General features: G+C 40.4%; 45 protein-coding genes and 9 pseudogenes (2 of these 54 only partly in view). 42 read left to right on the forward strand and 12 right to left on the reverse strand.

All coding sequences use genetic code 11. From position 1 onward, the window contains the following. Positions 1-196 carry the 3' end of a hypothetical protein gene (locus JCM19043_RS02490; RefSeq protein ID WP_062319796.1) on the forward strand. It extends 734 nt beyond the left edge of the window, so 196 of the gene's 930 nt are visible here — the last part of the coding sequence; its start codon lies off the left edge, out of view; it ends in the stop codon at positions 194-196. Between the two features lie 9 nt (positions 197-205). Continuing rightward, positions 206-1,157, forward strand: a pseudogene (locus JCM19043_RS02495) (acetylxylan esterase). Positions 1,158-1,343: 186 nt separating this feature from the next. On the opposite strand, the pseudogene JCM19043_RS02500 reads toward JCM19043_RS02495, so the two are convergent. Next, positions 1,344-3,571, reverse strand: a pseudogene (locus tag JCM19043_RS02500) (alpha-galactosidase). A gap of 162 nt (positions 3,572-3,733) precedes the next feature. Between JCM19043_RS02500 and JCM19043_RS17215 the strand changes: the two are divergent. The 3 genes from JCM19043_RS17215 (at position 3,734) to JCM19043_RS02515 (ending at position 6,991) form a co-directional block, all read left to right on the forward strand. Continuing rightward, positions 3,734-4,936, forward strand: a complete 1,203-nt coding sequence (locus tag JCM19043_RS17215) for a hypothetical protein (protein WP_062319703.1) — start codon at positions 3,734-3,736, stop codon at positions 4,934-4,936. A gap of 701 nt (positions 4,937-5,637) precedes the next feature. Beyond that, positions 5,638-6,228 (forward strand): glycoside hydrolase family 2 protein, encoded by a 591-nt coding sequence (locus JCM19043_RS17220; RefSeq protein WP_231631375.1) that lies wholly within the window; start codon positions 5,638-5,640, stop codon positions 6,226-6,228. A gap of 241 nt (positions 6,229-6,469) precedes the next feature. Next, positions 6,470-6,991, forward strand: a complete 522-nt coding sequence (locus JCM19043_RS02515; RefSeq protein ID WP_062319707.1) for a GNAT family N-acetyltransferase — start codon at positions 6,470-6,472, stop codon at positions 6,989-6,991. Positions 6,992-7,172: 181 nt separating this feature from the next. On the opposite strand, the gene JCM19043_RS02520 is transcribed toward JCM19043_RS02515, so the two are convergent. Next, a complete protein-coding gene (locus JCM19043_RS02520) occupies positions 7,173-7,901 on the reverse strand; it encodes an HAD family hydrolase (protein WP_062319709.1) in 729 nt (242 codons plus the stop codon). A gap of 273 nt (positions 7,902-8,174) precedes the next feature. On the opposite strand from JCM19043_RS02520, the gene serC reads away from it, so the two are divergent. The 4 genes from serC (at position 8,175) to JCM19043_RS17235 (ending at position 12,026) form a co-directional block, all read left to right on the forward strand. Next, the gene (serC, locus tag JCM19043_RS02525) at positions 8,175-9,266 is read left to right on the forward strand and encodes a 3-phosphoserine/phosphohydroxythreonine transaminase (RefSeq protein ID WP_062319711.1); all 1,092 of its coding nucleotides are present in this window, start codon (positions 8,175-8,177) and stop codon (positions 9,264-9,266) included. A 206-nt stretch (positions 9,267-9,472) separates the two neighbouring features. Further along, positions 9,473-10,090, forward strand: coding sequence for a hypothetical protein (locus JCM19043_RS17225; RefSeq protein WP_231631366.1), 618 nt, complete (start codon positions 9,473-9,475; stop codon positions 10,088-10,090). Positions 10,091-10,122: 32 nt separating this feature from the next. Continuing rightward, positions 10,123-10,794 carry a family 43 glycosylhydrolase gene (locus tag JCM19043_RS17230; RefSeq protein ID WP_231631367.1) on the forward strand — a complete coding sequence of 224 codons (672 nt, stop codon included), beginning with the start codon at positions 10,123-10,125 and terminating at the stop codon, positions 10,792-10,794. Continuing rightward, positions 10,785-12,026 (forward strand): lipocalin-like domain-containing protein, encoded by a 1,242-nt coding sequence (locus JCM19043_RS17235; RefSeq protein ID WP_231631368.1) that lies wholly within the window; start codon positions 10,785-10,787, stop codon positions 12,024-12,026. The genes JCM19043_RS17230 and JCM19043_RS17235 overlap by 10 nt, the downstream gene beginning before the upstream one ends. A 72-nt stretch (positions 12,027-12,098) precedes the next feature. Here JCM19043_RS17235 and JCM19043_RS02535 read toward each other — a convergent pair. Continuing rightward, positions 12,099-13,125, reverse strand: a pseudogene (locus JCM19043_RS02535) (LacI family DNA-binding transcriptional regulator). Between the two features lie 338 nt (positions 13,126-13,463). On the opposite strand from JCM19043_RS02535, the gene JCM19043_RS02540 reads away from it, so the two are divergent. After that, positions 13,464-15,182, forward strand: a complete 1,719-nt coding sequence (locus JCM19043_RS02540; protein WP_062319713.1) for a glycoside hydrolase family 13 protein — start codon at positions 13,464-13,466, stop codon at positions 15,180-15,182. A 548-nt stretch (positions 15,183-15,730) separates the two neighbouring features. After that, entirely contained in the window at positions 15,731-18,628 is a 2,898-nt protein-coding gene (locus JCM19043_RS18540) for a family 43 glycosylhydrolase (RefSeq protein ID WP_369813724.1), read from the forward strand. Between the two features lie 108 nt (positions 18,629-18,736). Here JCM19043_RS18540 and gdhA read toward each other — a convergent pair whose 3' ends face one another. Beyond that, positions 18,737-20,092 carry an NADP-specific glutamate dehydrogenase gene (gdhA, locus tag JCM19043_RS02555; protein WP_062319717.1) on the reverse strand — a complete coding sequence of 452 codons (1,356 nt, stop codon included), beginning with the start codon at positions 20,090-20,092 and terminating at the stop codon, positions 18,737-18,739. 340 nt (positions 20,093-20,432) lie between these two features. Between gdhA and JCM19043_RS02560 the strand changes: the two genes are divergently transcribed. Beyond that, positions 20,433-23,126, forward strand: coding sequence for an HAD-IC family P-type ATPase (locus tag JCM19043_RS02560; RefSeq protein ID WP_231631369.1), 2,694 nt, complete (start codon positions 20,433-20,435; stop codon positions 23,124-23,126). Between the two features lie 290 nt (positions 23,127-23,416). On the opposite strand, the gene JCM19043_RS02565 is transcribed toward JCM19043_RS02560, so the two are convergent. Next, complete coding sequence (locus JCM19043_RS02565) at positions 23,417-24,661, reverse strand: hypothetical protein (RefSeq protein ID WP_062319719.1); 1,245 nt, start codon at positions 24,659-24,661, stop codon at positions 23,417-23,419. Positions 24,662-24,924: 263 nt separating this feature from the next. Between JCM19043_RS02565 and JCM19043_RS02570 the strand changes: the two genes are divergently transcribed. The 10 genes and pseudogenes from JCM19043_RS02570 to treR all read left to right on the forward strand — a co-directional run bounded on the left by JCM19043_RS02570 (position 24,925) and on the right by treR (position 36,102). Then, entirely contained in the window at positions 24,925-26,145 is a 1,221-nt protein-coding gene (locus JCM19043_RS02570; protein ID WP_082394386.1) for a TraB/GumN family protein, read from the forward strand. Positions 26,146-26,520: 375 nt separating this feature from the next. Continuing rightward, positions 26,521-27,519 (forward strand): arsenic resistance protein, encoded by a 999-nt coding sequence (locus JCM19043_RS02575; protein ID WP_062319722.1) that lies wholly within the window; start codon positions 26,521-26,523, stop codon positions 27,517-27,519. 34 nt (positions 27,520-27,553) lie between these two features. Continuing rightward, a complete protein-coding gene (locus tag JCM19043_RS02580) occupies positions 27,554-27,991 on the forward strand; it encodes an OsmC family protein (RefSeq protein WP_062319724.1) in 438 nt (145 codons plus the stop codon). Between the two features lie 123 nt (positions 27,992-28,114). Then, positions 28,115-29,512 carry a deoxyribodipyrimidine photo-lyase gene (locus JCM19043_RS02585; protein ID WP_062319726.1) on the forward strand — a complete coding sequence of 466 codons (1,398 nt, stop codon included), beginning with the start codon at positions 28,115-28,117 and terminating at the stop codon, positions 29,510-29,512. Then, positions 29,509-30,249 (forward strand): tryptophan-rich sensory protein, encoded by a 741-nt coding sequence (locus JCM19043_RS02590; RefSeq protein WP_062319729.1) that lies wholly within the window; start codon positions 29,509-29,511, stop codon positions 30,247-30,249. The genes JCM19043_RS02585 and JCM19043_RS02590 overlap by 4 nt, the downstream gene beginning before the upstream one ends. A 301-nt stretch (positions 30,250-30,550) precedes the next feature. Beyond that, the gene (locus JCM19043_RS02595) at positions 30,551-31,144 is read left to right on the forward strand and encodes a YpjP family protein (RefSeq protein WP_062319731.1); all 594 of its coding nucleotides are present in this window, start codon (positions 30,551-30,553) and stop codon (positions 31,142-31,144) included. 211 nt (positions 31,145-31,355) lie between these two features. Then, positions 31,356-31,700: a hypothetical protein gene (locus JCM19043_RS02600; protein ID WP_062319733.1), complete on the forward strand. Its 345-nt coding sequence runs from the start codon at positions 31,356-31,358 to the stop codon at positions 31,698-31,700. A gap of 427 nt (positions 31,701-32,127) precedes the next feature. Continuing rightward, positions 32,128-33,564, forward strand: a complete 1,437-nt coding sequence (gene treP / locus JCM19043_RS02605) for a PTS system trehalose-specific EIIBC component (RefSeq protein WP_062319735.1) — start codon at positions 32,128-32,130, stop codon at positions 33,562-33,564. A 120-nt stretch (positions 33,565-33,684) separates the two neighbouring features. Continuing rightward, a pseudogene (gene treC, locus JCM19043_RS02610) lies at positions 33,685-35,363 on the forward strand (alpha,alpha-phosphotrehalase). Between the two features lie 16 nt (positions 35,364-35,379). Further along, positions 35,380-36,102 (forward strand): trehalose operon repressor, encoded by a 723-nt coding sequence (gene treR, locus JCM19043_RS02615; protein ID WP_062319737.1) that lies wholly within the window; start codon positions 35,380-35,382, stop codon positions 36,100-36,102. Positions 36,103-36,171: 69 nt separating this feature from the next. On the opposite strand, the gene JCM19043_RS02620 is transcribed toward treR, so the two are convergent. The 3 genes and pseudogenes from JCM19043_RS02620 to JCM19043_RS02630 all read right to left on the reverse strand — a co-directional run bounded on the left by JCM19043_RS02620 (position 36,172) and on the right by JCM19043_RS02630 (position 37,900). After that, positions 36,172-36,927 (reverse strand): mechanosensitive ion channel family protein, encoded by a 756-nt coding sequence (locus tag JCM19043_RS02620; RefSeq protein ID WP_231631370.1) that lies wholly within the window; start codon positions 36,925-36,927, stop codon positions 36,172-36,174. Positions 36,928-36,994: 67 nt separating this feature from the next. Beyond that, on the reverse strand, positions 36,995-37,219 hold the full coding sequence (locus JCM19043_RS02625; RefSeq protein WP_062319741.1) for a hypothetical protein: 225 nt from the start codon (positions 37,217-37,219) through the stop codon (positions 36,995-36,997). 37 nt (positions 37,220-37,256) lie between these two features. After that, positions 37,257-37,900: pseudogene (locus JCM19043_RS02630) on the reverse strand (hemolysin III family protein). 127 nt (positions 37,901-38,027) lie between these two features. On the opposite strand from JCM19043_RS02630, the gene JCM19043_RS02635 reads away from it, so the two are divergent. From JCM19043_RS02635 to JCM19043_RS18040, 9 genes and pseudogenes are all read left to right on the forward strand, one after another. After that, positions 38,028-38,597 (forward strand): DUF1836 domain-containing protein, encoded by a 570-nt coding sequence (locus tag JCM19043_RS02635; protein WP_062319743.1) that lies wholly within the window; start codon positions 38,028-38,030, stop codon positions 38,595-38,597. A gap of 131 nt (positions 38,598-38,728) precedes the next feature. Beyond that, positions 38,729-39,225: pseudogene (locus JCM19043_RS02640) on the forward strand (Lrp/AsnC family transcriptional regulator). Beyond that, complete coding sequence (locus JCM19043_RS02645; RefSeq protein ID WP_062319745.1) at positions 39,222-40,394, forward strand: aminotransferase; 1,173 nt, start codon at positions 39,222-39,224, stop codon at positions 40,392-40,394. The pseudogene JCM19043_RS02640 and the gene JCM19043_RS02645 overlap by 4 nt, the downstream one beginning before the upstream one ends. A 164-nt stretch (positions 40,395-40,558) precedes the next feature. Beyond that, entirely contained in the window at positions 40,559-42,229 is a 1,671-nt protein-coding gene (locus JCM19043_RS02650; RefSeq protein ID WP_062319746.1) for a formate--tetrahydrofolate ligase, read from the forward strand. Between the two features lie 372 nt (positions 42,230-42,601). Then, on the forward strand, positions 42,602-43,750 hold the full coding sequence (locus tag JCM19043_RS02655) for a family 43 glycosylhydrolase (protein ID WP_062319748.1): 1,149 nt from the start codon (positions 42,602-42,604) through the stop codon (positions 43,748-43,750). 229 nt (positions 43,751-43,979) lie between these two features. Beyond that, complete coding sequence (locus JCM19043_RS02660) at positions 43,980-44,537, forward strand: TetR/AcrR family transcriptional regulator (protein WP_062319750.1); 558 nt, start codon at positions 43,980-43,982, stop codon at positions 44,535-44,537. Between the two features lie 39 nt (positions 44,538-44,576). After that, positions 44,577-45,716: a SulP family inorganic anion transporter gene (locus JCM19043_RS02665; RefSeq protein WP_062319752.1), complete on the forward strand. Its 1,140-nt coding sequence runs from the start codon at positions 44,577-44,579 to the stop codon at positions 45,714-45,716. Positions 45,717-45,744: 28 nt separating this feature from the next. Further along, positions 45,745-46,095 (forward strand): STAS domain-containing protein, encoded by a 351-nt coding sequence (locus JCM19043_RS16715; protein ID WP_197274725.1) that lies wholly within the window; start codon positions 45,745-45,747, stop codon positions 46,093-46,095. 10 nt (positions 46,096-46,105) lie between these two features. Beyond that, the gene (locus JCM19043_RS18040; RefSeq protein WP_255349925.1) at positions 46,106-46,234 is read left to right on the forward strand and encodes a hypothetical protein; all 129 of its coding nucleotides are present in this window, start codon (positions 46,106-46,108) and stop codon (positions 46,232-46,234) included. Between the two features lie 92 nt (positions 46,235-46,326). Here the strand turns inward: JCM19043_RS18040 and JCM19043_RS02675 are convergent, their stop codons facing one another. Then, a complete protein-coding gene (locus JCM19043_RS02675) occupies positions 46,327-46,617 on the reverse strand; it encodes a HesB/YadR/YfhF family protein (protein WP_062319756.1) in 291 nt (96 codons plus the stop codon). Between the two features lie 234 nt (positions 46,618-46,851). Here JCM19043_RS02675 and JCM19043_RS02680 point away from each other — a divergent pair, with 234 nt between their 5' ends. Then, complete coding sequence (locus tag JCM19043_RS02680) at positions 46,852-47,472, forward strand: helix-turn-helix transcriptional regulator (protein WP_062319801.1); 621 nt, start codon at positions 46,852-46,854, stop codon at positions 47,470-47,472. Positions 47,473-47,545: 73 nt separating this feature from the next. On the opposite strand, the gene JCM19043_RS02685 is transcribed toward JCM19043_RS02680, so the two are convergent. After that, on the reverse strand, positions 47,546-48,118 hold the full coding sequence (locus JCM19043_RS02685) for a hypothetical protein (protein ID WP_062319758.1): 573 nt from the start codon (positions 48,116-48,118) through the stop codon (positions 47,546-47,548). Positions 48,119-48,398: 280 nt separating this feature from the next. Here JCM19043_RS02685 and JCM19043_RS02690 point away from each other — a divergent pair. From JCM19043_RS02690 to JCM19043_RS02710, 5 genes and pseudogenes are all read left to right on the forward strand, one after another. Next, a pseudogene (locus JCM19043_RS02690) lies at positions 48,399-49,479 on the forward strand (MFS transporter). Positions 49,480-49,541: 62 nt separating this feature from the next. Next, positions 49,542-50,232: pseudogene (locus JCM19043_RS02695) on the forward strand (threonine/serine exporter family protein). A gap of 19 nt (positions 50,233-50,251) precedes the next feature. Continuing rightward, a complete protein-coding gene (locus JCM19043_RS02700; protein ID WP_062319803.1) occupies positions 50,252-50,725 on the forward strand; it encodes a threonine/serine exporter family protein in 474 nt (157 codons plus the stop codon). 11 nt (positions 50,726-50,736) lie between these two features. Next, positions 50,737-51,108, forward strand: a complete 372-nt coding sequence (locus tag JCM19043_RS02705; RefSeq protein WP_062319760.1) for an OsmC family protein — start codon at positions 50,737-50,739, stop codon at positions 51,106-51,108. A gap of 11 nt (positions 51,109-51,119) precedes the next feature. Then, positions 51,120-52,007, forward strand: coding sequence for a fumarylacetoacetate hydrolase family protein (locus JCM19043_RS02710; protein WP_062319762.1), 888 nt, complete (start codon positions 51,120-51,122; stop codon positions 52,005-52,007). 63 nt (positions 52,008-52,070) lie between these two features. On the opposite strand, the gene chbG is transcribed toward JCM19043_RS02710, so the two are convergent. Both chbG and JCM19043_RS02720 read right to left on the reverse strand, forming a co-directional pair. Then, positions 52,071-52,769, reverse strand: coding sequence for a chitin disaccharide deacetylase (gene chbG, locus JCM19043_RS02715; protein ID WP_062319763.1), 699 nt, complete (start codon positions 52,767-52,769; stop codon positions 52,071-52,073). Positions 52,770-52,817: 48 nt separating this feature from the next. Further along, entirely contained in the window at positions 52,818-53,534 is a 717-nt protein-coding gene (locus JCM19043_RS02720; RefSeq protein ID WP_062319766.1) for a GntR family transcriptional regulator, read from the reverse strand. Between the two features lie 173 nt (positions 53,535-53,707). On the opposite strand from JCM19043_RS02720, the gene JCM19043_RS02725 reads away from it, so the two are divergent. From JCM19043_RS02725 to JCM19043_RS02745, 5 genes and pseudogenes are all read left to right on the forward strand, one after another. Further along, on the forward strand, positions 53,708-55,009 hold the full coding sequence (locus tag JCM19043_RS02725; RefSeq protein ID WP_062319769.1) for a 6-phospho-beta-glucosidase: 1,302 nt from the start codon (positions 53,708-53,710) through the stop codon (positions 55,007-55,009). A 278-nt stretch (positions 55,010-55,287) separates the two neighbouring features. Next, positions 55,288-56,696 (forward strand): annotated as a pseudogene (locus JCM19043_RS02730) (PTS sugar transporter subunit IIC). A gap of 159 nt (positions 56,697-56,855) precedes the next feature. After that, complete coding sequence (locus JCM19043_RS02735) at positions 56,856-57,083, forward strand: hypothetical protein (protein WP_062319771.1); 228 nt, start codon at positions 56,856-56,858, stop codon at positions 57,081-57,083. An 84-nt stretch (positions 57,084-57,167) separates the two neighbouring features. Continuing rightward, entirely contained in the window at positions 57,168-57,368 is a 201-nt protein-coding gene (locus JCM19043_RS02740) for a hypothetical protein (RefSeq protein WP_197274726.1), read from the forward strand. Continuing rightward, a protein-coding gene (locus tag JCM19043_RS02745; protein WP_062319775.1) for a DUF3284 domain-containing protein crosses the window boundary here: on the forward strand, positions 57,369-57,671 show its 5' portion. The gene runs 138 nt beyond the window's last position; the window shows 303 of its 441 coding nt (coding positions 1-303); it begins with the start codon at positions 57,369-57,371; its stop codon lies beyond the right edge, outside the window.

Consider the following 57,671-nt stretch of genomic DNA (forward strand, 5'->3'; position numbering starts at 1 on the left):
TAACCTTGAAGAACAAGCATGCTTTTATGAAGATATGTTTTTGACGGCCGGAAAGCGTGACTTTGTGATGGGGTTTGGTCTTTGGGACTGGAATACATTACTACACACGCTAGATGAAGCCAAAAAACATGATGGTTATGGCGTCTACGGGAAACCGGCTGAACGTGTGATTTTTGACTATTACAATAAGAAATGAGGAAACGATATGCATCTTGATTTACCAATAGAACAGCTAAAACATTATCAAGGCAAGAATCCGAAGCGACGGATTTTGATCAATACTGGTCACAATCTTTGGCAGAACTTGAGGCGTTATCACTTGATTACGAAGTAGTAGAGGCGGACTTTCAAGTTGAAGGTGTGACACTCTATCATTTAACTTTTACCGGGATAGGTGGCGTGAAAGTTCATGCGAAATGGGCTAAACCGCATCAACCAACCGGGCAAGCTGTTGTCATGTTTCATGGTTACGGCGTAGATAGTGGGGACTGGCTTGACAAGGTTGCTTATGCGAAAGAAGGCATCCATGTTTTTGCGATGGACTGTCGTGGTCAAGGTGGTTTAAGTGAAGACTCGATCGTCACGATTGGACCGACGGTACGTGGACATATTATCCGCGGGTTAAAAGATAAAAATCCGAAAAACCTTTACTATCGATCGGTATTTTTAGATACAACCCATCTTGTTAAAATCGTGCAGTCGATGGAAGATGTTGATTCAAATCGAATAGGGTCCTACGGACAAAGTCAGGGCGGTGCTTGGCGCTCGCGGTCGCAAGTCTTGTGCCGGAGATTAAGAAAACATACAGTGTGTATCCATTTTTAAGTGACTATAAACGTGCGTGGGAGATGGATGTCACAAACTCCGCTTATGAGGAGCTTTCGTTTTACTTTAGAAATGTTGATCCGATGCACCAATTTGAAGACGAGACCTTTTTAAAATTAGGATATATTGACTTACATCACTTAGCGCCGCGGATCGAGAGTGAGGTCATTATGGTAACGGGGATGCGAGACAATATTTGTCCGCCATCGACACAGTTTGCGGTCTTTAACCACTTGCAAACGAAAAAGACGCATCACTTATATCCGGAACATGGTCATGAGTTTATCCCGCATCACGCCGATGAAGCATTTCAGTTCTTTAAAGCCCTTTAATGTAAAGAGCTGTTTATAAAAAGAATTGACATATGACGTGTGGTATGATTAGGGTGAACCATAATTAAACAAATAATGAACAAAGTGAAAGAGGCAGCCATCCGATTGATGTCTGCCTCTTTCTGTTGAAGTTTAAATTCTTTTGACCGGTGGGGTTACCGGTCATGTATGTTAAAAGGGAATAAGCTATTTTTTTGTTAGTGTAAAAATGTGTGATTGATAGTCACCAGGGTGTTCGCGGCCCCAATACTCATTGGCGCGGTCGGTGAAGTCATCCGCAAGAATAATGCCATAAGCCATCAGTTCTGATCCGTAGTATTCTTTATTTAACGGTGCCACGTGATACAAGCAGTCTTTATCAAGACCGGTTAACTTAATCCGCTTATAGCCTTCGTTTGGTTTAGCGAGTACTTTATAGTACCCAACTAACGCCTCTGACTGGTCATGACTGACGACCATCCAAGCCGTTTCATTTGATTCAAACGGACTAAGCAGTCGGTGGAACGTCCCATGACTGATAAGTTCGCGATAGAGTTTAAAGAAAGTGACTTGTTTTTTCACAGTCTCTTTTTCGGCGGCTGTTAATTCCGTGACATCTAACTCATAACCAAACGTGCCGAAATAGGCTACCTCCGCTCGTGTTTGAAGCGGTGTGCTTCTTCCGACTTGATGGTTAGGAATTTGTGACACGTGTGAACCAATCGCAGATAATGGGTACACCATTGATGTCCCGTACTGGATTTTCAGTCGTTCTACCGCATCGGTATCATCGCTCGTCCATGTTTGGGGTGCGTAATAAAGTAAGCCTGGATCAAAGCGACCACCACCACCGGCGCATGATTCGAATAAAATCTCAGGATATCGAGTGGTCAGCTTTTCGTATAATTTATATACCCCGAGAATGTACCGGTGAAAGGCTTCGCCTTGTGCCTGCGGTTGTAATGTGCGTGAATAGGCTTCCGTGATGTTCCGGTTCATATCCCACTTAATATAACTGATCTCGCTATCGTCAATAACCGCTGTCATTAATTGATAAATATGTTCAATGACCTCGTCACGAGAAAAATCTAGGACGTATTGGTTTCGTCCGTGTGATGGTGAACGGTCTGGAGCTTCTAGTAGCCAGTCAGGATGATCTTCATATAACTTAGTTCCATGAGAAATCATTTCAGGTTCAAACCATAAACCAAAACGCATTCCAAGCTCAGTGACTTTCTTTGATAAGGCACTAATGCCATTCGGTAGCTTATCGTGGTCGACAAACCAATCACCAAGCGAAGTGGCGTCATCATTACGTTTACCGAACCAACCGTCATCTAAAACGAACAGTTCAATCCCTAAGTCTTTGGCTGATTTCGCAATCGTTAAAATTTGTCTTCGTCAAAATCAAAGTAAGTCGCTTCCCAGTTGTTAATTAAGATAGGACGTGTTTTATCACGCCAATAACCGCGCGCTAGACGCTTTCGATAAAGGTCGTGGAATGTTTGACTCATACCTGATAAACCTGCTTGTGAATAAACCATCACGGCCTCAGGCGTTGTGAAGCTATCACCAGGGGTGAGTTGCCAAGCGAAGTGAAACGGATTAATCCCCAGTGAGACACGACTCACGTCGTATGTATCCACTTCTACTTGTGCTCTAAAGTTGCCACTATAGACAAGGCTAAATCCATACACTTCCCCGGTTTGTTCCGTCGTGTGTGGACGTTTTAAAGCGATAAATGGATTATGGACATGTCCAGATGCCCCGCGATTACTTGAAACGGACTGCACACCTTTTTTAAGAGGAGAAACACCCACGTGTGCCTCTCGTGCCCAGGCGCCATTTAATTGAACCATCTCAAAATTGTCATCCGGAAAGTCTATGCTCAACGACTGTGCCTCAGAGAGTGTATAGGTGGCGATGCTGTTGTTGATGAAATGACTGTGACGCGTGATCACCGCACGGTCAGTATAAATCGTATATGACAGTTCTAACGTCACATCAATCACGTCATCAACTAACGTAATGATCAGTGTCTCTGCTTCATCCTCTCTTTCGACGTAGGTATGTGGAAGACCTGATAGGGTGGGCTTGCCTTTTATGATTCTATAACTATCATAACGAAAATCGGTGATGTATGACCCGTTCGGTTGTTCAATCGTAAAAGCGGGATAACGGAAGTCCGTTGTTCCGTAACTGGGGTATTCTTGTTTGATATGTTCAAATGATGATGTATGGTCACCTGTGAAACGGTTCGTTGATGGGCGAACCTCGCGTTCAATTAAATGGCTGAAATCTGAGCGGTGATGTACCGCTTCGCCGTAATAAAGATGTTCGAGTTGCGCGCTTTTCTCAAGCACCCTAAAAATATAGCTAACATCATTATTGGTTAAATGAAACGAAAGAGTTGCATCATTCACGTGAATTGTCATATAATCACCTCATAAAGTTATTTTAAAGTTATCGATAAGTTACTTTATAAAATATTTTAACATAGTCAATCGGTGTTTGCTAGTGTTATTTATCGATATATTATTCATATAATTTAACTTTGTTTAGCTAATAATAAAAGATGGAATCAGAGGAGTGAAACGATGGAAAAGATGATAGTATCAGATTGGCATTTTAAACAGTATGGCAAAGAACAGTGGCACCGAGCCTTTGTGCCGGGTTGTGTTCATACTGATTTACTAAAGAATGGTTTGATTGACGATCCATTTTATGAAGATAATGAAAAGGCTTTGCAGTGGATAGATCAAGTCGATTGGTGCTATGAAACGACTTTTGATGTCTCCGATGATAGGTTAGAGAAAATCATGACCTTTACTTTTCATGGTTTGGACACATATGCAGATATTTATGTAAACGGTGTCCTCGTTAAAAAAACGGCCAACATGTTCCGGGTGTATCAGCTTGAACTGAATGAATACGTCACGGTAGGAAAGAATACACTGATGATTATCTTCCAATCACCAATTAAGACAGATTTACCGAAGCTTGAAGCACTTGGGTATCAGTTGCCGGCTGCGAATGATGACAGTGAGATGGGTGGGTTAGGAGATAAAAAACTGAGTGTCTTTGCCCGAAAAGCGCCGTTTCACTATGGTTGGGACTGGGGTCCAAGGTTTGTCACCTCAGGTATATATAAACCAGTCGAACTGACTGTCTATGAGGCATTGGATGTTCGTGATCTCTATCTTCAAATGGATACCGTTGAAAAAGATATAGCAACAGGCCAAGCAGAAGTAACAATGGTAGTTGAAAAAGCCGGCCTTTACACCCTTAGTTTACACGCGGAGTCGTTCCGGTATGAAGAGACTTTTAACTTAACAAAAGGAACTCAAACCGTTCATTTACCTGTTTCAATTAAGCAACCGAAAAGGTGGTATACGCATGACTTAGGTGAACCGTATTTGTACACGTTCACTTTAACTGTGCGCAATGAGAAAAATTTAATCGCGCATAAACAAATGAAAACAGGTCTCAGAAAAGTAAGACTCGTGACAGAAGATGATGCGAATGGTCAAACCTTTTATCTTGAACTTAATGGCGAGCGCTTGTTTATTAAAGGTGCGAACCATATTCCAAATGATAGTTTTGTTAGTGAAGTTACAGATGAGCGCTATCAAAAGGAAATTCAGGCAGCGTTATTTACTGGTATGAATATGTTACGTGTATGGGGCGGGGTATTTACGAAAGGGATATCTTTTATGAGTTATGTGATGAAAAAGGTATTCTTGTCTGGCAAGACTTTATGTTTGCTTGTAGTATGTATCCAGGTGATGACGCGTTTCTAGCGAACGTGAAACAAGAAGCGATTGATCAAGTCACCCGTCTCAGACATCACCCGTCCATTGCACTGTGGTGCGGGAATAATGAGATGGATGCGGCGTGGGCGCATTACGAAGAAGAGGGTGGCTGGGGTTGGAAAAAACCGTTTAGTCATGAGTTAAGAGAAAAGATATGGGCAGATTATCAAATAATCTTCCATGATGTATTGAAAAACGTCGTTGCTGAACGAACAGATGTTGATTATTGGTCGAGTTCCCCGCTCGCTTATGAAGTAAATGATGCTTCACGCCACGCGCTCGGAGTTAAAGAAGCGGGAGATGTGCATTACTGGGACGTGTGGCATGGGAAACAGCCGTTTCATGCATATGGTGAAAATGTTGGGCGCTTTATGAGCGAATATGGTTTTCAGTCTTTCCCTGAAAAACGTACCGTAGATACGTTTATGACCGAAAAAGATTACCGGATTGATTCGATTCCGATGTTGCATCACCAAAAGAACGGAGACGGCAATCATTTGATTGAGACGTATATGAAAGAAGTTTTACCAGAACCAAAAGATTTTGAAAGCTTCTTATATATGAGTCAAGTGCTCCAACAAGAAGCGATGAAACAAGCGATTGAAGCGCACCGAAAGGCGATGCCTTACTGTATGGGTACGCTCTACTGGCAACTCAATGACTGTTGGCCTGTAGCTTCATGGTCAAGTATGGATTACTATGGCCGCTATAAAGCTAGCCATTATCAAGTAAAAGAAAGTTTTAAACCACAATTGTTGGTGGCAGGTGAAACGGAAGATGATGTGATCGTTCATGGTGTGAATGACCAACAAGCATTAAAGGGTGAGCTTGTCGTCTCGCTTCAGTCGCTCGCAGGTGAAATGCTTTTGGAAGATGTGACAACCGTCACGTTACATCAACAGACAAGCACAGCGCTTACCGTATACAAAAAGGCAACCTTACTTAAAGGTATGACGCTATCTGACGTTGTCTTCCTTGTTGAGTTTAAGTCAAACGAAATAAAAGAAGTCATCAGCAATCGCTACTATTTCGTCAGTGCCAAAGACTTAGCTATAACACTTGCGCCAATCGAGGTGGAACAAGTTTCACCTTATGTTTACCGGGTAACATCAGAGGTATTTCAAAAAGCCGTTTGTTTAGAAGCTTCTGTCGAAGGACATTTTTCTGAGAACTTTTTTGACTTATTACCTGGTGAAGAAAAAGACGTTGTCTTTTATCCAGGTGGTTTACATCAAGGAGTGGATGTATGGGCTAAGGGTATGTGTTCATTTGTAAAATAATATAAAACGATACGAAAAAAGTGATGATTATGCCTATATGGTTGCTCATCACTTTTTTGTATTCTTGTTGAAATCAATTGTTTCAATATGGACTGAATATCTACATTTGATGCTTCGGTTAAGTCTTTTCCTACTTGAAATGCCATGGCGCCATGTTAAGGCATGTGGTTGATAATGTGTGAATAAATTATGCTACACTAATAGAAGTGAAAAATGAAACAGATATAAAGGAGCGAGCGAGATGATTGGATTAAAAGTGTTTGATGAGACTGATTATCAGGCGTTTATTGATTGGCAACAAGAGGCAACAGAGAAGGATTTGTTTAGTTTTATGGGACGTACATTTACACTCCCGGTCACAAAAGCACAGCTAGCGGTGTATGTTGAAAAGGCAAAACAACAAGCGTTACCGGTCGAGTTATATACAGTAATTGAAGAACAAACCGGAGAAAAGATTGGTCATATTCAAGTGGCGGAGATTGATGAGGTGAATCAATCAGCCTTTTTAAATCGTATCTTTATCCGTAAATCCAGTCGTGGTAAAGGGTACGGACGTCTTCTTATGGAAGAGATGAAACGTTACGTTTTTCAAGAACGGGGTTTTCACCGGTTATCGCTTTATGTGCTTAGTAATAATCAAGGCGCATACAAGATGTATCAAAAGGCAGGGTTTGTAGAAGAGGGTGTTATGCGAGAGTCTAGGATTTTCAATGGTGAGTTTTTAGATTTGCATTTAATGAGTCTGTTGTCAACTGATCACTAGACTAAGTTGAACTTAAAATACCCATGGACATTTGAGAGAAAGGATGACGTCATAGCGACTCATGCTCGATAAAAAACACCGTTAAATCAAAGATGTTTCATTTTGATTAACGGTGTTTTTATGGAAGTTTCGGTGTGTTAAAGAGTAGTTACACGTCTATTAAAGTAGAAGTAATGGTGAGTCATCGGTCCTTACTGCCAAGTTGACTTTTAAAGAATGCTAATAAGTCTTTAGCAGTTGTGGCTGTATAATCTGGTCGTATCTCTCCTTCAGGTTCGCGGAGACGATGATTGAACCAAACGACCGAAAGTCCAGCGCCCTTAGCCCCTAACACATCATTTACATAAGCATCCCCAACATAAAAAGTGGTGTCTTTATTCAGGTTCAGTGTATTGACGATATGGTCAAATACCCGTTTATCTGGTTTTTGAAATGGCAGTGCGCCTGAAATGAATTGGTGAGTCGGCTTCACCCACTGATTCATGCCGAGTTGGTTGATTTTCATCTGTTGGTGATTGGCATTCCCATTTGTAAGAATAGCCAATGTTACGTCTTTCGCTGCTAAATAATCAAGTAACGCTCTTACTTCGGGTATGAGCGTGATTTTATTTTGGTAGGCGATGTAAGTATCTTGAAACAAAAGGGCCTCTTGTTTTGAAATCTCATAGCCTAAGTCTCTCATTGACGCAGTGATGCGGTAAACTTGCAAGTCTTCTGTCGTGATTTCTCCTCTTTGTTCTTCTTCAAATACATCATCGCTATATTTTCGGCTTAATAGATACAACGATTCAATATCTGCTTCTTTAAGTGGGTAAGTGAAGCTATCAAGTAATGCTTGTTTAAAAGGGAAGTGTTGATCATATAACGTGTCGTCAACATCGAAAATGACGGTCGTTACCTGTTGTGTCATCGTGGTCGCCTCTTTCTTCTCTGTGTCGGTTATTTGCATTTTATCTTTATCTATTCTAACATAAAAAGGGTACGTGAAAAAGTTTCATAGCTTTCAATTGTGCTAATTTTGAGAATATTCACTTGAATGAGAGAGGGATTTTTGATATAATGGGTCGAGTAGACTCGCATAAAAACTGAGCTTCGTTTTATGTCACGTGGAGAAATAAGGGGGACCTTATTTTAAATAAAGAAAGATGGTAAAAAAACTAAAAGAATAGGTGTGGTTAAATTTATGAATCCAGTTTATAACTTTTCAGCAGGACCATCGACATTACCGAAAAGTGTACTAAAAAAAGCAGAGGCAGAGTTATCCAATTATAAAGGCTCTGGCATGTCAGTAATGGAAATGAGTCACCGTTCCAAATTATTTATGGATATTATCCAAGATGCAGAAAAAACATTACGTGAGTTAATGAATATTCCTGATAATTATACTGTCTTGTTCCTTCAAGGGGGAGCGTCAACGCAATTTGCGATGGTGCCAATGAACTTGATGATTAAAAACAAGAAAGCCGACTATGTTATTACCGGTACATGGTCACAAAAAGCCTATGAAGAAGCGAAGAAATATGGTACACCGCGTGTGATTGCTAATTCACACGGCGCGGACCTTTCTCATATTCCGAAAGTCACTCGTGACATGATTGATCCTGAAGCGGATTATGTTCATATTACAACGAATAATACAATCGAAGGTACGTGTTTCTATGAATTACCTGATACAGGTGATATTCCGATTGTTGCCGATATGTCATCAAATATTCTATCAGAATTGATTGATGTGACAGATTACGGTTTAATTTACGCTGGTGCGCAGAAAAATATTGGTCCAGCGGGTATGACTGTTGTTATTGCACGCAACGACCTGATTGGTCGTGCGCCTGAGAATGTGCCAACGATGTTAGATTATGCCGTACATCAAAAAGCAAACTCTGTCTATAATACACCACCAACATTCCCAATCTACATGGCGAAACTTGTCTTTGATTGGATCAAAGATGATATCGGTGGATTAGCTAAGATGGCTGAGTTAAATGAGAAAAAGGCAAATCTTCTATATGAAACGATTGATAACTCTGTGTTATTTGAAGCAACAATTAAAGATCGCGACCGCTCTTGGATGAACGTCCCGTTTATCTCTAAAACAGGTGATGCAGAACTTGAAGCGAAATTCATTAAAGAAGCTGGAGAGCGCGGACTTGTGACATTAAAAGGTCACCGTTCTGTTGGCGGCATGCGGGCAAGTATCTATAACGCCATGCCAATGGAAGGTGTACAAGCACTTGTTGATTTTATTAAAGATTTTGATCAAAACAATCAATAACAGGTAGTCATATAAAGAAAGGGAAAAGATGATCAGCTCAGGTCGAGTTGATCATCTTTTTCTATTGCTTTTTTTGTATCTGTAGGTGAACAGCTATCTATTGGATAAAGTTGAAGGTTATTTCATAAACTTGTACGTTTAAACATTGACAAAAATGAAAACGCTTTATAAAATGTAAGTACAAGTTTATGAGAGGGAGTGGCGTGATGAGTAAAAAAGGATGGTTAGGTATTGTGGTGGCATTGGTTGTCATCACAACTGTTATCATATACCAAAGTGTCAACCAAGATGAAGGTACAGAAGAAGTAAATAGTGGTGTGGATGAAGAAGGTATAAGTGACGCGCCGCTATTTACATCGACATTAACAGAACCGACATATCAAGATGTGTCCGTACATGATCCGTCGATTATTAAAGTAGACGATCAGTATTACGTTTTTGGTACCCATATTGAAGCGGCCAAGTCACAGGACTTATTAAGTTGGGAACGGTTCACAAATGGGTATACGACACCTGACAATGTCTTATATGGTGATTTATCTGAGAACTTAAAAGAATCATTCCGATGGGCTGGTGAAGATGATGCAGATTCTTCTGGTGGTTTTGCGGTGTGGGCACCAGATATCTTTTGGAATGAACATTATCTGAATGAAGATGGTACAAAGGGGGCCTATATGATGCATTACAGTGCCTCTTCAACATATATTCGATCGGCGATTGGTTTTGCGGTATCAAAAGATATTGAAGGGCCTTATGAGTATGTTGATACGCTTGTCTATTCAGGATTCACGGCAACTGAAAGTATGATGATAAGAGTGAGGTAAATAAACAATGGGAAAACACGCATATCGATGAGTTGATTGAAGAAGGAAAAGTAAGTGAAGTGAATGATGCGTGGTTTAACGCGGATGGTAGTTTCAACAACCGTCATTACCCAAATGCGATTGATGCGAACCTTTTTTATGATACCGAAGGTAAGCTCTACATGGTCTACGGGTCTTGGTCAGGGGGCATTTATTTACTTGAATTAGATAAGGAAACAGGTGAAGTGATTTATCCGAAAGAAGATAGTCTAACAGAAGATGGTCGAATGATTGATCGATATTTTGGGACGAAAATTTCTGGGGGGCATTTTGAGTCAGGTGAAGGCCCTTATGTTGAGTATAATGAAGCAACAGGTTACTATTACCTACATGTCACTTATGGTTGGTTGGGGGCAGATGGTGGTTACCATATGCGTCAATTCAGATCAGAAAATCCGACGGGTCCTTATGTTGATGCGGCAGGACAACCGGCAGTGTTACCGCCGAATCAATCAAATACACAGTTTGGAAATAGATTAATGGGGAACTTTTTATTTTTACGCGATGATCACGAACCAGGCTTTGGACCAGGACAAGGCTATATGTCGCCGGGACATAATTCGGTGTACACGGACCAGATACGAATCAACAATTCCTCGTTTTCCATACGCGTTTCCCGAATCAGGGAGAAAGCTTCCAAGTGCGCGTTCATCAGATGTTTATGAACAAAGACGGTTGGGGCGTCGTCGCACCAAAACGTTATGCGGGTGAAACGTTGACGGATGACTTAACGACAAGTGATATTACGGGCACTTATAAATTTATTAATCATGGCAAAGATGGTTCAAGCGATGTGAAAGAGAGTGTTAAAATTACCCTCAATGACGATGGGACAATAAGTGGGGCGACTGAAGGTACATGGAAACAAGAGGGGTATTATGCTACTCTTACCATTAATGATATCACCTATGAAGGTGTATTTGTTGAAGTGTGGGATGAGTTGAATAAACAAGGGGTGTTAAGCTTCACCGCTCTCTCAGACCAAGGTGTCTCTGTGTGGGGCGTCCAAACCATTGAAGAAACGCGAACGGAAGCAGAAATAGTCGATGATGTTCTTAGTGGTTTAGCTATTCCAAGAGAGGTGACAGCCGATCTTGACTTAAAAACGAGTGAGGCTGGTGAGACAACCATTACGTACGTTTCCAGTAATGAAGCTGTTTTAACTTCAGACGGTAAAGTGACGCCTCAAGCTGGAGAAGATGTGGACGTCGACCTTACTGTAACAGTAACAAAAGGGGATACAACCAAGGAGGAAGTGTTTCAACTGACCGTTGTTGGTCAAAGAGAGGCTGCTCTTATTAGTCACTATGCTTTTGACGGTAATCTCTCAGATGAAACAGGGCAACATCCCGAGTTAACACCAACGGGGGAAAAGATTGATACCGAAGGGCAAGGGGTAACATTTGAAGCTGGTGTGGATGGTGAAGCTGTGTTGCTTGACGGAAGTAGTGGATTAAGATTCGCAGAAGGTCTACTTGATACATCAAGCTACACCGTCAGTCTTTTCGTTAAGCCGATGACGTTCACCCAACATACAACAGTGTTCTTCGGTGCGAAAAGTCCAGATGAATGGCTTAGTGTCGTTCCATATGGGCATACAGAACAGACAATGGTTTGGTCAGGTAGTACGTCGTGGTTTGATGGTTCAGCAAGTGAGCGAATCGAAGAAAACGCGTGGAGTCATTTGGTTGTTGTTGTAGATAATGGTCGTTTACAGTTTTACATCAATGATGAACAAGTTTTTAGTGGCGAAGGCTTACCGCACTACTTTGATGCCTCGAGCTATTTTGCGCTTGGTGTTAACCACTGGGATACGCCATTTAACGGTTTAATTGATGAGGTAAAAATATTTGCTGGAGCATTATCTGAAGCAGAGGTTCAAGCGCTGTCTGAATGAGAGACTACATTAAATGAAATAGACAAACCCAGCGATAAAATATCGCTGGGTTTGTCTATGATTAAAAGCTATTTAAGGTTCAAAACGTTTAGTAGATGAACGGTACTTAATCGCATAAGGAACAATCACCCGTTTAGCTGGCTCATCTTTTGTTTGTAGTTGTTCAATTAAACATTTGGCGCCTTGGATGCCCAGTTTATAAATTTGAATATCAACGGTGGTGAGGGGTGGTCTAGTAATTTCTGATAAATACAAGTTGTTGAAACTTGTGATGGAAACGTCATCAGGACAATCGAGTCCAAACTCTTCTAACATATTAATCACACCAAGACTCATCATATCATCCGTAATCACCATGGCTGTTGGTGGTTTTTTTAACTTTAACAACTTCTCAACGGCTTTTTTACCGCTAGATCGGTTGAATTCATCATTAATAACGTAGTCTTCTCTCACCTTGATACCTGATTCAATTAACGCTTGTTTATAGCCCTCAAATCGGTCGGACGTCACGACAAGATCTGTCGTCCCCCCCGATAAAGGCAATATCGTGATGGCCAAAATCAATTAAGTGTTTCGTTAATTCTTTACTTGCGCTCACGTTATCGTTATCGACATAAGTAATACTGGCTTCATTTTCGTAAGGTTTACCAACAACAACAAAAGGGAACTTTTCTTCTACTAAGAAGTCCATAATCGCATCGTTCATCCGTGAATAAAGCAAAATAATGCCGTCAACACGGTGGCCGTAGACCATACGTTTCACTTCTTCATACAGCTGTTGGTCATTTCCCCCTGTTGAAACGTATAAAGAATACTCCGTGTCATGGGCAACGGTACCAACCCCACGTAAAACTTCAGGGAAGAACGGGTTTTGAAGAGCTGTTTCTGCCGATGAAGGCATAATAACGCCGATGGCCTTTGATGAACGGACCGCTAGGTTTCGTGCGTTAACGTTCGGATGATAGCCTAATTCTTTCATGGCTTTTCTCACGCGTTTTTTTGTCTCAGTACTGATGCGCGGGCTATCTGCGATCACGCGTGAGACCGTAGACGGCGCCACCCCTGCCTTTTTGGCAACATCTTTAATGGTTACCGCCATAGGTTTGTGCCTCCTTAAAAAATTCATGTTATAAATGGTTACGGATGTATCCGTTTCCTTTTTTATGGAAAATAAATTTCACAGAAAACATCTGTGAAATCACGCATGCAAACGGTTGATGAAAAAAGTGAAAGCGCGTACTTTAATTATATATGATTTTACTTGAGATTTAAATAGCTTATTTAATTTAATTGATTTTCTTTAAAGGCTTGACCATATGAATGTAAGCGTTTATATTTAGAAGCGTATATAGAGTTAATAAACAACAAAAAACAAGGGTAAGTAAACATAAAAATGCAACCGCTTGCTCAAATGTAAAAAAGGAGAGAAAGAGTAGAATGGAAAAAGCAATGATTTTTCACCGAGCAATAAATGAATACGCTTACGGATATGACGATCAAACGATTCATCTTGTCCTTCAAACAAAGCACAAGGATGCCGAGAAAGTTGAACTTATTTACGGCGATCCGTATGACTTTGAAGATAAAAAATGGAATTATACGGTAGTGCCAGTTGAACGAACAGGTGAAACAACAACGGTGGATTACTACAAAGCAAAAGTCGAACCACCGAACAACCGGATGCGTTACGGCTTCAAAATTACCGCTTATGACGGTGAAGAGGTGTTTTATCTTGAACGTGGGATTTTCACAGAACCGTCGAAAGAAATTGGCGATTATTTCTGTTTTCCATATTTTCATCCAAGTGATGAATATCATGCACCGGATTGGGTAAAAGATACCGTCTGGTATCAAATCTTCCCTGAACGCTTTAGAAATGGTGATCCGAGTATTTCGCCAAGTGATGCCGCTGGTTGGGAAGAAGGTGTCGTCACACCAAAGAGTTTTTATGGCGGGGACTTACAAGGTGTTATCGATGGACTCGATTATTTAGAAGATTTAGGAATCACAGGTATTTACTTTACCCCAATCTTTAAATCACCGAGTAACCATAAGTATGATACGGTTGATTATTATGAGATTGATCCACACTTTGGTGATAAAAAGACATTTAAACGTCTAGTCGAAGCATGCCACAGTCGTGGCATTCGGGTCATGTTAGATGCGGTATTTAATCATAGTGGTTATGAATTTGAGCCATTTCAGGATGTATTAAAAAATGGGCAACAATCACGCTTTAAAGATTGGTTCCATATTCATGATTTTCCGATTCAAACAGAACCGAAGCCTAATTATGAAGCCTTTGGTTTCGTTAGTCGTATGCCAAAGTTACATACACAAAATAAAGATGTTCAAGATTATTTACTCGGTGTGAGTAAATATTGGATTGAAGCATTTGGTATTGATGGTTGGCGTTTAGATGTAGCCAATGAAGTAGATCATCGCTTCTGGCGTAAATTTAGAGAAGCTGTGAAGAGCGTCAAAGAAGATATCTATATTGTCGGTGAAGCATGGCATGATTCCATGCGGTGGTTACGTGGTGATGAGTTTGATGCCGTCATGAACTATCCACTTGTGGATAGTTTGGTACGTTATATTGAAGAACAATCGATTGACCAACAAACCTTTAAAGACCGTATTGTTCATCTGTTACACATGTATCCACAACACGTGACAGAGCATCTCTTTAATATTCTAGCAAGCCATGATACCGCGCGCTTAATTACTCAAACAGGTGGCTCTGAGGATAAAGCGAAACTGTTGTACTTGTTCCAATTCTCTTACCCAGGCTCACCTTGTATTTATTACGGAGATGAGATCGGTATGGTCGGCGGTGAAGAACCGGAAAGCCGCGGTTGCATGATTTGGGATGAAACAAGACAAGACTTAGATTTACGTACCTTTATTCAAACGCTGATTCATCTAAGAAAAACAGAAGTGGGCTTTTCGAATGAGGCGACGTTTAGTTTTATCGACACAACCGATGAGTGTTTGATCTATCAAAAAGAAACAACCGATGAACGATTAATTTTCATCATCAATCCAACAGCGGAAGCTATCCATGTATCTGATTATGAAGGAGACGTGATACTTACTTCTAATGAGGATGACATCCTTCAAGGTTATGGGTATCGGGTGATTAAACAAGTTAAATAGACCTTTTTAAACGACGGCGCACTGATAAGTGATCCGTCGTCTCTTTTTGTTCTAACAAAAAGAGACAGAAAAAAGCACCAGACATCTGTTGGACGGGTGCTTTTAAGTAAAGAATGTTTATTTAGATAGACTGTGAGCTCTTTTGTTTAATGAATTTTCTGGTTTTTACGTCTTCATTAATAGAAAAGTCATCAGAGATAAGGTTTAAAAGACAGACTTGTTGTCATGTCGTGATAAATCTTAACTATATAGGCGAACAAAACTAATGATGAGTACTAATATTAATAATAAAACAAAACTGCGGATATCAATAATAGGAATACGTTTCATTCATATCACTCCGTTCATTGTGTTAAAAACAGTATAACACATAATTCCGATAAAGTTAATGTGAATTAAAAATATTTTTTGTGTTAGAAACAAAATCTTTCTCCTATTCTCTATGTTTTTTTCAATAGATTGTTTAATCTTTCAGTCGCGATGTTTGATAAACTGAATCTAATAGGATGTTTTGTTGATAAAAGAAGGAAGAAAAGAGGAGAAGTAACGTGAAACAAGCAATGAATCCATATTTACCATCGTGGGAATACATTCCTGATGCGGAACCGTATGTGTTTGGTGACCGTGTGTATATCTACGGTTCACATGATCAGTTTAACGGCCACGTCTATTGTTTGAATGATTATGTTTGTTATTCAGCACCTGTCGATGATTTAGCTGATTGGCGATATGAAGGCGTGATTTATAAAAAAGAACAGGATCCACTGAACCCGGATGGCGCGATGTGTCTATATGCACCTGATGTGACCGTTGGTCCCGATGGGAGATACTATCTCTATTACGTGTTAGACAAAGTGTCAATCGTCTCAGTTGCTGTTGCAAATACGCCTGTAGGTCCGTTTGACTTTTATGGGTATGTTAAAGACCAATCAGATAATCGTTTAGGTGAAAGGGAAGGTGACCAACCCCAATTTGATCCAGGTGTGTTAACAGAAGGTAATAAGACTTATCTGTACACCGGTTTTTGTCCTGTCGGTGATCAATCAAGACTCGGTGCGATGGTCACGGTGCTCAGAGAAGATATGGTGACGATTGAAACCGAACCACAGATTATCTCACCGAGTGAACCCTATAGTGATGGGTCTAGTTTTAAGGGGCATGAATTTTTTGAAGCACCGTCCATGCGGAAAATTGGCAAGACCTATTACTTTATTTATTCATCGATTGTTTTTCACGAACTTTGTTATGCGACAAGCATCTCGCCAACGGAAGGTTTTACATATCAAGGGGTGATTGTCAGTAATAATGATCTCGGGATTGAAACGTATAAGCCGAAAGACACCCCAATGTATTATGGTGGGAATAATCATGGCAGTATGGTTGAAATCAATAATCAGTGGTTTATCTTTTATCACCGTCATACGAACGGATCAAACTTCAGTCGACAAGGTTGCATAGAGCCGATTGACATTAAAGACGGGAAGGTTGATCAAGTCGAAATCACCTCATCTGGACCGAATCTTGCGCCGTTAAAAGGAGAAGGAACATATCCAGCTTATATCGCCTGTCATTTATTTGGTGAAAAAGACACCGTTTATACTGGTGATTTATATTTAGATCCACAACTGCCTCGGATCACACAAGCAGGAAAAGATGGTGATCAATTAGAAGGGTATGTGGAAAACCTTACACATAAGTCAACGTGTGGCTTTAAATATTTTGACTGTCAAGAAGTGAATAGCATTAGTGTTACGACGAGAGGGTATGGCAAAGGCGTGATTGAAGTGAGAACCACGCCAAAGGGGAACGTCCACGGAGAAATTCCAATCGATTTTACGAATGTCTGGACGACGTATCAACAGCCTATCTCTCTACCTGATGGCAAACAAAGTTATATTTCACCTTCAATGGTCAAGGACGCACGGCGCTCAAACAGTTTACGTTGGGGAAAGGATAAGTGTGTGATGCGAATCGTCTCTCAACCTGTGATTCCCTATGATTACCCGGACCCAGATGTTATTCGCGTAAACGATACTTATTATATGGTTACGACCACGATGCACTTCTTTCCGGGTGCGGAAATTTTACGCTCGAAAAATCTACTAGACTGGGAACATCAAACGTACGTCTTTAGCACATTAGATGAGACAAACGCCCAACAGTTAATGGGGGGCGAGGCCATTTATGGTCAAGGTATGTGGGCGGCGTCGTTACGCTATCATGAAGGCTATTTCTATGTCTTATTCAGTGCGAATGATACAAGAAAGACCTACCTTTTTGTGAGTAAAGCAATCAATGGCCCGTGGGAGAAAAGAATCGTCGAAGGTTTCTATCATGATCCGTCCTTGTTATTTGAGGATAATCGGGCTTATATCGCTTATGGAAATAGTACGATTCATTTACTTGAATTAAATGAATCGTTAACGGCTCCTAAATCGGACGGATTGTCACGCGTATTAGTCAGTGAAGAACATCCGATTTTAGGCTATGAAGGGGCGCATTTGCAATATATTAACGGTTTCTATTACTTGTTTTTAATCCATTCGCTTCCTACAACCTGGCGAAGAGTCCAGGCGTGTTTCCGTTCTTCTTCATTGACTGGTCCATTCGAAGGAGGAGACTGTTTTAATCATGACCGTGGTTATTTGAACCAAGGCGTCGCTCAAGGCGGGCTAGTTGATACAGTTGATGGTTCGTGGTATGCGTATCTGTTTCAAGATATGGGAGCGGTTGGACGTTTACCGATATTTGTGCCTGTCACATTTCAAAATGATTGGCCAGTATTCGGTGTAGAGGGAGATATTCCGGCGACGTTTGAAACATCAAATGTAGCGGTTCAACCGCTAGTAACAGATGATGACTTTAAAGAAGTTTGGGCAACGCCGTTTGGTTTTAAGCCGCAATGGCAGTTTAATCATGTGCCGAGATGTGATTATATTAAACATGATCATGATAATGGTGAGATTACGCTCAAATCAACAGGGCCAACAACCTTTTTATCAGCGCCTAATATGTTGACAGTAAGAACGGCTTTTCCTCGATCGATCGGAGAAATAACGGTCATCGGTCATGATTTAGCGATAGGGGATGTTTGTGGTCTTGGTATTCTTCAAGGGGCATACCGTTATGTAGGGTTAGAACGTGAAAGCGATGGTGTCGCTCTTAAGTCTGTGGTGTTTAGAGAGGGAAAAGAAGTGGTAACAGAAAGCGTACCGCTAGCCTCATCAGTGGTCACGTTAAAAGCAGAAGTGGTGACAGAAAATATGGCTGACTATGTACAGTTTTTCTATCGGGATGGCCATACCTTTATCCCCATCGGTTTTAAAGAGCCACTTACCTTTTCGCTGGATCATTTTACCGGCGCTCGATTTGCCTTGTTTTTGTTTAGTCAAGATATGGCGGGCGGTCAGGCAACGTTTAAAGTTTTTAAGTATGTAAAAGGGTGAAGGTCGTCAAATGTCTACCTTGATCATGAAAATAAATGAAGACCCCGTGCGCGAGATATTCATCTCATACACGGGGTTTCTTTATGGGTAGTTAAAAGAATGGGTAAATTAAATGACACCTTGAGCGATCATCGCATCCGCTACTTTTAAGAATCCAGCAATGTTGGCACCGACAACAAGGTTACCAGCTTCACCGTACTTCTCAGCCGCGTCCATGCTGTTTTTGTAGATGTTCACCATGATCTCATGAAGTTTTTCGTCCACTTCTTCAAACTTCCACGCGATACGGGCAGAGTTTTGCGCCATTTCTAAGGCAGATACGGCCACACCACCAGCGTTTACAGCTTTACCAGGTCCAAAGAGAACATTGTTCTTTTGGAAGATGTCAACAGCTTCAAGTGTTGATGGCATGTTGGCGCCTTCTGCGACAGCTTTTACACCATTATCGACAAGTTTTTGTGCACTTGTTTCATCGAGTTCGTTTTGTGTCGCACATGGAAGTGCTACATCACATTTTACGCTCCAGATATTTTCGAATCCTTCGTGGTACTCAGCATTTGGGTGTTCGTTAACATATTCTTTAATACGTTTACGTTCAACTTCTTTTAGACGCTTAACTGTCTCTAAGTTAATACCATCTTTATCATAAACATAACCGTTTGAATCGGAACAAGCGACCACTTTAGCGCCGAGTTCAGTTGCTTTTTGCATCGCATAGATTGATACGTTACCAGAACCAGAAACGACCACCGTTTTTCCGTCGAATGAATCGTTTTGTCCTTTTAACATTTCTTGTGCGAAATAAACTGTACCGAAACCAGTTGCTTCCGTGCGTGCTAAACTACCGCCAAAGCCAACTTGTTTACCAGTTAAAACGCCAGCTTCATAACCGCCACGCATTTTTTTGTATTGACCGAATAAGAAGCCAATCTCACGGGCACCGACACCGATATCGCCGGCAGGAACGTCTGTGTCTGGTCCGATATGTTTAGATAACTCACTCATAAAGCTTTGGCAGAAACGCATAATCTCGTTATCTGACTTACCTTTAGGATCGAAGTCGGCCCCGCCTTTACCACCACCGATTGGTTGACCTGTCAGTGAGTTTTTGAAAATTTGTTCAAACCCTAAGAACTTAATAATACTTGCGTTAACGGATGGGTGGAAGCGCAGTCCGCCTTTGTATGGTCCAATCGCGCTATTGAACTGGACACGGAAACCACGGTTGACATGAACTTTCCCATTGTCATCTGTCCAAGGAACACGGAACTGGATGATGCGCTCTGGTTCAATCATCCGTTCCAGAATAGAATGGTCGATATATTTAGGGTCTTGTTCAAATACAGGAACAAGTGAATCTAAAATTTCTTTTACTGCTTGTTGGAACTCAGATTCTCCTGGGTTACGTTTTTTTACTGTTTCGAATACGTCATTAACATAATTTAATGCGCGATCTTTTGACATACACTAATTCCTCCTATTGATTTTCTGTTTTTTACTTTTCTTTGTTTAATTCTAAAACAAAATTGACTGATAATTTTGAACTTGATACATCTTTCATTCTATCGTTTCTCTATACCCTAAAACAATACGTATCTAACATCAAATTAATCTCAAATTCAGATTAATCATCTCGTTTCCTGCGAATTTTGTATTCAATTGCTACCGTTCCTGTTTATTTTAATTGCTATCAAAGGGAAAAGACGAAACAAGCGCTTGGGTAGTGAAAAAGGGTTTAAGTTCATCGTGGATAAGGAAAAATTAAATAGAAGTAGTTAAAGCATAAGAAAGTTATCAATGTTTGATGCGAAAGAATACATTATCAAAAATGAAAGAAGGTGGTTGTATGAGTCGGCAATGGTTTAGTTTAGATATAGATACGATAGAAAAACAATTAGAGACAAATCGTGACGAAGGATTAGTTCAACGTGAAGTAACGGAAAAGCGTGATTATTACGGTAAGAATAAACTACCTGAACAAGAAAAGACACCGGAGTGGTTGAAATTCATTAAACATTTTCACGATGTGCTGATTTATATCTTACTTGTGGCTGCGGTCGTCACGCTTATTCTGGGACACTATATTGATACGGTTGTGATCATTCTCGTAGCGGTGATCAATGCCTTAATCGGTTATATTCAAGAAGGAAAAGCAGAAAAAGCGCTGGACGGCATTAAAAACATGTTGTCGCTCCATGCGACCGTTGTCCGAGAAGGGAAACGCCATGATTTAGAAGCAGAGGACCTTGTCCCAGGAGACGTCGTCTTAGTGAAAGCAGGTGATAAAGTTCCCGCAGATCTTCGTTTAGTCGAGGCGGATCATTTAAAAGCAGAAGAAGCGTCTCTGACAGGAGAATCAACGTCTGTTACGAAGGAAACAATGGTACTGGATGATGAGACTGTATTAGGGGACCGTGTCAACATGCTTTTTTCTGGGACCTCTATTTCACAGGGGACAGGACGCGGGATAGTTGTTGCGACAGGGGAAGATACTGAGATTGGTAAGATTAATCAATCCATGCAAGACGTCGAGGAAATCAAAACGCCACTACTTAAACAAACCGATGATTTTGGCAAGCTGATTTCGATCGTGATTGTCGTTTTAGCTACCTTGCTGTTTATTTTCGGCTTGACGTTTCATCAATATGACTGGCAAGAATTATTACTATCAGTGATTGGCTTAATGGTCGCGGCTATTCCGGAAGGCTTGCCAGCCATTCTTTCAATCATTCTGGCCTTAGGTGTACAGACAATGGCCGACAATAAAGCAATCATGCGCACGTTACCTTCCGTTGAAACGCTTGGCGCGGTGACGATAATTTGTTCAGATAAGACCGGTACATTAACGAAGAATGAAATGACCGTAACGACGGTAGTAACGGCGAATCAAACGTTTGACGTTACCGGAACAGGATATGAGCCCGTGGGTGAGTTGCGATTGAATGACAAAGAAGTAAATGTGATTGATTACCCAAGGTTATTTCAATTTCTAACAGCCGTCAAAACCGTTAATGAATCGGATGTGATTGAAAAAGATAACCAATGGATTGTTCAAGGCGAACCAACCGAAGGCTGTCTTGTGAGTTTGGCAGACAAAGCAAGTCAACCTATTAAGAAATTATCAATGCAGTCAAAGATTCCGTTTGACTCTTCTTATAAGTATATGGCTGCTCTTGTAGAAGAAGACGGTCAGAAGCGTATCTATTTAAAAGGAGCACCTGACCGTGTGTTTGATATGGCGGGACTAGAAGTAGGGTCAGAGGAACGCAATTACTGGGAAGAACAAATGAAGCGCCGGACCGAAACAGGTGAACGGGTCATTGCGGCGGCAGTAAAAGACGTGAGTGAGACAACAGAAACCATCGACCATGAGGATGTCTCTACAGGTCTGACGCTACTCGGTCTTGCCGGTATCATTGACCCACCACGTGAAGAGGCAATAGAAGCGATTAAAGCATGTAAACAAGCAGGAATAACGGTCAAGATGATTACTGGAGATCATAAAGATACTGCCCTTGCGATTGCCAAACAGATGCAACTGACAGACCGTGATGCAGTTGTAGAAGGTCGTGAACTTGATGACATGTCAGATGACGAGCGGTGTGAGGTTGTTAAACGCGTGGATGTCTTTGCCCGAACGAGCCCGAAAAATAAACTACAACTCGTCGAAGCCCTGCAGACAAACGGTGACATTAGTGCGATGACCGGAGACGGGGTGAACGATGCGCCTGCCTTGAAGCGAGCTGATATTGGGGTCGCCATGGGAATCAAAGGGACGGAGGTTGCCAAAGAAGCATCAGAAATGGTGCTTGTTGATGATAACTTCCGAACGATTGTGAATGCGGTAAAAGAAGGTCGCCGCGTGTATGATAACTTAAAGAAAACGATCCTGTTTATTTTGCCGACCAACGGTGCTGAAGCGTTTCTTGTGATGGCGGCATTACTGTTAGGGCTTACGATGCTACTCTCGGCAGTACAAATTCTGTACGTCAATATGGTGACGGCTGTAACGGTGGCCTTAGCGTTAGCGTTTGAACCAATTGAGCGGGGGACGATGGAAAAACCGCCAAGGAAGTCAACGGAGCGGTTGCTGAGTCCTTACTATATGTTTCGTATTGTTTTTGTATCATTATTAATTGGCGGATCGATTCTATTACTTTATCCGCGCTGGGTTGAACAATATGGACAAGAGAATGTTAGCACGATTACCCTGCATGCGCTTGTTTTTGCGCAACTGTTTCATATGTTTAATGTCCGTAATGAGCGACACTTTAGTTTAAACAAAGATTTCTTTAAAAATAAAGCGGCTTTTATTGTGTCAGCTCTATTAATCATCATTCAACTACTGGTGACTTACGTCCCATTTATGCAGGTAGCGCTTGGATTACAACCCCTCTCACTTGGTGAGTGGTTCTACCCGGTGATGATTGGCTTGGGCGTCTTTATTGTCGTTGAAATTGAGAAGCTTGTGACGCATCGGGTGTTTAAACGGAAGTAGTAAAAGTGAAGACGAAGATGATTTGTAGTATTAGGGGGATATATTTGTATAGGTAATTCTAAAATTATCCAAAGGAGCGTGGTGAAGTGACTTGGTTATATGTCATGCTTGGTGCAGTGTTGCTAGGAACAAGTCTTTGGGGATGGATCGCAAGATATAAATGGACGGAGAAACAGGCGGATAAACTAAAAGACTAAGTTTAAGTTAGACCATCGGTATGACGTAGACGCGGTTAGTAAAGTTTAAATTAATAGAAAAGGCGCTAAACCAGATGGTTTAGCGCCTTTTTATTATAGTGAATCGAGAATCAAACGGAAAAAGTCGTTCTCGTCATCATCATCGAACGCATCAGCCATGTCTTTGAAAATAGAAAAGAAGACATGCCCAAGCGGGGTAACCGTAATCGCTGATAGTTCTTTAAAACTTACCGGGTTTACCGGGGTGTAATTGTTATAATCAAGCTTCACCAAACCGAATGGTTCAAAGGCGGGTAAAACGTCTAAAAAGAAGCTATCCAAAGTCGGACGTAGATGAGAGGTGTAGTCCAAGAGTGGTTTAAACAATGGGTGGTCCGCTTTGATTGCTTCACCAGGTGGAAACGCACTCAGTATATCAGCAAAATTAATCTGGTCTACCTGGAGGCAGCCGAGAAGATGTTCACCATTAGCAACATCTAATAATCGCCAGTCAACACCATGCCAGAAGACTTCCATCACATAAGCCACTTGTGCTTCTATTTCAGCATTCAGATAGTCAGTGACGAAATCGGTCGGAATAAGGAAATTCCCATCAATAATGAAAAAGTCACCGGCCTCCGCAAATACATATAACAGGTGGAAGGGAGGAATATCTCGCTGATTTAAGGTTGGCTTCGTGAAAAGATTTAACCCATTTGTTTCATCAAACTCTTTCCAAAAGGCACGCGTTAAATGCTGGGTGCCATTGGTAACCTTATGACGTTGTTTCTGATCAAGATTCTTAAGAAAAACATTAAACATATCAAAAAATGGCGGTTGGTCAAAATCAATGGTCTTTAACGGGGCCACAAGTAAGTCGTCGACATCAAGCCCGCTTGATGCTTCACGATTAATCGTATGAGTCGTTGTTTGATGATAAACATTCGGATCATTTTCAAACGTCCAGTCAAGAAAATCGGTTGTCGTTTCATATGTATCAAACCGGTGCATAAAAAACGCTTTCTCTTTACACAAGTCTTTGATAGCTATATTTTCTTCTGGTGAGATCCAATTGCGTTTACTGAGTGTATCGGCTAACTTTTTAAACGTCGCTAAATACGGGCCAACATCACTTTTTGAGCTGAATAAGTATTTTCTAATATAGTAGTCGCCTAAAAAGGACAATATCAATGCATCATAATAGTGAGGGGGTTCCATCTGCTCATCTTCGATAAAGTCATAAAAATTCTCTGCGTTAATCATATGCTTATCGATCGTTTTAGTTGTTAACTTTTTCGCTTCTAGGTCCTGTTTAAAGGCACTCAGTATAACGTCTGTAGAAATATTTTCTTCTGTCATGGTTGGTCTCCTTTAATATCATTTTTTTATAACATGTCCGTAGAGCTAATGTTTTTACTTTCATCTATTAATTATAACAAAGGTGGATGTGGTGTCGTAGTCCTTTTTAAATATCGAGTAAACAAATGAATCAAGTGTATATATGTCATTGAGTAAAGGTTTTATCACCTTTTTGTATTTTCAAGTGGGTTTCTTTAGCCATATGACGATGAGATAAGTTATACTAGAAAGATAAGACTGAATAAAAAAGGTAGGATTTAAATATGGAAAAAGATGAATTAACAACGCCTGAACAAGTGGAAATAGAATCAAATAATCAATCGAATACGGTTGTTAGAATTGAACAAGATGGTAAAACATACATATTAATTGGAACAGCCCACGTATCTAAAACAAGTGCAGATGAAGTAAAAGAAGTTATTGAGAGAGAACAACCGGATGCGGTATGTATTGAATTAGATGAACAACGCTATCAATCGATGATGGATAGTGATAAGTGGAAGAAGATGGACATTTTTAAAGTTATAAAAGATAAGAAAGCAACTCTCTTACTGATGAACTTAGCCATCTCATCTTTCCAAAAGCGGATGGCAAAACAATTTAATATTGAAGCGGGTCAAGAGATGATGCAAGGGATTAAGTCAGCTGAAGATGTTGGCGCAGAACTTGTCCTTGCGGACCGTAATATTCAAATTACCTTCTCTCGTATTTGGGGGAATGTTGGTACAAAGGGTAAGCTGATGTTACTTACGCAAGTCATGGCCGGTATTTTTTCTAATGAGTCCATCACAGAAGAAGAACTTGAGAAGATGAAGAGTCAAGATGCGATTGGGGCGATTCTCGATGAATTTACCGAACATTTCCCGCGCCTTAAAACGCCTCTTATTGATGAACGTGATCAATACTTAGCAGAAAAAATTAAACGGGCAAAAGGTGAAAAGATCGTCGCCGTATTAGGTGCTGCTCATGTGCCCGGTATTACCGAAGAGATTAAGAAAGATCACGATTTGAAGCAACTGAATAAAGTTCCTAAAAAATCAAAATGGCCTAAACGAATCGCCTGGGGTATTCCGATTGGTATTGTCTTAATGGTACTCGCGACATTTATTATGAATCCAGAAGCAGGTACCGATCAAGTCATGAGTTGGCTCATTTGGAATGGGCTTTTCTCAGCCATTGGGACAGCGATTGCTTTTGGGCATCCCTTAGCTATTCTAGCCGCGCTTGTAGCCGCACCTATTACATCGCTTAATCCATTAATGGCTGCAGGTTGGGTCAGTGGATTGGTTCAAGCTTACGTAAAAAAACCGAAGGTGAGCGATTTTGAAGCACTGAGTGATGACGTGTATACTGTGAAGGGTTTCTGGCAAAATAAAGTGACACGTATTTTACTTGTGGTTATGTTAGCAAACTTAGGATCAACACTTGGAACAGTCGTCGCAAGTACCGATGTGATTCGTTTATTTATTGAAAATATTTTTTAATATCAAAAGTTGAACTGACGACATAGTCTCAAGAGACCTTTGATGCATAAGAAAAGCAGCACCGACATAGAATATTAGGTGTTGCTTTTTTGTATGTCATATTCAAAAATCTACACATTTTCACTTATCTAATGAATCATTTATACTTGGCACCACATATTAGAGAGAGTCCTATTATTAAGTTTATAAGGCTAAAAGTAACTAAAATACCGGTGAAAACGGATACGAAATTTTTGAGTGTATCATGAGAATGTGTTGATGTTATGTGGTTTTTCGCTGAAAGTGAAAAAAGTTTGTTAAAAGGTTTGACAAACTTCCGGGTACCCCTTATAGTATAAACATACCCCAAGGGGTAAGTGAGAGAGGAGAGAAATTATGAATAAATTATACACATTCCCCCAACGTTACTTGATGATTAGTGTCCCGTTAACTTTGGTTATTGCTTTTATTGTGGGTACGATGGTTGATACGCGCGTTTTGCAACCCGTTGTTCTTTACGCAACAATTATTATGATCTATGCAACGATGATTGGCTTTAATTTTAAACAACTTACGTCAACCCAAGGGACAAAGGTTTTAGTCTTTTCAATGCTCATTAACTTTGCGATTGTACCAGTCGTCGCATACCTACTAGGGGTAACGGTTTTAAGAGAGTATCCGATTATGTTTGCGGGTCTTGCCTTATCAGCGTTATTGCCAACGAGTGGTATGACCATTTCTTGGACAGCGCTGCATAATGGAAATGTTCCAGCAGCCGTGAAGTTAACGATTTTTGGTTTGATCTTGGGATCATTACTGACGCCGTGGTACTTACTTGCGATGGTTGGTCAGTTAGTGGAAGTTGATATTCTTCAAACCTTCCGTACCATCATTACGGTAGTATTTGTTCCGATGATTCTTGGACATATTACTTTTAAGATTCTAATGAAAAGAATGACCATGCAAGAGTTTAAAACACGAGTGAAACCAGCTTTAGGTCCTCTGAGTATTTGGGCAATGTTATTTATTGTGTTTGTGAGTGTCAGTGCACGAGCAAATATGATTCTCAATAATTTAGAATTGATTGTGATTGCAACAGCCGTTCTCATTATTTTTTATGTGATCAATTTTGCGATTAGTACTTTCTTCGCGGTGAAATTCTTTGACCGTGGTGATGGGATTGCCTTGGTTAACGGAACAGTATTACGTAACTTATCAATTGCGATTGGTTTAGCTGTTGCCTCATTTGGAGCAGAGGCAGCATTGATTGTTACGATTGCGTTTGTTGTCCAGCAACAAGGGATTGCTTTGTATGGTAAAATAGCCTTAAGTCGTTGGTTTAAAAAAGATCAAAAAGAGGAAAGAAATACTGTGAATAAGCCGGTTCAGGCTTAAATATATTATAATTTTGAAAAGGATGGTTAACATTATGCAAAAAATGAAATTCAACGTAAGAGCAGAAAACGAAGGTTTAGCAATCACTGCAAAAACAGGGAAACACGAAATTGTCTTAGATGAAGGCGCACAAATGGGTGGAAAAGATTCAGGTCCTAACCCAATGCAAAACGTCTTAGCTTCACTTGCTTCATGTGAAAATGTGACGGCACATATGGCCGCAAAAGAAATGGCGTTCGATCTTCAAGGTCTGTCATTCAACATTTCAGGTTCATTTGACCCACGTGGTTTCATGGGTGACCCAAGTGTACGTCCATACTTCGAAGAAGTATCTGTTGACGTTACCGTGACAACGTCTGAATCAGAGACACGTATTAAAGAATTACAAGAAAAAGTAGAATCTCGTTGCCCTGTTTACACAATGTTTAAAGCAGCTGGTGTTGAGATGAACGACAACTGGGTTAAAGCATAAGTTAGCTTCACACTCAAATGATTTCTACAATCAGAAGTAGCCACTTTGTGGTTGCTTCTTTTTTTTGTTTTTTAAACCGTAAAAAAGGGTAAACCTAATAAGTAGCAAAAGGAGGTATTGATTATGCGCATCCTCGTCTTATTTAGACGCGATTTACGTCTGCTTGACCATCCTGCTCTTGCAGAGGCAGCCCGTGATGGGGAGATTGTCTGTGGATACATAAAAAAAGAATCACTCACGTCAGCCCATGACTACTGGACAATGGCACACGTTGCTGATATTAAGCAGGCGCTGAATCGCGAAGACGTTCCGTTTCTTTTAGGAGAGGGTTCCGTTGTTGAACAAGTAAATGCGTGGTGTGATCGGTATGATATTGATGCGGTATACTTTAACCGGTCTTATCTACATGACGAGATTGAACGAGAAGATGATCTCATCGATTCGCTTGAAAATAAGGGGATTAAAACAAAGCGTTTTGTTGGAGATGTCTTAGCTAAACCAGGGAGTGTGTTAACGGGTAAGGGAGAGTATTATAAAGTCTTTACGCCATTTTATAAGGCACTAAGACAAAAGCCACTCATTGAACCTGTTAAAAAGCCAACCACTTTTTCTGGCTTATCCATCGAATCTGATGACATTGCATTTAAAGAACCTGCTTGGTTTAAAAAGCTTCTCAACCACTATACTCCAGGGGAACATGTGGCAATTGAGCAGCTTAATACATTCTTAGAGCAGGCTCTTAGTCGCTACTCTGAAGGGCGAGACCGCCCGGCACGTAAGGACACCTCTCATCTTTCTGTTTATTTATCTGTCGGTGCTATCAGTCCAAGGGTCATATACCAAGCGGTGATGGCGTATGATGAAGTAGGACCACGAGTCGATAAAGAAAAAGAAGCATTTATTCGACAACTGATGTGGCGAGATTTTAGTTATCAACAGCTTTATCAACATAAAGAGGCGGAGACGAAAGCGATGAGGGAAGAATTTGACCGATTTAACTGGGAGAATAATCAGGCAGAAATTGAACGATGGAAAAAAGGTCAAACGGGTTATCCATTGGTGGATGCGGGTATGCGAGAGTTATATGAGACCGGCTATATGCATAACCGTGTTCGAATGGTTGTCGCCTCATTTTTAGTGAAACACTTACTCGTGGATTGGCGGGTTGGTCTTGATTATTTTGAACATACTTTACTTGACCACGACCGGCAAAACAATGCGCTCGGTTGGCAGTGGGTGATGGGGTCTGGTTTTGACGCGTCACCTTACTTTAGAATTTTTAACCCAATCACCCAAGCGGAAAAGTTTGACCCAGATGGCGACTATATTAAACGTTTCGTACCAGAACTGAGACAGCTTTCTGGTCAGGCACTCTTTCGCCCGTTTGAAGCAGATGAGGCGGAGTTGAAGCGCTTTGGGGTTGTTTTAGGAGAAGACTATCCACATCCGATTGTCGATCATAAATCAGCAAGAGAACGGGCGCTTTCGCGCTATCAAGAAATAAAGGAGGCATCATCATGATAAAAATTTGGATAAATGTATTGACGCTTATATTCGCTTTAGTTTTAAACGGTCTTGCGACCGCGCTACCCCTTAATGGCATTGATACAGGTGCTATTTCAGATCGATTGGACGTTCTTTTTACACCGGCAGGGTATGTGTTTAGTATTTGGGGTGTTATTTATATAGCCCTTGTAATTTGGACACTTAGACAATTTAAAAGCGATCAACGAGAGCGGGCCGTGTATCAGGATACGCACGTGCTATTTTGGTTGATTAATTTACTTAATGGAATCTGGCTCATCACCTGGCATTATTTTTACTTCGGTATCGGGGTTATTATTATGGTTCTGTTACTTGTCTTACTCATTGGGATGTACAATGTGATTAACCAAGTGAAGGACAAGGCTTTCGATCGGCTACCCTTTTCACTGTATCTCGGTTGGATTAGTGTCGCAACGATTGCAAATATCAGTTATTACCTTACTGAGATCGGTTGGAACGGCTTTGGTATAAGTGATGAGATTTGGGCAGTAGCGTTACTTATTATTGCGTTTGTTCTAGCAACTTGGTTCCGATATAGCCAGTCAGATATCGTTTATCCACTCGTCTTCATTTGGGCGCTTATCGGTGTGGGCATTGAAAACCAAGGTGTCTCCGAGCTTGTCAGTATGACCAGCTTTATCGTCAGTGCGTTACTCGTGATTGTCATTCTTTTTGTTAAAAAGAAAAAGCATACGCTGAGTTTCGGACGTTAAAAAGTTATCCACTTATAAACATTAAGGGTGTGTGTAACGGATAACGTTACACGAAAAGTTAAGTTATCCTCAGTGTTATCCCATGAAGTTGAATAACTTATGAGAGAAAGGTAATCAAAACACGTTATCCACATGTGGGTAACGTGTTTTTTTACATATTGCCAAGTAAACTGTAGAAAAACTGTGTAAAACTTATCATTTTTATAACAGTTCTGTTTCATTAGTGAATCCTGTTTAAAAGTATGCTAAGATGATGATAGTAAACGTTTTCAGAAAACGTATGGAGGGAGGAATAAGGCACGTGAAATTATGGGTTAAAAAGTTGTTTGTCGCAACGGTTGCCGCTTTAACGCTAGGTATGTATGTACCGTCGATTGATTTAGAAGTGAATGCTGATGTAGACAATAAAGACATAGAAGAAAGTAAAGAAACGCTTGATAGATCGCGAATCGTCCATACGCCAACTGAACCTGAACAATATCCTAGTTCAATTGTTACCTCAAAAGAAGAGCTCGTAGAACAAGCAATGGAGCGAACACTTGAAAAAATCGGTCCGCGAACAATTAAACCCATTGAACGCGAAGTGACCTATGAAGTTTTACCACAAATTGAAACAGTGATGCATGCCATCGTAGATAAATACGATCCTGATCAGTCATTTAGATTATCACTCATTGAACATAAAACACCAGGTTATGGTGAAAAAATCTTTGATGTCTATGATGAAAAAAATGAAAAGATTGTGGCTAAGTTTCATGTGAGACGTGATAATAAACCACTAGATGGTTATTTCTTTAATTTCCATTATCACTTAGAAGATGATGATTTTGATCATCACTATCCAATCGCAGAAGTCTGTTACGGTAAAAATACACCACCGAAATGGATGAGTTAAAACACGAATGAAAAGTAGACGCTTTTTGTTCGTGTTTTTTTGTACCCAAATGTAATGCGCAGCATTCGCCTTAGAACAATTTACAGGTGCTAATCAGCCTGGATTGTCAGCTGAAGCTTATAGCTTAACAAGAATTTAATCCAATTAGGTGTTTGATTTTATCCCGTTAGGGAAACAATTACTATCAAACTTTTTAAGGAGTGATAGTAGTATGAGTAAACACGTTCAAGTATATTTTCATGATGAGAGTGAGGCAGAAGCATTTAAAGCAACGCTCGCAAAATATTCAACACAAGATGTTTTCGTTGATGAAATCGAACATGACGATGGTCGAATTCTGGTTATGCCAACGCCACCGGCAACATCATCTGCTGCAGGTGTACCGCCAGTAAAAGTATCAGAGAAAAGTGCGGGTATGGCGATTGGCTTTGAAAAATCTGATGATGATCGCCCGAGACGAGCGGTTGTTGATTTTAAAGTGTCAGAAGCTGACTATCAAGCCGTTATTGAAGAAGCACGAAAAAACGACGGGTTGCTTGATCAAGCAAATATTTAATGGTTTTGTCACTTTTTTCGACTTTCGACTTGATTCACTTGTCTATATAAGATTTTGAGTTTAACACTTAATTTAAAACAAACCTCTCTCATCCTTTGATTTGTAAAGGTTTAGAGAGGTTTTTTCTTGATTGGAAAAGTGAGTACTATTTTGCTTTTTTAGATAGCATGAAATTATGTTAATTTTTTAATCCTATTGAATCATCGTTCGTTTGAAAGTCAAATCGTTAATGTTGCTGATCAGCCAGACGGATACTTTTGTAGGTTCATTTATAGCCATCTTCAGATGTTTAATATTTTTTTAACTTCCCCCTTGACTAACTTGTCTATACAAGATACAATGTAAGCGTCATCAGTTATCTTGTATAGACAAGTTAACATGCCATTATTTATATTTTAGCTTTCATATTAGAAAGGGGTAAGGAAAAATGGGTCAATACGAAAAAGCGTCAAAAGAGTTATTAGAACTGATCGGCGGTAGCGAGAACATCAATGTTGTGACACACTGTGCGACACGTATGCGTTTTGTGCTAAACGACACAGACAAAGCCGATGCGAAAGCCATTGAGGATTTAGACATTGTCAAAGGAACATTCACGAATGCCGGACAATTCCAAATCATTATTGGGAACGAAGTCTCTAAGTTTTATAATGAGTTTACGAAGATTGCCGGGGTCGATGATACATCGAAAGATGATGCGAAAGTTGCCGCAAAGCAAAATTTGAATCCGCTTCAACGGTTAATCTCTAACCTCGCGGAAATCTTTACACCACTTATTCCAGCCTTAGTTGTTGGGGGTCTTATTTTAGGTTTTAGAAATATTATCGGTGAAATTCCAAACTTTGGTCCAAATGGTGACCAAGCGCTCGTTGAATTATCACAATTTTGGTCAGGAACGAATCATTTCCTTTGGTTAATAGGAGAAGCGATCTTCCACTTCTTACCGGTCGGTATCGTCTGGTCGATCACCCGGAAGATGGGCACCACTCAAATTCTTGGGATTGTTCTTGGTCTCACGCTCGTTTCACCACAGCTCTTAAATGCGTATGGTGTAGCAGGTGCTGAAGAAATCCCGGTATGGGATTTCGGATTTGCGACGGTTGATATGATTGGTTATCAAGCGCAAGTTATTCCAGCGATTTTAGCCGGTTTTGTGCTTGCCTATCTAGAGATTTGGTTACGTAAGATTATTCCAAACGTAGTCTCGATGATTTTTGTACCATTCTTTGCGTTATTACCAGCGGTTATTGTTGCCCACGTTGTTCTTGGACCAATCGGTTGGACAATTGGTGATTGGATTTCTACTGTTGTTTATAACGGTTTAACATCCGGCCTTGGTTGGTTATTTGCTTCAGTCTTTGGTTTCCTTTATGCTCCACTCGTGATTACTGGGCTTCACCACATGACGAATGCCATTGACCTTCAGTTAATGAGTCAATTTGATGGAACGATGCTGTGGCCAATGATTGCGTTATCAAATATTGCGCAAGGTTCAGCCGTTGTGGCGATTATTCTTTTACACAAGAAAGATGAAAAAGAACAACAAGTATCGATTCCAGCAGCGATTTCTTGTTACTTAGGCGTAACAGAACCGGCGATGTTTGGTATTAACTTAAAATACGGCTTCCCATTCCTTGCCGCTATGGTTGGTTCTGCGATTGCAGGTACTGTTTCAGTCGCAAGTGGCGTTATGGCAAACTCTATTGGTGTCGGAGGTATCCCTGGATTCCTATCCATTCAAGCACCAGACTGGTTCATGTTCTTCGTTGCGATGGCGATCGCGATTGTTGTTCCAATTGTACTGACAATGATCTTAGCGAAGTCACCAATGGGTAAGAAAACGTACGAACGTTTAGGAAAATAAATGCTCACCCACAACCATTCCGACTTTCTCGGGATGGTTGTTAGCGATTTAAATTAGGAATAGATAAAAAGAAAAATGAGACAATCTACAAAGTAACCAATAGAAAAAGGGGTCGATAACATGCATGAACCATGGTGGAAAAAATCAGTTGTGTATCAAATTTATCCAAAAAGCTTTAACGATACAACCGGTAGTGGAACGGGAGATATTGATGGCGTCATAGAAAAGCTCGATTATTTAAAAGAACTTGGTGTCGATGTGTTATGGCTAACACCAATTTATGACTCACCGCAAAAAGATAATGGGTATGACATTCGCGATTACTACTCGATTTTCCATGAATACGGGACAATGGAAGACGTGGACCGCTTACTGGATGAAGCGCATAAGCGTGAACTCAAAGTGATCTTTGATATTGTTGTGAATCATACGTCAACGGAACACAAATGGTTTGTTGAATCAAAGAAAAGTAAAGACAATCCTACCGGGACTTTTATATTTGGAAAGATCCTAAAGACGGGAAAGAGCCGACCAACTGGGAATCAAAGTTTGGTGGAAATGCGTGGCAGTATGATGAAGCGACCGGTCAGTATTACTTACACTTATTCGACGTTACTCAAGCTGATCTAAACTGGGAAAATGACCAAGTGAGAAATCATGTCTATGAGATGATGACTTACTGGGTTGATAAAGGTGTCGATGGTTTTAGACTGGACGTTATTAATTTAATTTCTAAAAATCAAGCCTTTCCTGAAGATGACTCAGATGGACGTAAATTTTATACCGATGGCCCGAAAATTCATCAATATTTACAAGATATGCATGAACAGGTCTTTAAAGATAAAGATCTCATCACGGTTGGTGAGATGTCATCAACGTCCATCGACAACTGTGTTAAATATACCCATCCTGACCGAAATGAACTATCTATGACGTTTAGTTTTCACCATTTAAAAGTCGATTATCCTAACGGGGAAAAGTGGACAAAAGCGCCGTTTGATTTAGCCCAATTAAAAACGATTCTGACCGACTGGCAAGTTGGGATGCACGAAGGTGGTGGCTGGAATGCGCTCTTTTGGTGTAACCATGACCAACCACGTGTCGTCTCACGTTTTGGTGATGAAGGAAAGTATCATAACCGCAGTGCAAAAATGCTTGCGACGACGCTCCACATGATGCAAGGGACCCCGTATATTTATCAAGGGGAAGAGTTTGGGATGACGAATCCTAACTTTGAGTCAATCGATGATTACCGTGATGTTGAATCACTCAACACGTACCGAATGATGACAGAGCGTGGTGTATCTAAAGAAGAGGTACTAGACATCTTAAAACAAAAATCTCGTGATAACGCTCGAACGCCGATGCAGTGGAACAGTTTAGCACACGCAGGCTTTACTGATGGCACGCCGTGGATTGACGTCGCCCGCAACTACAAAGAAGTGAATGCAGAAAATGCCTTAAAAGATATAGACTCTATTTTTTATTACTACAAGCGCCTCATTCAGCTAAGAAAAACTGAGCCTATCATCACTGATGGAAAATACCGGTTGATTTTAGCGTCAGATTCTGATATTTTTGCCTATGTGAGAGAAATGGATGAGGAACAACTTGTCGTGTTAAACAATTTCTACGATCAAGAGGTCACCTATGATCTAACACATGAAGGGATTCTAAGTAAGGAAGCTCGGGTGTTAATCAGTAACATGAATGACCAGCAAGGCGATACTAAAACAGGTGTCTTACGCCCTTATGAATCGGTTGTTTACCACATAAAGTCATCTATCTCAACTAAGTGACTAAAGGAAGATGATGATGAAAAATAAATACTTGGTAATCTACCAAGACTTACTCGAACAAATAGAAGATGGCATTCATCCGGTGGATAGTTATTTACCAAGTGAAAACGAACTGAAAGGCCAGTATCAAACGTCAAGGGAAACGGTACGAAAAGCGCTGACGTTGTTATCACAAAATGGCTATATTCAAAAAGTGCGCGGGAAGGGCTCGGTTGTGTTGCCGCAGAGTAAGTTCGATTTTCCAGTGTCTGGTTTAGTGAGCTTTAAAGAATTACGTGATAAGCTCGGAGAAGATATCAATACCGAGGTATTATTTTTAGATACACATGTCCCATCCCGTCATATTAAGAAGCAATTATTAATTGCAGATGACGATACCGATACGCTTGTGACAACGGTCATACGGGCGCGGGAAATTAACGGAGAAAAAGTGATTTTAGATAAAGATTATTTCTTAGCTGAGAAAATTTCAGGACTAACCGAAACCATCGCCAAAGATTCCATCTATCAACATGTAGAAGGCACGCTCGGTTTGTCGATAAGTTTTGCGAAAAAAGAAATCACGGTCGAGGATCCGACAGAAGAAGATCGTGAGTCACTGGATTTAGACGGCTTTCATAACATTGTCGTCATTAAAAACTATGTGTATTTAGAGGATGCCACACTGTTTCAATATACCGAATCTCGTCACCGACCGGACCGTTTTCGTTTCGTTGATTTTGCGAGACGTCATCATTAAAGAAAAGACCGATCCAAACCCTTAATATAGGACTTGGAACGGTCTTTTTGTCTGATGCTTATGATGATGTTAGTGTTCTTTAAGATCACTGAGTAATTTTTGATCAATAGATTTGACGTGTAAGTCGCGCTGAGGGAATGGAATCTCGATGTCATGCTGATTAAAGGTACGGAAAATATTAAAATTCACACTCGATTTGATACGCATAAACTGTTTCGGATCTTGAATCCAAATGAAGAGTTCAAAATCAAGTGATGAGTCACCAAAACCAACGAAATTGACAAATGGTTCTGGTGTCGTCAGAATCGTCTCATGTTTGTTGCTTTCTTCTTCAGCCACAGACATCAAAAGGGCTTCTACTTTGTCGACATCGCTGTCATAAGAAACACCTATCGGTACGACGAGTCGCATCTCGGGTGCCGCATAAGAGCGGTTCACAACATGTTCTTCTAAGAAGTAAGAATTAGGCACGATGATATGTTCATTATTTATCGAGCGAATAATCGTTGCACGCATATTGATCTTCTCAACGTCTCCAATAATCTCTTCCACAATGACCCGGTCACCGACTTTAATCGGTCGCTCAAATAAGAGAATAATCCCTGAAATAAAATTCGAGGTAATGTTCTGAAGACCAAAGCCAATCCCAACCCCTAACACACCCGCAAAGACGGTCAAAGCACTTAAATCAAGACCAACCATAGACGTTGTCACCAGCACCGCGATAATCATTACTACGTAATGAAATAAACGATTAAAGGTATACTGAATGCCAACGTCTAATTGATAGCGGGTGAAGACTGTCGGTAAAAATTGTTTCGTCAAAACTTTAGACAAATGATAGGCCAGTGTTAACACAAAGAAGCTGACGATGAGTAAATTGAGGTCGACATCAAACTTCCCGAATGAAATGAACGTAGGTTAAAAATGGCTTCCCTTGATAATACGTCAAGATGAAAATGATAAAACTATAGATGCTGAGCCAATGACCAAAGTGCGAGTCAGGTATCTTCTTTCTGATCAAACGATTAAGTAATGGCGTTAACACGAGAAGCCCGGCCGCAACGATCAGCGGGATAAGTAAATATTGATTGATAAAAAGCCAAACCGATTCCATGACGGTGACACATCCTTTTTTAAAGCTTGATTCTAGTTTAAAGGACGTAGTAGTTTATCGCAAGGAAATGACAAAGTGACCCAGCTAAGATAAACAAGTGAAAAATCTCATGGAAACCGAGATGATTAAACTCAAGGGATTTAGGTTTGATCGCATAAATCACGCCACCTAATGTATAGATGACCCCGCCTAAAACGAGATAGACAAGACCCGCTGTCTCGATATGGTCGGCTAATGGTTGAAACACAAACACAATAATCCACCCCATGCCGATATAGAGAAAAGTGGAAATGATCCTTGGACAATGGAACCAAATGAGTTTAAAGCCAATCCCGCTTAAGGCGATAGCCAAATCGCGATAAGTAGCGGAATCCCAATCGAATCACGCAACGGGATTAAACAAAACGGCGTATACGTTCCAGCAATCAAGACAAAAATCATCGCGTGATCGACTTTACGTAACCAACTAATGACCGTAGGTGAGGCTTTAATGCCGTGGTAGATGGTTGATGCACTATACAGTAATAAAAGAGAGACGCCGAAAATAATGACCGAGATCGTCGCTGTCATGGTTTCGGTTTTAACTAACATGACAATCATAGCCACTGCGCTTAAAATAATACCGAAAAGATGTGTCAAGCTATTGAGTGGTTCGCGAAAAAAAGTGTGCATAAATATCATAACCCCTTTATGTAGTTTCTAATACTATGTATAATCATACACCTTATTTGAAATCTGTCAACCTTTACTACATAAGATTGTTTCGTTATAATGATGCTAAGAGAACAGAAGAAAAGGATGACGATAAATGACTTCAGATAAAGATTATCAAGCCATAATTGAACGAGACATGATTCCTGATTTAGATTTATATATGGATCAAGTGAGACAGTTATTTGAAAAAACATATGCCGATCATACGCGTGATGATAAAGAGAAGATTTTAACGAAGACCATGATCAATAACTATGCCAAAAGTAAACTCTTACCGCCCATTGTGAATAAGAAGTATCAGACAGAACATGTTATGTTGATTCAAATGATTTATCAACTAAAAGGGGCACTCTCACTTCAAGACATTGAAACCGTCCTATCTTACATTTCCCCGTCAATCGAAGATGAAAAGAAGCGGAATCACGTATATGATGACTATGTCACATTAATGAAAAAACAAGCGCGTGATGCCGTTGAGATGAAAAAGGCAATGGAAGCGGACTTAGCTCGAGAAGAAGAGTCATTAGCTGACTTTTTTTCCATCGCTAGCTTAGTTCAGTTGAGTGCGGTGTTTCGCAAAATGGCAGAAGATAGAATTGATACGTTAAGTGAAGAGAAAACTCAAACAGAGACAAATGTATCAAAACATGACCGAGACTCATAAAGTGTAAGAGTTTTCAAATAACTTTTTTATAAATCGATCGAAAAGTTATTTACCTCGCCTAGGAAGTATAGTAAGATTAAGATTATTTTATGCTGCTTACATTTGAAAATAGAAGTGAAGGGGTGTTTTACATGACTGAAAAAGCACTTGAAATGTTACGTTTATTAGAGAAAAATGCCGCTTATTCTAATGAATTATTAGCGGATTTACTAGCCATCTCAGTAGATGAAGTAAAAGTTTTACGAAAAGAACTCGAAGACCAAGCTGTTATTTTAGGTTACCAAACATTGATTGATTGGACAAAAGTATTAAACACCGAGCTCGTCACAGCGATGATTGAAGTGAAGGTGACACCAACGCGTGGCAAAGGCTTTGATCAAGTTGCTGAGCGGATTTACCGCTTTAAAGAAGTAAAGGCTCTCTATTTAATGAGTGGCGGTTATGATTTATCTATTACCATCGAAGCTCAGTCGATGATGGAGATTAGTCGGTTTGTATCAGATAAATTATCGACGCTTGATTCGGTGATGTCAACCGTGACCCACTTTATTTTAAAGAAATATAAACACGATGGGTTATTTTTGATCAAGACAATGACCCCGATCCAAGAATGATGGTGACACCATGAGTGAGCGGTTTATCGCAGAACATATTAAGACGTTAAAACCATCTGGTATTAGACGCTTCTTTGATTTAGCGCAATCAATGGAAGGTGTTATTTCCCTCGGTGTGGGTGAACCAGATTTTACGACACCGTGGTCCGTGATTGAAGCAAGTTACCATTCATTAGAACGCGGTTTTACGGCTTATACGCCTAATGCGGGTTTACTAACATTAAGACAATCGATTAGTCGCTTTTTAGATACACGTTTTCAAGTGCGTTATCAACCTGAAGATGAAGTGATTGTGACGGTTGGTGCGTCACAAGCAATTGATCTAGCTTTTCGGGCGATTCTTAACCCGGGGGATGAGGTGATTGTCATGGAACCGAGTTTTGTTTCTTATATTCCTACAATCACCCTTGCGGGTGGGGTGCCGGTAATCGTTGATACGTATGAGAAAGATGCGTTTAAGTTATCAAAAGAGGCAGTTGAAGCGGCGATCACGGAAAAAACAAAAGCGATTCTCATCTGTAGTCCGAATAATCCAACAGGAGCCGTCTTAAGTCGAGAAGACTTAATCGGTATTAGTGATGTGATTAAGGGTCATGACTTACTCGTTATTTCTGACGAAATTTATGCTGATCTCCTGTATGATGACACGTACACGAGTATGGCGTCAATGGAGGGTATGAAAGAGCGGACGTTACTTGTATCCGGTTTTTCTAAAGCTTTTGCGATGACGGGCTGGCGACTAGGCTATGTATGTGGTCCGAAGGACTTAATTGCACAGATGCTTAAAATACATCAATATACGATTATGTCAGCCCCAACGATGGCGCAATACGGTGCGATTGAGGCGTTAGAAAATGGTTTAAGTGAAGTTGAGATGATGAAAGAAAGTTACAAACAACGCCGAAATTATGTTGTTAAAGCTTTAACGAGAATGGGGCTAAGCTGTCACGTACCAGGTGGAGCGTTTTATGTCTTTCCTTCCATCAAGTCTACCGGATTATCGTCTAGTGACTTTGCTGAACAGCTATTAATGGAAGAAAAAGTGGCAGTAGTCCCTGGGAGTGTCTTTGGAGATAGTGGCGAGGGTTATATTCGTTGTTCTTATGCGGCATCGATGAAACAACTGACAGAAGCAATGGATCGGATAAGCCGTTTTCTTGATAAGCTTAAAGCAAAGGAGTAAAAAACCTTTGCTTTTTTTACACCCTTATTTGTTCATTGATTCACAAAAAAGATGAAAAAATAAAAAAATATAAATTAACACTTAAAATTCAATAGAATGATGTTATAATACGAATGATTAAATAAAAAAACATAAAAACGTACGATTTTAAGGAGGGGCTATGCATGCTGTCAGATTTAGCTATCGCAAAACAATGTCAGTTACAACCGATTGAGACCATTGCCGATCAAGTCGGACTTGATCAAGCATTCTTAGAACAATATGGGAAACATAAAGCCAAAGTGTCACTTGATGTGATGGAGACGGTAAAGGATAACGAAGAGGCGAACTTAATTCTTGTTACATCGATTAATCCAACGCCTGCGGGTGAAGGCAAATCAACGGTCACCGTGGGTCTTGCCCAGGCAATGAAGCAATTAGGACACAGTGTGAGTTGTTGTTTACGTGAACCATCACTCGGTCCTGTGATGGGTCTTAAAGGCGGGGCGACAGGTGGAGGATATAGCCAAGTCGTACCGATGGAAGACATTAACCTGCATTTTACAGGTGACATTCATGCGATTACGGCCGCAAACAATGCATTATCTGCCTTTATTGATAATCATATTTTTCAAGGAAATGAACTAAACATTGACGTGCGCCGGATTACGTGGAAGCGGGTGGTTGATTTAAATGACCGTGCTCTGCGTCAAGTGATTGTCGGTCTTGGTGGCGTGAAACAAGGTATGCCACGTGAAGACGGTTTTAATATTACTGTTGCTTCGGAAATTATGGCGATTCTTTGTCTTGCGACAGATTATGATGATTTAAAGAAGCGGCTTAATCGGATCATTATCGGCTACAATACAAGTGGTGATCCCGTGACAGTTGAAGACTTAAATGTAGGCGGGGCATTAACGTTATTACTAAAAGAGGCGTTTAAACCTAACTTAGTCCAAACGTTAGAAGGTGTACCGGCGTTTATTCATGGAGGGCCATTTGCAAATATTGCGCATGGTTGTAACAGTGTTGTTGCGACGAAGATGGCATCGAAACTTACGGATTATGTTGTGACTGAAGCAGGGTTTGGGGCTGATTTAGGTGGTGAAAAATTCCTAAACATTAAAGCACGACAAGCAAATCTCGACCCAAAAGCGGTTGTGATTGTCGCTACCATTCGAGCCCTTAAGATGCACGGTGGCGTTAAGAAAGACCAACTGAATGAAGCGAATGTTGAAGCACTACTAGACGGATTGCAAAACTTAAAGAAACATACAGAAACGATTGCGGCTTTTGGTCTACCATTTGTAATTGCGATTAATAAATTCACAGCTGATACCGATGAAGAGATTCAAGCGCTGACTACTTGGTGTCAAGACCATGGCTTTAAAGTCGCGCTGACAGATGTCTGGGCCCAGGGTGGCAAAGGTGGACAGGCGCTGGCGAAACTCGTCGTAGAAACCATCGAGGAAGAGCAGGCAACCTTTAGACCGCTCTATCATTTAGAGATGACATTGGAAGAAAAGATCGAAGCTGTCGCTAAAAAGGTTTACGGGGCGACACATGTTGACTATTCAACCCAAGCAACAGAAGATATCGCGAGGCTTAAAGAACAAGGCTATGGCAATTTAGGTGTTTGTATGGCAAAGACACAATATTCACTCTCAGACGATCCGATGAAGCTAGGACGGCCAGAAGACTTTACGATTACGATTAGAGAATGTCGCCCGTCAATTGGCGCAGGTTTTATCGTCTGTCTCACGGGAGATGTCTTAACGATGCCTGGTTTACCGAAAGAACCGGCAGCGCTTAAGATGGATATAGATGATCAACACCAAGCGATTGGTCTATTTTAATACAAGCAAGAAGACGAAGAGGAGCGGATGTCTGTTTAAGACGAAGCTTCTTTTTTGTTTTTTTTTTTCCTTAGCTCGGATCTATACGTTTTTCCTTTTTGTTACATTCTTTCTTTCCCCCACTTAAATATCACATCTGGGTAGACAATGATTGTCATTAAATTCTAAGAGGATGTATGATGCCTAATTTCCCTACATCCTAACAATAACAGTGATCGAGTAAATGAAGTGTCACACTGATATACATACGGATAAGTATAAAATATTTTATATTTAATAGTTACTTATATGTACGTTTATGTTAAAATGAAAACGTCATCAAAAATAAAATAAAAGCCAAGGATAGCTGAATGAAAGAAAGGAAGAAAAGATATGAAAATTACACATGTTGAACCCGTAGAAGTACACGTCGCAAAAGGAAGTGTTCCTAACTTGCCAAAAGAGGTTACCGTCACACTCGATAACGGCATTAAAGCACCTTATCCAGTTGAATGGTCAGCTATAGATTCAGTTGAATCTGATATAGAGGTATCCGGACAAATTAAAGTAAATCAGTTTAAAAAACCATTTATTGAACAACGTGCTGACCCTTATTTGTATAAGCATACGGATGGGTACTACTATTTTACTGGCTCATATCCACTCTATGATCGGATTGTGCTGCGCCGTAGTCAATCACTCGATGCCTTGCCAGAAGCAGAGGAAAAGGTAATCTGGGAAGCGCACGAATCTGGCATTATGTCGGAACATATTTGGGCGCCAGAACTTCACTTCATTGACGGTAAATGGTATATGCACTTTGCGGCTGGTGAAAAAGAAGATGTCTGGGCGATTCGTCCTTATGTCTTAGAATGTACAGCGGATAACCCGCTTGAAGGTGAGTGGGTTGAAAAGGGACAAGTTAATACAGAATTCCAAAGTTTCTCACTTGATGCGACAACGTTTGAAATTAACGGCAAGCGCTATCTTGTTTGGGCGCAAAAAGTAGAGAATGAAACCATCTCTAATCTATACATTGGTGAAATGGAAAATCCTTGGACGATTAAAAATCAAGTGTTATTGTCAACACCTGAATACCCTTGGGAAAATAGTGTGTTTTACGTTAATGAAGGAGCCGCTTGCATTAAGCATGGTGGAAAAGTTTACATTGCCTTCTCTGGTAATGCGACCGATCATACGTATGCGGTCGGTTACCTTGTCGCAGATGAAGGCGCTGACTTAACGGATCCAACGGTTTGGACAAAAACTAAGGAACCGGTCTTTGTGACAAGTGAGGAAACACAAGAGTATGGTCCCGGTCATAATAGCTTTAGTAAAGATGAGGATGGTTATGACATTATTGTCTATCATGCTCGTCCATATAAAGAGATTAAAGGGAATTCATTGTATGATCATAATCGACATGCGAGAATTCAGCGACTATTTTGGCAAGAAGACGGTACCCCGTTCTTTGGTACGCCTGGTGATCAAGTTGAACCAACTGACTTAGCCGCAACCGCGATAATTAAAGTAAAAGAATAAGAAATAGAAGTAAAACAGCCACAACTGAATGGTAGTCAGATGTGGCTGTTTTTTTGTGGGCTGTTTTCTTAAGGTCTTCGTGTTTATTTTTTAATCGAGCTTTATGGTGTCCTTGTGAATCAAACATTCGTGAGAATATTTGTTGAGGGAGTTCAATTTAGGGTTGCGGTTATTTACCAAAAGGTTTAAAATAGCATTACCTACCGAACGATAGGTTGGAGGTGAAGAAATGAAAACGAAACGCGCGATTATGACGGGGGCTTTTCAACTATTTGCTGAAAAAGGCCTTGCGTTTAGTATGAGTGAAATTGCTGACTACGTCGGTATTAAAAAGGCGTCTATTTATGCACACTTTTCTAGTAAAGAAGCCATGCTAAAAGCTGTCATTGAAGCAGAAAGTGAAGGTTACTTTTTGCTAAATGCGAGTCAGAAAGACTTAAAAACAATTTTTTTTAATATTCTAACGTATCATAGAGAAGATACGTCACGGGCTTTGTTTTGGAAGCGGTTATTAATTCTTCCACCAGAAGCAATGGAGCGGACTGTGATGGATCAAATTCATCAACGGTTAGACGATCGCTTTGATCTGGTGCGCGAATTAATAAGCTATGAAAGCGATGAGGGAAAAGTAGCGAGTGATAAAGTAGACATGCTAACGGTCATGTTTTTTTCACTGATTCATGGCCTATTATCAAGTGAACTCATTTATACGACAACCGATATGTCACACATGTATGAAGATATTTGGCAACAATTTACGTTAAGTATGTATCAAAGTAAGTCGTAAAACCGTTGAGAAAAAAATAAAGAAATCAGGGATACAGTTATGTTAAAACCGAAATTATTTTCTATTTTAAAGCATAGAAAGACCGAATTAACTAAGGAACAAGTTATGAAAGATATTATTGCAGGAATGGTTGTTGCGATTATTGCTTTACCATTATCAGTCGCCTTGGCCATTGCTTCTGGTGTGACACCTGAAAAAGGATTAATCACCGCCATTATCGCTGGCTTTATTATTTCATTTTTAGGTGGCAGTCGTGTTCAGATTGGGGGGCCAACGGGCGCCTTTGTGATTATTGTCTTTGGTATTATCGCCGATTACGGTCTTGAAGGTTTGACAATCGCTACAATCATGGCCGGTCTCTTTATGATTCTATTTGGTCTGATTAGATTAGGTGGGGTCATTCAGTACATCCCTTATCCGATTGTGACCGGCTTTACGAGCGGGATCGCGGTGGTGTTATTCTCTACCCAAGTGAAAGACTTTTTAGGTCTAGAAATAACAGAGGTTCCCTCTGACTTTTTCGGGAAGTGGGGAGCTTATATTAGTCAGATTGATACCGTTGATCTAACAACATTAGTCGTTGGTGGATTATCACTGTTAATTATTGTGCTGTGGTCGAAAGTGACGAAGAAGATACCTGGCTCATTGATTGCCTTAATTGTTTCGACGGCGTTCGTGCATTTCTTTGATTTACCCGTTAAGACGATTGGTACTGAGTTTGGTGATATATCGCGTCGGATAACGTTTGTTGATTTTTCGTCGTTTGATTTATCACTTACAACCATTACCGCGCTTCTTCGTCCAGCGTTAATGATTGCCTTTTTAGCCAGTATTGAGTCATTATTATCCGCTGTTGTTGCTGACGGGATGATTGGGAAGAAACACCAATCCAATATGGAGTTAATAGCTCAAGGAATTGCGAACATCGGTTCAGCCTTATTTGGTGGCATTCCAGCAACAGGTGCTATCGCAAGAACAGCCGCCAATATTAATAACGGTGGGAGAACCCCGATTGCCGGAATGGTCCATGCGCTTGTGTTACTGGTGATGATGTTAGTTCTCATGCCGCTTGCGAAATTAATTCCAATGACAACTTTAGCGGCGATTTTAGTTGTGGTTAGTTACAATATGAGTGAATGGCGCTCATTTAAAGCTATTATTTCATCAACAAAAAAGTGATGCGCTCGTCTTATTGCTGACCTTTTCAATGACTGTGATGTTTGACCTTATTATCGCGATTGAGATTGGCATGATTCTAGCGATGGTTCTTTTTGTTAAGCGGATGATTGAAAGTACGGATTTTCAATTAATCACACACCAATACTTCGAGGAACAAGCGGATGAATCATTTGGTGAAGACATGCCGACCGTTATGAATAAAAATACCGTCGTCTATGAGATTACCGGTCCACTCTTTTTTGGGGTGGCACAGGCGTTTTTAGACGTGTTAAATGAGCTCCATACAGATACAAAGACATTGATTCTAAAACTGACGCACGTGCCGCATATGGATGCAACGGCCTATCAATCGCTCGTATCGATAAAAAAAAAGATGTGAAGAGGAAGGGATGACGTTATTGTTGGCAGAAGTAAAAGAGCAACCATTAGCCTTACTAGAAATCAAACAGTTCTGTCAAGACGCATCGGTCGTCATTTTTCCAACTGTACAAGCGGCGATCGACCATCGCGCTTTTTAGCGTACAAAATAACCGACGCATGATGATCAAGAAAAAACAGCCATGACAGGTGTCCCTGTCATGGCTTGTATTATATGCGTCTTCATGCCTTATTATGTGTGTAGAATATACTCTATTTCTTCTTTCTTCCGACTATACTTCACTTTTAGATCTTGACCATCGAAGAACCAAGCATCTTTTTGTTCAATGAAAAAAATCAGCCCGTCAGCTTGAATGAGACTAATCGCATCTGTTGGTTCATCATTGACAGTAAGGCCGATAGAAAAACCATTATAAGCTTGATAACCGCCTTGTCTGACGTAAAAGCGGACCATTTGACCTTCTGTTAATCCCATCTCACGTTTAAACCAATGGATGGCTGGTTGAGTGAGTGATAGCTTCATATGTATTCATCCCCTTTGTATTCCACTATACCAAAAAATATGACAAATGACGATAATTTTACTGTCTTTCATTAGGTAAAAGTATGTAATTTTCGTGATTTCTGGATTAAGCAGTTGACGATTGGATAGAAAAAAAGTAACATAAAACTGTTCGGTTACTGTGCGGTAAAAACAGTGTAAAAAATGTAGCTTTTTAAATTGTTAAAATTTTAAGAGAAATGGTTGATAAACGATATGAACTTTTATTTTGTAAAAAAACCTTCTCTATTAAGAGATGGCATTCAGGAACTATTAAAACGTCGATTTAACGAAAGCCACATTATTTGCTGTAATCAATTTAATTATGAAGAAATGAATGAAGCGTCGATTATTTTAATCGATGTGAATGAAGCGCTTACGAAATTAGACGACATAGAACGGCTACACAATGAAGGTGTGAAGATCGTCTTATGGGTAGAAGAGCTAGGGCTAAAAGAAGCAAAGCCATTATTTAAAATGGGACTTGAAGGTTATCTTTATTACGACATTGATGAAGAGACACTCGTACAAGCGTTACGTTTCATCTTTGAAGGTAAACGTTACGTCTCGCCGTTACTTGGTGGAATGTTAGTCGATGTGTACCGCGAGTCGCATATCAAGAAAACTAAACCACCTCTTGATTTACTATCAAGACGAGAGTGGGAAGTCTTACAATTACTTGTGAAAGGCTACAACAATGTTCGGATTGCTGATGAATTGTTTTTATCAGACAAAACAGTAAAGAATTACGTGAGCTCCATTTTACACAAGTTACATGTACCTGACCGGACCAATGCTGTCATTAAGGCATTGAAAAAACAATGGCTTTATTTATAAAAAACAACAGCGCACTTTTATATGTCAATCATATAAAGTTTTAGAGCTGTTGTTTTTTTGTCGTGCCCTAAATCTATTGCTCTTGTTCCAATAAAGCTAATGCTTCCTCAACACCAACAACCAGTTGTGTTGTATCTGATACGTGGAGTAACGCAGGCGTTGTCACGATATCAAGTGAATCTAATTCGGTGGGTGAAGGGTTAAAAAAAGCTGTTTGGTGTTGAGCGATAATCTGTTCATCCTCGATAATAAGCTCATATTGGATCTCTGAATCATTTAAGTATACCTCAGGGTCTTCCTCGTAAAACTCCTCACCATCTTCTACGTAACCAATAATAACATCGTTGACATCGTGATGCGTTTCCCAGTCATACCAAAGTTCACGATTATCAGGTTTAGTCATATCTACGACATATAAAGGCAGACGCCCATTTTCTTCATAGTCCTGAATGTCTGCTTCGATCTCTTGGCAGTATCGACACTCTTCTTGCCAAAAGTAGACAAAGTACTCTCCTTCTTGGTTAAACACCTCTGATGAGGTAATGAAGTCATGTTCAGTTTTTGATGTGTTAAAGATAAAGATGAGACTAACAATGACTAAAATAATAATCGCGGTAGATATACCGATCCGTCGTTTGTTTCTCATAACAACTCACTCGCTTTCTTGTTTTAACTATTGTTTAAATATGAAAATCACAGCCGTAGCAGAAAAAAACTTCGATCCTTTCGTGCTGCATCCTCTTTAACTAGTATACCCTAACTAAAAACACTATAAAACAAAACGTCTGAATGCCTTTCAATTCATAACATAAATCGATATAATAGGTTCAATTGGATTGAACGTGAAGGGGAGAAGAATATTGACACATAAAGAATCACTCGTGCCATTGAAAACGTTGCTATTTAGTTTTCATGGTGCGAACACAATGGTAATTAGTTTCTTACCATTATTACTTGCGTATCGAGGTTTATCAGAACAAGAAATTGGGTGGGTATTAGCGGTCGGACCAACCGCCTCCATTGTTTCACAGCCACTATTTGGTTATATCAGTGATAAATTTCGAACAGTAAAGAAAGTGTTGCTTGTCGCGACTGTAGGTCTAATCATTAGTAGTTTCTTTTTCTTCCAGATGGAAGTGTTAGGTGTTTTACTATTTTCAGCTGTTTTCTTTTATTTCTTTTCATCTGCTATTTCGCCTTTAGCTGATTCTTTGGCTCAGCGCCGCTCAAAGGCTTTAGGCATTCCATTTGGGTCGATTAGAACGTGGGGTTCGATTGGTTTTGCGGTAAGTTCATTGGTGATTGGACAATACGTTGATGGGTGGGATTCAGTACTTATTCATTCCTTACGGAATAATGACGATCACACTCCTTTTAGTTACGACACGACTAAAAGATGTAAAAGTCGATACGAAACCGATTAATTTTAAAGATGTCGGGAAATTATTAAAGAATAAACAATTTATCACACTGCTTTTAGTCATGTTTCTTGTGACGATTACGCATAGAACCAATGACAGTTTTATTGGCTTATATATTCGTCAAATTGGTGGGAGAGATAATTTAGTTGGACTTGCTTGGTTTTTAGGTGTTTTTAGTGAGGCGATTGTGTTTATGTTTGCGGGTAAATGGTTCCGTAAGCTTCATCCACTGATTTTCATGATTATTGCGGCCTGGCTTTATACCTTGCGCTGGTTTGTATACGGGATCGTTGCCGACCCGTATGTACTAGTCGTGATGCAAGTGTTCCACGGTTTATCATTTGGTGTCTTTTATGTCGCCTCCTTTGATTATGTGTCACGCCTCATCCCAGAACATATGCAAGCGACGGGGCACTTGATTTATATGACCGTCTTCTTCGGTTTTTCTGGTATTATTGGATCACTCGGTGGAGGTTATGTGCTTGAAGTCTTAGGTGGCCAAACCTTATATATTGCGATGGGTATCATGACGATTGTTGGTTCATTTATGATTGGTGTCTATCACTGGTTTTATAAAAATAGTTAGTAAGGGGTGATGTCGTGGAGCGTTACACTGTTACAGATGTCTGTCTTCTAGCAGGAAAGTTGATGCTCCAAAGTGGGGCAGAGACTTACCGCGTGGAAGATACGATGGTAAGAATTGCACAAGCTTTTGGTATGGATCGTGCTCAGGCGCACGCCACTCCGACGGCCATCATGTTTGCGACAGATTTAACCGAACCAACGAATTTTGTTCGGATCGTCAGTCGTGAAACAGACCTTCATAAAGTTACCCAAGTGAACGGTGTGTCCCGGGCGATTTCTGCGGGTCACTTAGATGTTACAGAAGCGGCTAAAGCTTTAGAGACGATTGATAATCAAAAAGATACGTATCCTAACTACATTCAATTACTTGCGGCTGCATTTGCGAGTGGATGTTTTACGATTATGTTTGACGGATCTTGGGTCGATTTTCTCCCCGCCTTTTTTGTCGGGGCACTTGGTTACGGCTGATGAGTTACTTTCATGATATGTTGAAGATTCGTTTTTTTGCGGAATTTTTAGCGGCGAGTTTCGTTGGCCTCTTTGCCTATTTGATTATCTTTTTAGATCTTGGTTATCAGATTGATAAAATTGTTATCGGGCAATTATGCCACTCGTTCCAGGGTTACTGATCACCAATGCGGTGCGTGACTTAATGGCGGGTCACTTAGTATCTGGTATTACAAAGGGAGCTGAAGCCTTCCTGACAGCGGCCGCAATTGGAGCAGGTATTGCGGTGATATTCTTTATATTCTAACAGAGGAGGGAACGTGATGATGTTAGTTGAACAACTGGTCGTTTCATTTTTTGCGGCCGCTGGTTTTGCGATTATCTTTAATGTGCCAAGACAAGTGTTGTTTCAATGCGGAACGGTTGGTGCCGTCGGCTGGTTTCTTTACCGGTTACTCGTCCTTAATACGGTTGATGAAGTTGTCGCAACACTTGCGGCCGCCGCCGTTGTCGCTGTCATTAGTCAGATTTTTGCTAAATGGTTCCGGACGCCGATTATCATCTTTAACGTATCCGGAATTATTCCGCTTGTCCCAGGTGGATTGGCGTATGACGCGATGCGTCATTTCGTTGAAAATAATTATGACGTGGCGATTCCGTATGCCGCACGCGTCGTGATGCTTTCAGGTGCGATTGCTTTAGGTCTGGTGTTCTCTGAGATCATTAACCAAATGATCCGTAATGGTAAGTGGAAAAGGTATCATAATAAATACGACCGTAAAGGTCTTGAACGGTCTTAGGAGGCGTCATTGTGATTATAAAGAAAAGAAGGAATATACATCATACGTTACACCAAACGTCGGGTGAGCAAGTCGAGAACCCTATTTTACAGCCGGTGGAATACTTAGAAGCATCGGTTGCGATGTGTGTGGCGAAAACGTTAGATTTTCTTGATGAGCGTGATGGGCTTGAATTGACTGGTTATAATGTGGAGGTCACCTCGACAAGTGATCAATCATTAAGGCCGCGCCGGTTATCGGAAGTAACGGTTAAGATTCAGTTTGATGACGCACTTGATCCAGCACTTGTTAAGAAGCTGAAATTAAAAGCTAAGCGAGGCTGTGTCATTGGTCATACACTTGAACATCCAGTGACAGTCATTTTGTTAGATGACGAAGATTAGGAGGAATCTTGATGAGAATATTAACGTATCGCTTGAAAGACTCAAAAGAAGCTTATCAAGTCGGCTTTCTTAAAGATACGCTTATTTATCCTGTCGACACATTAAAAACATATATAGCGGATGAAGCAGTAAAGCAATTGGTGACAAGTGATCCTGCATTGTTTTATCTCCAGTTACAATCGCTTCCGGCGTTAAAAGCGGCACTTGAGAAAGCATCGCAATCCATTGGTATTAAGCAAGAATCTATCGAATTTGGTCCCGTCGTGACACGTCCAAGCAAAATTATCTGTGTCGGTGTGAATTATTTAGATCACGTGAAAGAGATGGGGCATGATGTTCCGAAATTACCGGTACTCTTTTCGAAATTTTCAAATGCTTTAATTGGTCATGAGGCTAACATTATGGGGATGGCTAAATCAGATCAATTAGATTATGAAGTAGAGCTCGCCTGTGTGATTGGAAAGACGTGTACGGAAGTTGATGAGTCAGAGGCGCTTGATTATCTATTAGGCTATACAATTGCCAATGATATCTCAGCGCGTGACTTACAAAAACGGACGCCTCAGTGGCTTCAAGGAAAAACACTTGATAAGTCAACGCCTGTAGGTCCTGTCATTGTCACAACCGATGAATTAAAAGATCCATCAAAGCTAGCTATTCGCTCATACGTCAACGGAGACGTACGTCAAACTTCATCGACAGATCAATTGATTTTTAATATCCCAACATTGATTGCGTTTATCTCTGACTTAATCACACTAGAACCTGGGGATTTAATTTTAACAGGCACACCGCACGGTGTCGGTTTTGCTGAAAAACCTCCACGACTTTTACAATCGGGTGATGAGGTTGTCTGTGAGATTGAAGGTATTGGCACGCTCAAGAATAAAGTTGATTAAATAGAAACGGTCGTCACGTTTAGCATAATAGTGACGACCGTTTCTATTTATAAGTAGCATAACTTAAATAAGTTCAATCGCTTCAGGGACATTGAGTGACGTCAGAACATCAAGTTCACGCTCTCTTTCGTAAGTGTAAGAAGATGTTTTAAGTAAGGTCTCATCAACATAAGCAGGATGGGTCATAACTTCGATTGTCTCTACTTGTTGTTTGAGCAGTTGTTCAAATAAGTTCGGTTGCGCTAAATCCCCGTAAAAATCTAGCCACAAGCTTTCAGTCAATGACATATCACTTGGATTCTCTAATTGTTCGGTATAGCGGAAAGGTAATTGATACTTATCAAATAAGCGTTTAACCACAGGCTGTAAACAGGCCCAGCCATGTACGTGATGATGGCTGTCAATGTGATCGAGCGTTAAACCTGTCTTTAGAAAGGCTTGTATTTGTGTATCCCACTCCTGTTCCACTTGTTCGATTTCTAAAGGCGTTAAGTTTGTTTCATACTTTGTGAATTTGAATGTATGTGATTCATCTACAAGTAAATCAACCTTTTCACTAAGTGGCTTTCCGTAAGAGAGGGCTAAATGAATCCCTACTTTTAAAGTTGGATGGGCTTTCGCTAGCTTTATAGCATGATCAACAGCCATTCCATTCATCATGAGCGTTGTCCGAGTAACGATGCCATTGGTATGAGCGGTGATGATGCCGTTGTTTATCCCTTCCGTTAATCCGAAATCATCTGCGTTAATAATCACTTTCATAAGTAGTCTCCTCCAATTAAATTCAAATGTATATACATTTGAATGCATTTAATAGAAACGTTCAACTTTAAAGCTCGTTTTATCACCTCTAAAGTATGAACGAGAAAATTCGATGACTCTGCCGTCTTTATCTTCTGCGATGGTTTCAATAAAGAAACAAGGTTGACCGACGTCACAGGCTAAATAATGACTAATATCTTTATCTGCTAGTGTGATTTCAAGGATTTCTGTTGTTTTATGAATGTCGATATGATAATCATTTTTTAAGGTTTGATAAAGTGAGTGTTCCACTTGCTCCTTCTTTATCCCCGGAGCAATTTGCCAAGGAATATAAGCGATCTCATATTGGGTAATGTCATTATTAACCATACGGATCCGCTTGATCTTTTGAATGGGATCGGCTTCATTTAAGCCAAAGCGCTCTTGTTTAGATCCCTTTGCCGCAATAACTTCAATTGTTTTTGCGATGATTTTACCTTCTTTACCTTGAGCTTTTAATTGTTGATCAAAGTGCTCATTTGTATGAGAAAGTATTTGATTTGCTTTTGGTTCAGCCACAAAACTACCTTTCCCACGTTGTCTAATCAGATAACCTTCTTGAACGAGTTGAGACAGTGCGATTCTTACCGTCGTTCGACTAACGTTAAATTCTTTACATATATCATGTTCGGTCGGAAATTGATCACCAACTTTATAATCTTGAGACTTAATGCGCTCAATTAATTCTTCTTTGATAAAAGCGTGTAGTGCTTTTTTTTCTGCCATAATAAAGCTCCCTCCTCGTTGCAGACATCTTTCTTCTAGTATAACAAATAATATTAAAAGTAGTAACAAATTATTTTAAAAAACATTTTTTGATAAATGTATTTACAACGTTTTAATTGTATGATACATTTTATTTGTAAACAATTACAGATTAACTAAAAGGAGTTTTTTATATGAAGCTGGTCATTATAGGGGGAGGATCTAGTTATACACCGGAAATTATTGAAGGACTCATCAAGCGTCATTCATCATTTCCAGTCTCGACGATTGTATTAGTCGATATTGATGAGGGATACGACAAGATGACAATCGTTGGTGAACTAGCGAAGCGGATGATTGAAGCGGCAGGAGTTCCAATCGCATTGTCCTGGACAACGAATCGAAAAGAAGCGCTAAAAGATGCGGCTTTTGTTTCAACGCAACTAAGAGTAGGTGGGCTAAAAGCGCGTGAGAAAGATGAACGCATCCCATTGTCTCACGGTATGATTGGTCAGGAAACAAATGGTGCGGGTGGTATCTTTAAAGCTTTTAGAACCATTCCTGTCTTACTAGACATTGCGGAAGATATTCATGATATTTGTCCAGATGCTTGGATGATTAACTTTACGAATCCAGCCGGTATTGTAACAGAAGCGCTACTTAAGTATAGTCCACATAAGAAAGTGATCGGGGTCTGTAACATTCCGTTTAATATGCAACATTCTATCGCAGAGGTATTGGAAGTAGACCCATCATCTGTCCGGATTGAGTTTGTCGGACTCAATCATTTTGTCTACGGTAAAAAAGTATTTGTTGATGGGATGGACCGAACGCAGGAAGTGCTTGACCGTCTGATTGAACAAGTGGTTAATTACTCACCAGCAAATATTGTTAGTCTTGGCTGGACGGAAACATTTTTGAAATCGCTTCAATTATTGCCGAATCCGTATCATCAGTATTATTACAAACAAGAAGCGATGTTAGCTAAGGACCTTCAATCGTACGAACAAAATGGTACTCGCTCAGAAGTTGTTCAAGAGGTTGAACATAAATTATTTGAGCTGTATAAACAGCCGACACTACATGAGAAACCGAAAGAATTAGAAGACCGAGGCGGGGCTTATTATAGTGACGTTGCCTGTAGCTTAATGTCAGCCTTGTACAATGATAGCCATGAAATTATGACGGTTAATACTCTTAATCAAGGGGCGATTAGAGATTTGCCGCTCGATAGTGTTGTAGAGGTGAACTGTGTGATCACAAAATCTGGTCCGATGCCACTGGCTACTGGTGCCTTACCCGAACAAATTAAAGGTGATATTTTAAAAATGAAAGCCTTTGAAGAACAAGTCATCAGAGCAAGTTTATCAGGAGATTACGAAGAGGCGTTTCTTGCCTTTCTCCTTAACCCGCTTGTCGGAGATGAAGACCGGGCAAAAGTTGTGTTAGATGAGTTACTTATCGCGCATCAAGCGCATTTACCGCAGTTTAATTAGGCTATTTTAGAGTGGAGCGATACGTTAGTCCCCTGAGGGCTAACGTTGACTGCCACTATAAATAGAATGTGACACATAACTCTAAAAGGTGTAGGCGTTCATCGTAAAAGGCATATTTTTTCATTCTATCAAAATAAAGCGCTTACAACGTGTGGAGGCCAAAGGCATGAAGACTACCTTTATTATTTGAAAGGGGTGATAGCGAATTTCGGGATAGGTGTGAATGGTGTCAAGCTATTCATTAACAACATGAGTAAAAATTATAAGGGGGTTTTTGAATGAATGCTTTAACGTTATGGTTGGAGAAATACTTTCTTCCAATCGCAGGTAAGATTGGTGGACAAAAACACTTAGTCGCTTTAAGAGATGCCTTTATTGGAACGATACCGGCAACAATGGCTGGTTCTGTCGCGGTTATGATTAACGCACTTATTAGAGATTTACCGCCGCAATTTTTTGATGGATATGATGGTAACTCGATCCCGATTATTAGGGAAATCATTGGGATCAATGGTTTTGTCTGGAACGGGACCTTAGCGATTGCCGGGTTAATCTTCGTCTTTTCGTGGGGATATAATTTGGCTAAAGCCTATGGTGTCAATGAGCTTTCCGGTGGGATTGTTTCCACTGCAGCAACAATCGCTGGTGTGACCTTTGCTTTCTCCGGTACGCTATCAGGGTTAAGTCTAGATGAAGCAACCGTCACCTCGATTAATGATGCCGGATGGGCCGCCACGGCCTCTGAAATTACCGCCGGCGGTTGGGGTTGGATTCCTTTAGGGAACTTAAACGCGAACCTATTCTTCACGGCGATGATTATTGGTTTTGTTTCTACTGTTATTTTTGCTAAATTGATGCTTGCGAACATTACGATTAAATTACCAGATTCTGTTCCGCCAGCTGTTTCAACAGCTTTCGCATCCATTATTCCAGCAACAATTGCGCTTTATGTTGCCGCACTTTTCTATTTTGTTTTTGCAAAAGTTGTACCAGGTATGACATTCTTAGAATGGACACAAAATACGATTGCCTTACCACTCCTTGGTTTATCACAAGGTTTTGGCGCAGTAATTTTAGTCACCCTCTTTGTTCAACTGTTTTGGTTCTTTGGTATTCACGGGCCAACGTCTTAGCACCTATTTTAGAAGGGGTATTCGGTGTTGCGCAAATTGATAACGTTAACTTGTTCCAACAAGGTGGGACAGAGCTTGTAATTGAAAAGGGTTATATGTGGGTGAGAGGATCGTTTGATGCTTACTCTTGGTTTGGTGGTTCTGGGGGAACGATTGTTTTAATCATTGCGATTATTATGTTCTCAAAACGTAAAGATTATCGTACAGTAGCGAATCTATCAGTTGGACCTGGTATTTTTAACATTAATGAACCGATTATGTTCGGTTTACCGATTGTGTTAAACCCACTCTTGTTCTTCCCGTTCTTATTAGCACCTGTTGTTTCAGTATCAATCGGTTACTTTGCGACAATTGCAGGGTTAGTCGCACCGGTGTCACAGCAAGTCGCTTGGGTGACACCGCCGTTCTTACTATCGTTTTTAGCAACAGGGGCCGACTGGCGGGCGCCAATCGTCACACTTGTGGCGATGCTTGCCTCCTTTGTCATTTGGGCACCGTTTGTTATGGCGGCAAATAAAGTCGAACCGGAATCAACAGAAGAGAATCAATCATAAGCTTAACAAAATAATAGATAGACAAAGGTCGCTTAAACGGTGTCCTTTGTCTATCAACAAATAAATGATATATACATCTGACAAAAAGACTCATACAATAAACAGGCATGAACAAATAAAAGACAGTCAGATAATCACAGATGAAGGGGGTCACTTAAGATGATAGAAATTAGTTCACCAACACAACAAGATCGGATCATTGACTTATTAACAGCCATCGACACGGGTGATGTGACGTTTACGTTTAAAGAAAAAAAGGGGATTTCACTCTACTTTGACACAACGACCGATGATTTAGAACAAGCCGCAAAAATAGCGAAACGAGCGATTAAAGCGGAACCTTGGGGATCGATTCTTTACTTTCGAAGCGTGCCTCATCATCAGTAATCACCGTTCGTTTATCAGTTATTATGTGATGGAAAAGCAGTAGCATGTACGTAACAGATTCACGTTAAAGAAGATACGACATAAGTGAAAAGGGTGTGGAAGATGGGGAAGTGGGGATTATTTTTCTTGAGTATCGGTTGTTTAATGATTATTTTTGCCGCAGATGCTAAAAGTGGCACCTATGATATATTGAGTCTCGTAACAGCCGGCTTTTTTATTGTAATCAGTATCGTCATGATTACAAAAGAAAAGCGACAAAAACTTTCTGAAAATCAGGTGGAATAAATGGAACTTACAATGAAAATCAATGTCCCGGCCGCATTCTTTTACGATACCATTATGCGTTCGGTACTAGCTGATGTCAAACAACAAACAAATCAAGAGCTCGCAGTAAAAGAACTACAGGGATTTGAATACGAAAAAACATTTTCAAAGTCGGCCTCAGCTACAGTGAAAATAAAAACACTCGTTGAAAACGAATGTTATGAATATCAAACCATCAGCAGTAAAAACAACTTTACGGTTCTCTACCGGATCAAGCCACTTGATGATGAGCGTGTTGAACTGCATTATTCTGAATCTATGACA

This window comes from Halolactibacillus sp. JCM 19043, assembly GCF_001310395.1.
Classification (GTDB): domain Bacteria; phylum Bacillota; class Bacilli; order Bacillales; family Amphibacillaceae; genus Halolactibacillus; species Halolactibacillus miurensis.

Excerpts from the sequence above, each read along its gene's own strand:
- JCM19043_RS17215 (WP_062319703.1), top strand. The coding sequence starts at position 3,734 with ATGGAAAAGATGATAGTATCAGATTGGCATTTTAAACAGTATGGCAAA.
- JCM19043_RS17220 (WP_231631375.1), top strand. The coding sequence starts at position 5,638 with ATGGATTACTATGGCCGCTATAAAGCTAGCCATTATCAAGTAAAAGAA.
- JCM19043_RS02515 (WP_062319707.1), top strand. The coding sequence starts at position 6,470 with ATGATTGGATTAAAAGTGTTTGATGAGACTGATTATCAGGCGTTTATT.
- JCM19043_RS02520 (WP_062319709.1), bottom strand. The coding sequence starts at position 7,901 with ATGACACAACAGGTAACGACCGTCATTTTCGATGTTGACGACACGTTA.
- serC (WP_062319711.1), top strand. The coding sequence starts at position 8,175 with ATGAATCCAGTTTATAACTTTTCAGCAGGACCATCGACATTACCGAAA.
- JCM19043_RS17225 (WP_231631366.1), top strand. The coding sequence starts at position 9,473 with ATGAGTAAAAAAGGATGGTTAGGTATTGTGGTGGCATTGGTTGTCATC.
- JCM19043_RS17235 (WP_231631368.1), top strand. The coding sequence starts at position 10,785 with ATGTTTATGAACAAAGACGGTTGGGGCGTCGTCGCACCAAAACGTTAT.
- JCM19043_RS02540 (WP_062319713.1), top strand. The coding sequence starts at position 13,464 with ATGGAAAAAGCAATGATTTTTCACCGAGCAATAAATGAATACGCTTAC.
- gdhA (WP_062319717.1), bottom strand. The coding sequence starts at position 20,092 with ATGTCAAAAGATCGCGCATTAAATTATGTTAATGACGTATTCGAAACA.
- JCM19043_RS02560 (WP_231631369.1), top strand. The coding sequence starts at position 20,433 with ATGCGAAAGAATACATTATCAAAAATGAAAGAAGGTGGTTGTATGAGT.
- JCM19043_RS02565 (WP_062319719.1), bottom strand. The coding sequence starts at position 24,661 with ATGACAGAAGAAAATATTTCTACAGACGTTATACTGAGTGCCTTTAAA.
- JCM19043_RS02570 (WP_082394386.1), top strand. The coding sequence starts at position 24,925 with ATGGAAAAAGATGAATTAACAACGCCTGAACAAGTGGAAATAGAATCA.
- JCM19043_RS02575 (WP_062319722.1), top strand. The coding sequence starts at position 26,521 with ATGAATAAATTATACACATTCCCCCAACGTTACTTGATGATTAGTGTC.
- JCM19043_RS02580 (WP_062319724.1), top strand. The coding sequence starts at position 27,554 with ATGCAAAAAATGAAATTCAACGTAAGAGCAGAAAACGAAGGTTTAGCA.
- JCM19043_RS02585 (WP_062319726.1), top strand. The coding sequence starts at position 28,115 with ATGCGCATCCTCGTCTTATTTAGACGCGATTTACGTCTGCTTGACCAT.
- JCM19043_RS02590 (WP_062319729.1), top strand. The coding sequence starts at position 29,509 with ATGATAAAAATTTGGATAAATGTATTGACGCTTATATTCGCTTTAGTT.
- JCM19043_RS02600 (WP_062319733.1), top strand. The coding sequence starts at position 31,356 with ATGAGTAAACACGTTCAAGTATATTTTCATGATGAGAGTGAGGCAGAA.
- treP (WP_062319735.1), top strand. The coding sequence starts at position 32,128 with ATGGGTCAATACGAAAAAGCGTCAAAAGAGTTATTAGAACTGATCGGC.
- treR (WP_062319737.1), top strand. The coding sequence starts at position 35,380 with ATGAAAAATAAATACTTGGTAATCTACCAAGACTTACTCGAACAAATA.
- JCM19043_RS02625 (WP_062319741.1), bottom strand. The coding sequence starts at position 37,219 with ATGGAATCGGTTTGGCTTTTTATCAATCAATATTTACTTATCCCGCTG.
- JCM19043_RS02635 (WP_062319743.1), top strand. The coding sequence starts at position 38,028 with ATGACTTCAGATAAAGATTATCAAGCCATAATTGAACGAGACATGATT.
- JCM19043_RS02645 (WP_062319745.1), top strand. The coding sequence starts at position 39,222 with ATGAGTGAGCGGTTTATCGCAGAACATATTAAGACGTTAAAACCATCT.
- JCM19043_RS02650 (WP_062319746.1), top strand. The coding sequence starts at position 40,559 with ATGCTGTCAGATTTAGCTATCGCAAAACAATGTCAGTTACAACCGATT.
- JCM19043_RS02655 (WP_062319748.1), top strand. The coding sequence starts at position 42,602 with ATGAAAATTACACATGTTGAACCCGTAGAAGTACACGTCGCAAAAGGA.
- JCM19043_RS02660 (WP_062319750.1), top strand. The coding sequence starts at position 43,980 with ATGAAAACGAAACGCGCGATTATGACGGGGGCTTTTCAACTATTTGCT.
- JCM19043_RS02665 (WP_062319752.1), top strand. The coding sequence starts at position 44,577 with ATGTTAAAACCGAAATTATTTTCTATTTTAAAGCATAGAAAGACCGAA.
- JCM19043_RS16715 (WP_197274725.1), top strand. The coding sequence starts at position 45,745 with ATGACTGTGATGTTTGACCTTATTATCGCGATTGAGATTGGCATGATT.
- JCM19043_RS18040 (WP_255349925.1), top strand. The coding sequence starts at position 46,106 with ATGACGTTATTGTTGGCAGAAGTAAAAGAGCAACCATTAGCCTTACTA.
- JCM19043_RS02675 (WP_062319756.1), bottom strand. The coding sequence starts at position 46,617 with ATGAAGCTATCACTCACTCAACCAGCCATCCATTGGTTTAAACGTGAG.
- JCM19043_RS02680 (WP_062319801.1), top strand. The coding sequence starts at position 46,852 with ATGAACTTTTATTTTGTAAAAAAACCTTCTCTATTAAGAGATGGCATT.
- JCM19043_RS02685 (WP_062319758.1), bottom strand. The coding sequence starts at position 48,118 with ATGAGAAACAAACGACGGATCGGTATATCTACCGCGATTATTATTTTA.
- JCM19043_RS02700 (WP_062319803.1), top strand. The coding sequence starts at position 50,252 with ATGTTAGTTGAACAACTGGTCGTTTCATTTTTTGCGGCCGCTGGTTTT.
- JCM19043_RS02710 (WP_062319762.1), top strand. The coding sequence starts at position 51,120 with ATGAGAATATTAACGTATCGCTTGAAAGACTCAAAAGAAGCTTATCAA.
- chbG (WP_062319763.1), bottom strand. The coding sequence starts at position 52,769 with ATGAAAGTGATTATTAACGCAGATGATTTCGGATTAACGGAAGGGATA.
- JCM19043_RS02720 (WP_062319766.1), bottom strand. The coding sequence starts at position 53,534 with ATGGCAGAAAAAAAAGCACTACACGCTTTTATCAAAGAAGAATTAATT.
- JCM19043_RS02725 (WP_062319769.1), top strand. The coding sequence starts at position 53,708 with ATGAAGCTGGTCATTATAGGGGGAGGATCTAGTTATACACCGGAAATT.
- JCM19043_RS02735 (WP_062319771.1), top strand. The coding sequence starts at position 56,856 with ATGATAGAAATTAGTTCACCAACACAACAAGATCGGATCATTGACTTA.